Origin of the sequence: Pseudomonas sp. Xaverov 83 (genome assembly GCF_019352905.1) — a bacterium.
Taxonomy (GTDB): Bacteria; Pseudomonadota; Gammaproteobacteria; order Pseudomonadales; family Pseudomonadaceae; genus Aquipseudomonas; species Aquipseudomonas yamanorum.
This window is the reverse complement of the sequence record NZ_JAAAFU010000029.1, coordinates 1-57,244: the sequence shown is the minus strand read 5'-3', so window position 1 is coordinate 57,244 and position 57,244 is coordinate 1. Positions and strand designations below refer to the sequence as shown.

The 57,244-nt window shown below is 59.2% G+C and carries 54 protein-coding genes and 1 pseudogene (1 of these 55 cut by a window edge); 35 read left to right on the top strand and 20 right to left on the bottom strand.

Annotation, left to right across the window (positions count from 1 at the left end):
* Window positions 1-103: the final stretch of a helix-turn-helix domain-containing protein gene (locus K0H47_RS11550; protein ID WP_124415349.1), read on the top strand. The gene continues 206 nt to the left of window position 1, outside the view; only the last 103 of its 309 coding nucleotides appear in the window; its start codon lies beyond the left edge, outside the window; it ends in the stop codon at window positions 101-103.
* 29 nt (window positions 104-132) lie between these two features.
* On the opposite strand, the gene K0H47_RS11545 is transcribed toward K0H47_RS11550, so the two are convergent.
* The 3 genes from K0H47_RS11545 to K0H47_RS31045 form a co-directional block, all read right to left on the bottom strand.
* Entirely contained in the window at window positions 133-324 is a 192-nt protein-coding gene (locus K0H47_RS11545; RefSeq protein WP_201121991.1) for a hypothetical protein, read from the bottom strand.
* A gap of 66 nt (window positions 325-390) precedes the next feature.
* Window positions 391-1,359, bottom strand: a complete 969-nt coding sequence (locus K0H47_RS11540) for a DUF932 domain-containing protein (protein WP_219272688.1) — start codon at window positions 1,357-1,359, stop codon at window positions 391-393.
* A 91-nt stretch (window positions 1,360-1,450) separates the two neighbouring features.
* Window positions 1,451-1,723 carry a hypothetical protein gene (locus K0H47_RS31045; RefSeq protein ID WP_257626654.1) on the bottom strand — a complete coding sequence of 91 codons (273 nt, stop codon included), beginning with the start codon at window positions 1,721-1,723 and terminating at the stop codon, window positions 1,451-1,453.
* Window positions 1,724-2,113: 390 nt separating this feature from the next.
* Here K0H47_RS31045 and K0H47_RS11535 point away from each other — a divergent pair, with 390 nt between their 5' ends.
* Window positions 2,114-4,771, top strand: coding sequence for a KAP family NTPase (locus tag K0H47_RS11535; RefSeq protein ID WP_219272687.1), 2,658 nt, complete (start codon window positions 2,114-2,116; stop codon window positions 4,769-4,771).
* The gene (locus K0H47_RS11530; RefSeq protein ID WP_219272684.1) at window positions 4,768-7,296 is read left to right on the top strand and encodes a hypothetical protein; all 2,529 of its coding nucleotides are present in this window, start codon (window positions 4,768-4,770) and stop codon (window positions 7,294-7,296) included. Before K0H47_RS11535 ends, K0H47_RS11530 begins: the two co-directional genes overlap by 4 nt.
* A gap of 346 nt (window positions 7,297-7,642) precedes the next feature.
* Here K0H47_RS11530 and K0H47_RS11525 read toward each other — a convergent pair whose 3' ends face one another.
* The 7 genes and pseudogenes from K0H47_RS11525 to K0H47_RS11495 form a co-directional block, all read right to left on the bottom strand.
* On the bottom strand, window positions 7,643-8,437 hold the full coding sequence (locus tag K0H47_RS11525; RefSeq protein WP_219272682.1) for a hypothetical protein: 795 nt from the start codon (window positions 8,435-8,437) through the stop codon (window positions 7,643-7,645).
* Between the two features lie 347 nt (window positions 8,438-8,784).
* A pseudogene (locus K0H47_RS11520) lies at window positions 8,785-8,960 on the bottom strand (integrase); the annotation flags it as partial.
* A gap of 2 nt (window positions 8,961-8,962) precedes the next feature.
* Complete coding sequence (locus tag K0H47_RS11515; RefSeq protein ID WP_034120713.1) at window positions 8,963-10,222, bottom strand: integrase arm-type DNA-binding domain-containing protein; 1,260 nt, start codon at window positions 10,220-10,222, stop codon at window positions 8,963-8,965.
* A 562-nt stretch (window positions 10,223-10,784) separates the two neighbouring features.
* Window positions 10,785-11,138 (bottom strand): gamma-glutamylcyclotransferase family protein, encoded by a 354-nt coding sequence (locus K0H47_RS11510; protein ID WP_063028038.1) that lies wholly within the window; start codon window positions 11,136-11,138, stop codon window positions 10,785-10,787.
* Window positions 11,139-11,155: 17 nt separating this feature from the next.
* The gene (locus K0H47_RS11505; protein WP_063028040.1) at window positions 11,156-11,818 is read right to left on the bottom strand and encodes a M24 family metallopeptidase; all 663 of its coding nucleotides are present in this window, start codon (window positions 11,816-11,818) and stop codon (window positions 11,156-11,158) included.
* 68 nt (window positions 11,819-11,886) lie between these two features.
* On the bottom strand, window positions 11,887-12,465 hold the full coding sequence (locus K0H47_RS11500; protein ID WP_063028041.1) for a DUF4337 domain-containing protein: 579 nt from the start codon (window positions 12,463-12,465) through the stop codon (window positions 11,887-11,889).
* A gap of 54 nt (window positions 12,466-12,519) precedes the next feature.
* Window positions 12,520-13,404, bottom strand: coding sequence for a LysR family transcriptional regulator (locus K0H47_RS11495; protein ID WP_177071207.1), 885 nt, complete (start codon window positions 13,402-13,404; stop codon window positions 12,520-12,522).
* Between the two features lie 97 nt (window positions 13,405-13,501).
* On the opposite strand from K0H47_RS11495, the gene K0H47_RS11490 reads away from it, so the two are divergent.
* Window positions 13,502-14,470, top strand: coding sequence for an SDR family oxidoreductase (locus K0H47_RS11490; RefSeq protein ID WP_177071208.1), 969 nt, complete (start codon window positions 13,502-13,504; stop codon window positions 14,468-14,470).
* On the opposite strand, the gene K0H47_RS11485 is transcribed toward K0H47_RS11490, so the two are convergent.
* Entirely contained in the window at window positions 14,457-14,813 is a 357-nt protein-coding gene (locus tag K0H47_RS11485) for a DUF2784 domain-containing protein (RefSeq protein WP_219272680.1), read from the bottom strand. The two genes, K0H47_RS11490 and K0H47_RS11485, sit on opposite strands and share 14 nt — an antisense overlap.
* Window positions 14,814-14,950: 137 nt before the next feature.
* Here K0H47_RS11485 and K0H47_RS11480 point away from each other — a divergent pair, with 137 nt between their 5' ends.
* Window positions 14,951-15,637, top strand: coding sequence for an HAD-IA family hydrolase (locus tag K0H47_RS11480; RefSeq protein WP_004371166.1), 687 nt, complete (start codon window positions 14,951-14,953; stop codon window positions 15,635-15,637).
* Between the two features lie 114 nt (window positions 15,638-15,751).
* On the opposite strand, the gene K0H47_RS11475 is transcribed toward K0H47_RS11480, so the two are convergent.
* Window positions 15,752-16,144: a YbaN family protein gene (locus K0H47_RS11475; protein ID WP_219272678.1), complete on the bottom strand. Its 393-nt coding sequence runs from the start codon at window positions 16,142-16,144 to the stop codon at window positions 15,752-15,754.
* 20 nt (window positions 16,145-16,164) lie between these two features.
* Window positions 16,165-16,752 carry a YecA family protein gene (locus K0H47_RS11470; RefSeq protein WP_017477430.1) on the bottom strand — a complete coding sequence of 196 codons (588 nt, stop codon included), beginning with the start codon at window positions 16,750-16,752 and terminating at the stop codon, window positions 16,165-16,167.
* 330 nt (window positions 16,753-17,082) lie between these two features.
* Between K0H47_RS11470 and recQ the strand changes: the two genes are divergently transcribed.
* A complete protein-coding gene (gene recQ, locus K0H47_RS11465) occupies window positions 17,083-19,209 on the top strand; it encodes a DNA helicase RecQ (protein ID WP_177071210.1) in 2,127 nt (708 codons plus the stop codon).
* A 121-nt stretch (window positions 19,210-19,330) separates the two neighbouring features.
* Entirely contained in the window at window positions 19,331-19,765 is a 435-nt protein-coding gene (locus K0H47_RS11460; RefSeq protein ID WP_017477432.1) for a MarR family transcriptional regulator, read from the top strand.
* A gap of 132 nt (window positions 19,766-19,897) precedes the next feature.
* Here the strand turns inward: K0H47_RS11460 and K0H47_RS11455 are convergent, their stop codons facing one another.
* On the bottom strand, window positions 19,898-22,087 hold the full coding sequence (locus tag K0H47_RS11455; protein ID WP_177025769.1) for a patatin-like phospholipase family protein: 2,190 nt from the start codon (window positions 22,085-22,087) through the stop codon (window positions 19,898-19,900).
* Between the two features lie 83 nt (window positions 22,088-22,170).
* On the opposite strand from K0H47_RS11455, the gene K0H47_RS11450 reads away from it, so the two are divergent.
* Window positions 22,171-22,458, top strand: a complete 288-nt coding sequence (locus tag K0H47_RS11450; RefSeq protein ID WP_093207434.1) for a SelT/SelW/SelH family protein — start codon at window positions 22,171-22,173, stop codon at window positions 22,456-22,458.
* Between the two features lie 10 nt (window positions 22,459-22,468).
* Here K0H47_RS11450 and K0H47_RS11445 read toward each other — a convergent pair whose 3' ends face one another.
* The 3 genes from K0H47_RS11445 to K0H47_RS11435 form a co-directional block, all read right to left on the bottom strand.
* Window positions 22,469-22,750: a hypothetical protein gene (locus K0H47_RS11445; protein WP_063028059.1), complete on the bottom strand. Its 282-nt coding sequence runs from the start codon at window positions 22,748-22,750 to the stop codon at window positions 22,469-22,471.
* A gap of 131 nt (window positions 22,751-22,881) precedes the next feature.
* Window positions 22,882-23,763, bottom strand: coding sequence for a DMT family transporter (locus tag K0H47_RS11440; protein WP_219272676.1), 882 nt, complete (start codon window positions 23,761-23,763; stop codon window positions 22,882-22,884).
* A 155-nt stretch (window positions 23,764-23,918) separates the two neighbouring features.
* Window positions 23,919-24,710: an AraC family transcriptional regulator gene (locus K0H47_RS11435; RefSeq protein ID WP_219272674.1), complete on the bottom strand. Its 792-nt coding sequence runs from the start codon at window positions 24,708-24,710 to the stop codon at window positions 23,919-23,921.
* A gap of 133 nt (window positions 24,711-24,843) precedes the next feature.
* Between K0H47_RS11435 and K0H47_RS11430 the strand changes: the two genes are divergently transcribed.
* A complete protein-coding gene (locus tag K0H47_RS11430) occupies window positions 24,844-25,653 on the top strand; it encodes a UDP-2,3-diacylglucosamine diphosphatase (RefSeq protein WP_003214618.1) in 810 nt (269 codons plus the stop codon).
* A 125-nt stretch (window positions 25,654-25,778) separates the two neighbouring features.
* Here K0H47_RS11430 and K0H47_RS11425 read toward each other — a convergent pair whose 3' ends face one another.
* The 3 genes from K0H47_RS11425 to phhA form a co-directional block, all read right to left on the bottom strand.
* Window positions 25,779-26,975: an amino acid aminotransferase gene (locus K0H47_RS11425; RefSeq protein ID WP_219272672.1), complete on the bottom strand. Its 1,197-nt coding sequence runs from the start codon at window positions 26,973-26,975 to the stop codon at window positions 25,779-25,781.
* Window positions 26,975-27,331 carry a 4a-hydroxytetrahydrobiopterin dehydratase gene (locus K0H47_RS11420; RefSeq protein ID WP_003214616.1) on the bottom strand — a complete coding sequence of 119 codons (357 nt, stop codon included), beginning with the start codon at window positions 27,329-27,331 and terminating at the stop codon, window positions 26,975-26,977. The genes K0H47_RS11425 and K0H47_RS11420 overlap by 1 nt, the downstream gene beginning before the upstream one ends.
* A gap of 105 nt (window positions 27,332-27,436) precedes the next feature.
* Window positions 27,437-28,228, bottom strand: coding sequence for a phenylalanine 4-monooxygenase (phhA, locus tag K0H47_RS11415; protein ID WP_063028067.1), 792 nt, complete (start codon window positions 28,226-28,228; stop codon window positions 27,437-27,439).
* 266 nt (window positions 28,229-28,494) lie between these two features.
* Between phhA and K0H47_RS11410 the strand changes: the two genes are divergently transcribed.
* From K0H47_RS11410 to K0H47_RS11285, 26 genes are all read left to right on the top strand, one after another.
* Entirely contained in the window at window positions 28,495-30,060 is a 1,566-nt protein-coding gene (locus K0H47_RS11410; protein WP_063028069.1) for a sigma-54-dependent transcriptional regulator, read from the top strand.
* A 306-nt stretch (window positions 30,061-30,366) separates the two neighbouring features.
* Window positions 30,367-31,107, top strand: a complete 741-nt coding sequence (locus K0H47_RS11405; protein ID WP_063028071.1) for a flagellar basal body rod protein FlgF — start codon at window positions 30,367-30,369, stop codon at window positions 31,105-31,107.
* A gap of 63 nt (window positions 31,108-31,170) precedes the next feature.
* Complete coding sequence (flgG, locus tag K0H47_RS11400) at window positions 31,171-31,956, top strand: flagellar basal-body rod protein FlgG (protein WP_017477441.1); 786 nt, start codon at window positions 31,171-31,173, stop codon at window positions 31,954-31,956.
* Window positions 31,957-32,009: 53 nt separating this feature from the next.
* Window positions 32,010-32,705: a flagellar basal body L-ring protein FlgH gene (flgH, locus tag K0H47_RS11395; RefSeq protein WP_219272671.1), complete on the top strand. Its 696-nt coding sequence runs from the start codon at window positions 32,010-32,012 to the stop codon at window positions 32,703-32,705.
* Window positions 32,706-32,732: 27 nt separating this feature from the next.
* Entirely contained in the window at window positions 32,733-33,821 is a 1,089-nt protein-coding gene (locus K0H47_RS11390) for a flagellar basal body P-ring protein FlgI (protein ID WP_032899355.1), read from the top strand.
* A 4-nt stretch (window positions 33,822-33,825) separates the two neighbouring features.
* Window positions 33,826-35,091: a flagellar assembly peptidoglycan hydrolase FlgJ gene (flgJ, locus tag K0H47_RS11385; RefSeq protein WP_063028073.1), complete on the top strand. Its 1,266-nt coding sequence runs from the start codon at window positions 33,826-33,828 to the stop codon at window positions 35,089-35,091.
* 10 nt (window positions 35,092-35,101) lie between these two features.
* The gene (flgK, locus tag K0H47_RS11380; protein WP_219272669.1) at window positions 35,102-37,135 is read left to right on the top strand and encodes a flagellar hook-associated protein FlgK; all 2,034 of its coding nucleotides are present in this window, start codon (window positions 35,102-35,104) and stop codon (window positions 37,133-37,135) included.
* 14 nt (window positions 37,136-37,149) lie between these two features.
* The gene (locus tag K0H47_RS11375) at window positions 37,150-38,733 is read left to right on the top strand and encodes a flagellar hook-associated protein 3 (RefSeq protein WP_201139728.1); all 1,584 of its coding nucleotides are present in this window, start codon (window positions 37,150-37,152) and stop codon (window positions 38,731-38,733) included.
* Window positions 38,734-39,036: 303 nt separating this feature from the next.
* Window positions 39,037-39,966, top strand: coding sequence for a ketoacyl-ACP synthase III (locus K0H47_RS11370; protein ID WP_063028079.1), 930 nt, complete (start codon window positions 39,037-39,039; stop codon window positions 39,964-39,966).
* Between the two features lie 266 nt (window positions 39,967-40,232).
* Window positions 40,233-41,678 (top strand): flagellin, encoded by a 1,446-nt coding sequence (locus K0H47_RS11365; RefSeq protein ID WP_063028081.1) that lies wholly within the window; start codon window positions 40,233-40,235, stop codon window positions 41,676-41,678.
* 75 nt (window positions 41,679-41,753) lie between these two features.
* A complete protein-coding gene (locus K0H47_RS11360) occupies window positions 41,754-42,116 on the top strand; it encodes a flagellar protein FlaG (RefSeq protein ID WP_063028082.1) in 363 nt (120 codons plus the stop codon).
* A 79-nt stretch (window positions 42,117-42,195) separates the two neighbouring features.
* A complete protein-coding gene (fliD, locus tag K0H47_RS11355) occupies window positions 42,196-43,596 on the top strand; it encodes a flagellar filament capping protein FliD (protein WP_219272667.1) in 1,401 nt (466 codons plus the stop codon).
* Between the two features lie 144 nt (window positions 43,597-43,740).
* Window positions 43,741-44,130: a flagellar export chaperone FliS gene (gene fliS / locus K0H47_RS11350; protein WP_026077955.1), complete on the top strand. Its 390-nt coding sequence runs from the start codon at window positions 43,741-43,743 to the stop codon at window positions 44,128-44,130.
* A 24-nt stretch (window positions 44,131-44,154) separates the two neighbouring features.
* Window positions 44,155-44,451 carry a hypothetical protein gene (locus K0H47_RS11345; protein ID WP_063028086.1) on the top strand — a complete coding sequence of 99 codons (297 nt, stop codon included), beginning with the start codon at window positions 44,155-44,157 and terminating at the stop codon, window positions 44,449-44,451.
* A 171-nt stretch (window positions 44,452-44,622) separates the two neighbouring features.
* Window positions 44,623-46,098, top strand: coding sequence for a sigma-54 dependent transcriptional regulator (locus K0H47_RS11340; RefSeq protein ID WP_063028088.1), 1,476 nt, complete (start codon window positions 44,623-44,625; stop codon window positions 46,096-46,098).
* A 110-nt stretch (window positions 46,099-46,208) separates the two neighbouring features.
* On the top strand, window positions 46,209-47,420 hold the full coding sequence (locus K0H47_RS11335) for a PAS domain-containing sensor histidine kinase (RefSeq protein WP_207198186.1): 1,212 nt from the start codon (window positions 46,209-46,211) through the stop codon (window positions 47,418-47,420).
* 5 nt (window positions 47,421-47,425) lie between these two features.
* Window positions 47,426-48,808: a sigma-54 dependent transcriptional regulator gene (locus K0H47_RS11330; RefSeq protein WP_219272666.1), complete on the top strand. Its 1,383-nt coding sequence runs from the start codon at window positions 47,426-47,428 to the stop codon at window positions 48,806-48,808.
* A gap of 130 nt (window positions 48,809-48,938) precedes the next feature.
* Complete coding sequence (gene fliE, locus K0H47_RS11325) at window positions 48,939-49,271, top strand: flagellar hook-basal body complex protein FliE (RefSeq protein WP_003214581.1); 333 nt, start codon at window positions 48,939-48,941, stop codon at window positions 49,269-49,271.
* Between the two features lie 14 nt (window positions 49,272-49,285).
* On the top strand, window positions 49,286-51,061 hold the full coding sequence (gene fliF / locus K0H47_RS11320) for a flagellar basal-body MS-ring/collar protein FliF (protein WP_201139725.1): 1,776 nt from the start codon (window positions 49,286-49,288) through the stop codon (window positions 51,059-51,061).
* Window positions 51,054-52,073, top strand: a complete 1,020-nt coding sequence (fliG, locus tag K0H47_RS11315; RefSeq protein ID WP_017477457.1) for a flagellar motor switch protein FliG — start codon at window positions 51,054-51,056, stop codon at window positions 52,071-52,073. The genes fliF and fliG overlap by 8 nt, the downstream gene beginning before the upstream one ends.
* A 10-nt stretch (window positions 52,074-52,083) precedes the next feature.
* Window positions 52,084-52,848, top strand: a complete 765-nt coding sequence (gene fliH / locus K0H47_RS11310) for a flagellar assembly protein FliH (protein WP_063028094.1) — start codon at window positions 52,084-52,086, stop codon at window positions 52,846-52,848.
* Window positions 52,838-54,196, top strand: coding sequence for a flagellar protein export ATPase FliI (gene fliI, locus K0H47_RS11305; protein ID WP_017477459.1), 1,359 nt, complete (start codon window positions 52,838-52,840; stop codon window positions 54,194-54,196). The genes fliH and fliI overlap by 11 nt, the downstream gene beginning before the upstream one ends.
* A gap of 3 nt (window positions 54,197-54,199) precedes the next feature.
* On the top strand, window positions 54,200-54,649 hold the full coding sequence (fliJ, locus tag K0H47_RS11300) for a flagellar export protein FliJ (protein WP_008434833.1): 450 nt from the start codon (window positions 54,200-54,202) through the stop codon (window positions 54,647-54,649).
* A gap of 88 nt (window positions 54,650-54,737) precedes the next feature.
* Window positions 54,738-55,043: an STAS domain-containing protein gene (locus K0H47_RS11295; protein ID WP_063028096.1), complete on the top strand. Its 306-nt coding sequence runs from the start codon at window positions 54,738-54,740 to the stop codon at window positions 55,041-55,043.
* Window positions 55,040-56,758 (top strand): fused response regulator/phosphatase, encoded by a 1,719-nt coding sequence (locus K0H47_RS11290; RefSeq protein ID WP_063028100.1) that lies wholly within the window; start codon window positions 55,040-55,042, stop codon window positions 56,756-56,758. Before K0H47_RS11295 ends, K0H47_RS11290 begins: the two co-directional genes overlap by 4 nt.
* A 30-nt stretch (window positions 56,759-56,788) precedes the next feature.
* A complete protein-coding gene (locus K0H47_RS11285) occupies window positions 56,789-57,136 on the top strand; it encodes an Hpt domain-containing protein (protein WP_020480190.1) in 348 nt (115 codons plus the stop codon).
* Window positions 57,137-57,244: the final 108 nt, after the last annotated feature.

The window sequence follows — 57,244 nt, the reverse complement described above, 5'->3', positions numbered from 1 at the left end:
CGAAGATGACGAAGCTGAGCTGCTTATCAAGTTTAGTAAGCTGGATGCAGATGAGCGCGTGCAGCTAATGCGATACCTGGACGAGCTGCTGGAATCTCAATAGCGACTCAGCAATGCGCCTTTGGCCTACCTTCAGCACGGGTTCAAAGATACTTCGACCCCGGCTTCTGTCGTGATCAACTCGAATAGCAAGGCTGCCAGCAGCACTGCAATCAGGATTGGCCAAGAGCGAGCCATGAGAACTGCTAGTGCTACTGCCAACAGGCAGCTGGCCAGAATGCCGAAAAACATGAAAAGCAGACCGACAAAGCGTATGAAATTCATCGTATTTTCCTTCAGGCGGAAAAATGCCTGAGCGTTGATCGCTCAGGCATGTTGGTCGAAACAACTTTATGCAACTAGTCGTAGAGCCGAGTCGAGTGCTCGTTGCTTGATTTGTGCTCCTTGCCCGAACCAAGCTGAGTCCATCCGGTACTCTGAACTCCTGGCTCGACGCTCGTGATCGACATACTCAGTTACTGCGTTTAGCAGGCCCCATGCGGTGCCGCGAGCAGACTCCATGTCTGATCCGCGACCTTTGCCCTCGTACAAGTTTTGAACCTTCTCCAGCGCTCGTTTGTTGGGTAGTGCGTCGGGAATGGGATCATGGGCGTGGGTCTCACATAGCACCTCCTTAAAAAAGCTCATCGCCTCAGGCCACTGAACTTTTCGATCGGAGAGCACGCGCATCCGGTACATGAATTCGTCCCATTGCGAGACGGCGATACCGAGTTGCTTTTTCACAGTCTGCGGATTGAATCGCGTGTTATGTGGGACCTTGATTGCATGGGGGATACCATTCAAGGCAATGCTCAACGTGTTGTTGCAAACCACGCGAACGGTGGTCGGCGTGGCTGTTGTCGCGAGAGTGCCGTCACACGAGGTCGCCAGCAACAAGTAGCCATTAACCTGATCGTTGCCCTTCAAAGTGGCGTTCTGCCCAGTTCGCGCTAATGCCCAGAACTTACGCCCTCCCTTCAGAACACCTGCCGTTTCCAGCTCATAGCCGGACACTTCAGTCAGGTCACGGTAAAACTCCATAACCTCACGCGGCTGGACAATTTGGTAGCGCTTGGATACCACGGACAGCGGAGCCTTGGTGTCGGAACGGTACAGTACCTTTTGCTCTGGGAATGAGTGAATACTGCCCATATGGCCGATGGCGTCGGCTTTGAAGTGGACAGGGCTTTCCTGGATCTGCCAGTCCATACCGGCTTCACGCTGCCAAATCTCGATAGGTTGTTTTTGAGTCAGCTGACTGCCGAGGCCATGCCACGGAGTTGCACCAACGTAAGCCATTTGTTCGATTTGATGAGCCATGATTATGATTCCTTAGGGTGCGAGCCGGCATAAAGGCCACGCATCGCGTGGCTCCGTCCGGACGTATTAAAAGAGAGAAGTGGGAAATGGTTTAAGCAGTGAGGTTGAAGCGATGCCCACAGATCAGGCAGAGGTTATGGGCGAGTACATGACGGTCAAGCTTGTCGCCGAGTTGAGCGCCTAATGCACAGCCGCCGGCACCGCCAACAAGGCTGCCGAGGATGGCACCAGAAACGGCTCCGAGGGTAACTCCCAGCGGGCCGTTAATAGCGCCGACGAGCGCCCCTGCCTGGCTGCCAGCAAGTGCGGCGCAGGCGCCTCGAGCAGCTCCGCCTAGGGTGCCAATGGCCGCGCCGATTTTCATTGCGTGATGGAAAGAAGCGACTTTGAGGGAGTGACAGCGAGGGCACTGCAATGACATGGTTCGAAGCTCCGTGGGGGATGTCAAAGTAGTGATGTGTGGTTGAGAAATTTTCGAATCGGATCTGAGCTTTGGATGAAAGATATGATCCGGGCCTCGGCCAACAACGAAGGCTAGCAAAAAGTCGTTTAGGCCTTGAACAGCCAGGGGCGATTGGCCATTATCTGACTCTGTGCACGACATTCGGATGGTTGGCACGCCTGCCCGCTCCGTTCACGAGCGTTACTCAAGCGGCTTTGCTCAAGGAAGGATCCGTATGGAAATGCTCTTATCTGTAACTTTTATGGTGGTCACTTGACCTTTTCGTAGCCATATACATTTCCTAGGACGTACATGAGCGCATCAGCCGAAAACTCGACTTCGATCGTCATCGATCTCGATCACAGCGATAGCAATACAAAGCTTGAGGTAAATCAGCTCGTTCAGCATCAGAGCTACAGCACGCTTGCGAAGCGCATTAAGACAGATTTAGATAGTGCCAAGAAGCTCCGCCAGCTCCAACACGCCTCTCGAATAGAAAATGAATATCCGTATGGCAGCGGATTGGTTTACTTCATTGATGGTACCCGCGGTGCAGGAAAATCTACGTTCTTGCAAAGCGCCTTTGACGCACTGGGAAATGAAAAGACCGAGCCCAGCGTCAGCCGATTGGCCTATATCGATCCAAGCCGCATTGAACACAGTGAAATCATCCTACTGAGCATCTTAAAAGCCCTTAAAGACCGCATTAAGGGTGCTAAAAACGGCTCTAGCTTGGACCAGGAAAACCTACTCAAACACTTCCGTGAGCAGTTCAAGAAACTAGCAGGAGGGTTAAGCCTTTTTACCCAGAACCATGATCAACTTCAGGATCTAGACCCGGAACTGTTTTTTGAGTGGGGCTTGGAGCGGGCAGGGCACAGTGCGGAGCTGCGCAAAAACCTCCACGCGCTTCTCGATTTGGCCTGCCAGGTTCTAGGCACTGATGCGCTCCTCCTCGCCTTTGATGATGCCGATACCCATGCGCACCACGCGCGTAGCGTGCTCGAATGCATACGTAAGTACCTCGATACTCCACGCCTAGTGGTCCTTGTAACCGGCGACATTGAACTGTATTCATTAATGGTCAGGGATCACTTTTATGAGAGCCTAGGAGATGCCAAGCATGGTCAGGCGAAGGAGCGCGCAGACCAGCGTCATAAGATGGTCGATCATCTAGAAGACCAATATCTTCTCAAGCTTTTCCCCATGCACCGTCGTTTGCAATTGCGACCGCTTTGGAATCTTCTTCAATATGATGAAAACCGGTTCCGACTGGCCCATTCTCAATGGGATAAGCAGTTAACTCCAAATGAATTAGTCGGCACTTTGATCCGGCGCGGCCTGCGAATCAAAAATCCGCGTGATCTTGATCTCTATCGAGAGTTCCTACTAAAACAGCCATTGCGCTCGGTGCTTCAAGTGCTGTCTCGATGCGCGCCCTACTATGACCCAGAAGGCCCTGACACATGGAGTCAAAACCTTTCCGAAGCACTGAGCGAGAGCTTACGAGCGCTAGCTCTGGGCAGCTTGTATAAGTTTGGTGTGGATGTTGACGCCATCGCAGCCCACGAACTACCTGCACTTACCAAGGCCGTGTTTGACTTGGCAATACGTGACGGCGATTTCGACACGGCTGTGTACCTCCGCCCCCAGCCAAGTGACGCTGATCTCAAGAACAGCTTCGCCGCACTTTCCGCGGATGTAACACGTTTATGCGCGGAGAAACCGGCGGCGCTAATCGACTACATGCTGGCTGCACCTGGCAGCGTGGCGCTGTTCGGACGGGTGTTAAGGCGCAAGGGTAAAGAACTCCAGACTGCAGAAGCTCGTCAGACCCTACGCATACAGTTCGAACAATATATGGGCATCGGGCGCAAAGAGGACGCCTTAAATTGGGCCCGCCACGCTGTAGCAATTCTCTCTGCACCTCATGGAGCTAACCCGAAAAACCCACTGGTCTACTCCGGCATCATTGGCCTTAACAAAGGCAAGCCTGACCACGCCCCTATTGAGAGCGAATCTGGCTATAGGTCAGCTCTTAGCGTCATCAGAGAATTCAACGAACTACCAGCTTTCGCGCTCAGCCTTGTGGATGTATCGGGAACATCATCTCGGACCTATGCATCGATCTACAATATCCTTGGCCTTATAGCCCGGTTGCTCTCACTTCAACCGAAAGGTGGCCAATACCCTGTACTTAGTGTGTTACCGAAGCCGTTTCCTCCGTTGAGCGTATCCCAACCACAATGGGAAGCCGACACGGCTGATGAAGAGGAGCTCGAACAAGATGCGTCTGGGGACGCAGGAAAGCTCACCACACTCGAAACAGCGATCAAACATTGGCTTACCGTAACTGTAGAAACCCGCAAACAGTTGAACCCATCGGCTGTACTGATCGGAAAGATCTGGACCCGCCTGTATTTCAGTCTTGAAAAAGTGTGTGAGGCTAACCGATCGAAGGTCTCCTCTATGTCGACGGGAACGGCCAGCCTCATGGAGCTTTTTGCTTTGTGCGTCATCAATGCTGTCTATATCGAGGAGCAGGATCACCATTTAAGTAGCGGTACAAATTCTACTGACAGTAGTTCTGCGTTGGATCGTACTAATCCGCAGACATCAGCCAAAGCTTTTATTGATAAGTTCAAGGATATCAGTGACTCTCGCAAAGAGCTCCCTCTGACCTACCTCATTGCAACCTGTCCCTTGCTCTTAGGGCTATTGCAGGCAACTCCTAAAGCGAAGGAATTGGTCGATTCTCTTCTGTCCTGTCTCCCTGCTTCATTGGATGCGCATGAAGAATCAAGCGATTCACGGCCTGAAAATTTAGCGCTTCAAGCTAAAGATTTGATGTGCTCTACGAACACTTGGAAAAAAATCAACAAAACATACATTTCCGGTACTAAATGGAAAAATATGCCGATCCAGGACCGTCCTCAAGACAGCTCTGATGAGGAGTCAGTAGGACCTTGAATAACGACATGCGTGAACAACCTATCTCAGTTCTTGCTCAGATAGGCACTACGCTTCTTTCCAGTAACAAGGTACTTGCCTTGTTGCGGCAGACGCCGTTTCATCAGCCACTTAGCTTGCGAGAACTACGTGAGGCGGCGTATCTGGGGCATTTACCTTGGTCGGCTCGCTTACCTGATCATGTTTTTGAACATAGCTGGCAATTGCTGGCACAACAGGCTGCTAACAGAGACAGAGCTTGCCTATTGATAAATGCATTGCAGGCAATGAGCAATGAGTTTTTGGAGCACCGGCACGGTGCCTTGTATGTTAAGCAACAGAAGTTTGGTGCTTGGCAGCAAAGTGTTGTCAGTCGCATATCAGGCTTGCCTTTGCTGGCGGCTGCAAAAGCCTCAGTGCTGCCTGCAATCGAGATGCGGACCCAATGGCCCTGGGAGCCTCCGCAAAGCTGGGCTAGCAAGAATCTGCCTGTCGTCAGCCCATACGACCCTTTTGTAGAAGATTACTTAGGCCGTGAGGGACTGCATGAGACGCATATGCACCTTAATGGGAGCACGCATGCGGAGAATTGTTGGCTGCGGGCACTTCGTACGCCCAAACAGGAAACCAAGGACTTCAGTCTGAAGTGGAACAGCCTCAGCGCGTCCGACGCTGTAGCAGTTCGTGAATTAGCGAGATCCATCGACCCGAACCTCTCGCCTGCTGAATTGCATCGTCAACTAGTCGCAGCCAGCCGCTTGAGAAAGTGGCTGGTGGCGGCAGCGACCGGTACGCTCAGCGCAGAAGTCAAACTTCCCCATGATCTCACTGAGCTGATGGACGACGAAAGCCTACAAAAGGAAGTGCCGGAACCAGTGCCGGCACAATTGCAGCTTTCAGCGAATAGTAGCGCGGCGGACGAGTTGTATTGGATACAACACTTTTTACGCAGGAGCATGAATCATTCTAGCGTAGCGCTCGATCGCATGTTCCACACTTATCTAGTTCTCCAAAACCAGTATTATCGCCTTCTGGTGCAAAGCGAAGAGCAATTTGGTTTCGATCAGTTTCAGAAGTTTACGTACAACCAGTTGCGGGAACCCGCCGAGGAGGACTACCTGCCTCGTTTCTGGGCCATGCATGGCAAAGCGAATAACGTAAGTCGCACTACCTATCTCGAAGGTCGACTGTCACCTAAAAACACATTACGTAAGAACCACAAGCTGCTCAAAGCTGTTTTGGGCGGTTATTGGTGTTACCTAAATAATCAAGATCCTCAGGGGCGTGGAGTAAATCCGTCGCCCGGTAAACTTGGTGAGTTGCTGGAGAGGCTAGAAGAACATTTTCGCAAAACGTCGCCCCTTGATCGCTCGCACCACCGCCTTGCTTTAGTTGTGCATTTCATAAAAAAATCTTGGACGCCCGGCCGAAAGGCAGGTCCGTACCGCTTTTATAAGCAACGTTTGGAGCTTGAACTTACAACTAATGTATTGCTGGAATGCCTAGCTCGCTGGCCCCGCTTGAGAAGCTGGATACGCGGAATCGATGCCGCTGCAAATGAACTACATGCTCCTCCTGAGATATTTTCCAGTTGCTATCGTGTGTGCCAGCGGGCAGGCCTCACTCACCGCACCTATCATGCTGGTGAGGACTTTGCGCACCTTTTGAGTGGGCTTCGCACCATATATGACGCATTGGAGCTTCTTGATCTGCGTGACGGTGACCGCATAGGTCATGGAACAGCGATGGGTATCTCGCCCAAGCTGTGGCTGGAGCGTATGCCGGGTCAGTTGGTGATCAAGAAAGGCGAATGGATGCTGGACTTGCTGGCCGCGTGGCGTCTGCTTCGTACCATACCAAGCGCAGCAGTCGCAGCCGCGCGTGTGGCGGATGATTTGACTAAATGCGCAGGCGAAGTGTTCCGCCGAGAAATGAGCTGTACCTCACTAGAGGCCGTTATGGAACTCCGGCACCTAAACATTCGCTTTGTACAGGCTGCCCTAGAAACAGATTGGTCCCCAGGCATAACTCCGCTAAGTGATCTCTGGCAGAGTGAGGCGCAAAGGGTCATGGACGCTAAACGAAGCCGCCCTCAACACTTAAAGCTGTTGTGGGAATGGCTCAGCGATCGAGATTTGTGGGAGCGAAGTGAGACACTGCAGAGTGTTGACGCGGCTTATTTCGATGAGGCTACCTATCTGCATCTCCAGCAGGCATTAATGCGTGAAGTCGCTCACCGCAATGTGATCATCGAAACACTGCCATCAAGCAATGTGCGCATCAGTCAGTACAACAGTTTTAGTGAACACCACTCTCTACGCTGGATGCGCGCTCCGGGCTTTGTTCAAGAAGGAGATCCAGAAATTATGGTTTCTCTCGGATCGGACGATCCGGGAATTTTTGCCGGGGATTTGAATGGTGAGTTCTACCAGCTATATGGCGCTCTGCGCAATCACGGCCTAAACGACCGTGCGGCACTGGCGCTCCTAGCCCCAATCAATGAGCGTGGCCGCGCTTATCGTTTCCATGACCCGCTACTGGGCTAAGTATTGGCCAGAGGTGTAGACCGCCCCTTTCTATCGTTCAAAAGGATGAGTATGTTAGGACTTTGGGGGGCAGTCTCCTGGAAGCCACTCACGGCATGTGTTGCTCGTGTCTATCGCTTTTATCCGCCGCATCTTCTTGAAGTTTATCTAAGCGCTAGGTTTTCGTTCCGGTTCGGACCCTCAGATCTGATCTAAAAACTTTTTATATAGTTTTCAAAGAGCGTTTTTGAAGGCTCATCGTATCGAAACTACTTCTATCTTGATTTTCTCTGATAGCCGACTTCGGTTGAAGGTGATACGCAAAGCCTGGGCCGAGGCCCAAGACTTTTAATCATCTTTAAAGAGTTTACTCAGCAGGATCAGGGTCTACCTGTTCGTACATGGTTTTTTTGTATTCAATTGGGTGGCCCACAATCTCGTCAGCGTAATCGCACTTGCGATCCATGAGGTTGTTTAGGTAGGTGCTGGGCGGCGTCAGTAAATCACTATTTTTTGTAGCTGTTGCGAGCAACCAAATCAATCCAATTCCAACCTCTATACAGAAAACCATGCCGATTTCTACCTGTTGCCCCCAACGATACAGGGTGACGAAGTCATATTCAGCTTCCGCTTCGCCCCTATCTTTTTTGATATGAGGCATCAGACCCCTAGGGTTTGGATGTGCCCCGAAGTCTATGCATACGTTGTACAGAGCTTTGAGGTACTCCTCTAGATCTGCTTGATGTTTACCTACCTCAACGGCAGCTAATTCAACCGCTGGGCCAAAGGTTTTTTTGTGCAGTCTGAGGGCGTCCTTATCCTTGTGACGGTTCTCCCAGAGAATCTCCGTTTCGGGCCTGCTCTTAGCGACAAGTAAAGCGTAACTGGCGCATTCCAACGCCGTTCTAAGCGAACTATGTATCGCCGCAGGATGCCCAGAGATAGCAGTGCGGACAGCAGCAAGGAAAACTGCCTGAGATTGAAGTGCTAATTGTTGAGCCGCTGAGCCGAGGACTCCCCAATTTATGATCTGTTCGCCAATCTTGTTTACGCACTCATTCAACAGCTGGAGAGCTAAAGGGTTTTTTTCCCGTACTTCCTTGGTAACGGTGTCCGCACCATCCAAATAAACAGTGAGGAAATTGTTTGTCGGATCGTTCATTTTATTTTCCTGATTTGATGGGTACATAAATTTAGCTGTTTTTTCAAAACATGAGAGCAGGTAATAGCGGCAAGATAAGCTTCTGCAGCCATCCAGAGGATTTATAAAGTATTTAGGCCTGTTTTTTTCAGAGCATGGCTGCGTCAGATACGGCGCGGGCCTACTGGAACGGTTAAAAACCTGCAGCTTTTTTTAGATCTTTTGATGCCAAATATAGCACTGCGTCTTCAACCTCGGGCTGCGAGACTCCTTCAGCATCCATTGGCAGGAACAGACGAGCAGGAATGACGCCCCGAAGGTCAGGGAACTGCGCTTTGGTGCCGCCGAAATGTGTCTGCATAAGGTTTGTAATCTGCTCGGTTGTAGGCGCTCCGCATTTCGTCCTTGTCACCTTCGGCGAGCGCCACCTCGATCAACTCAGGCTCCCGCTCCCAACCATGCTCGTTGAGAATAGTGCTGGCCATTTAGGGCATTCCATGTCTACCTGACGCCTTTCGTGAACCATCCGCTTCAGCGCCATGTTTACTAAATAATGGCAGACCCATTTACGTTGCGTGTCACAAAGTCGGCCCAATCAGCCATTAATACACGGCGTTTTTCCAATAAGTCACTTCGCCAGTAGGCCGCCTCAGCGCCGCTGGCGACAACGTGAGCCAAAGCCATCTCGCAGACTTCGCGTGCATGGGGTGTACATTCAGCAGCCCAATCCCTGAATGTGCTGCGAAACCCGTGAGCAGTAATGACTTTGTCATTGCTATCGCGCCAGCCCTTGCCACCATCTTTCAGGTCCTTTTGATCCATGCGACGCAAAGTCATTAACATGGCCATATTGCTAATGGGGCGACCTTTACGAGCCCCTGGAAAAAGCAACGAACTACCTTTGATTCGTGGGATAGTTTCGAGCAGTGCGATGAGCGCATCCGATAGCGGCACGGTATGAATTTTTCCCGCTTTCATTCGCACCGCTGGAATCGTCCATAGCTTGGTTTTCAAATCAACCTCACTCCAGTCGGCTTCAAGAACCTCGCTGGTTCGGCACGCAGTGAGGATCGCCATTTTGAGTGCGTAGGCGGATTGACCTTCGACACTTTCGAGTGCCGGCATGAAACGAGCCAATTCCGAGTAGGGTAATGCAGGGTGGTTTTGGGTACGTTTAGCCTTCGAGCTCGGTGGCAGCAGCTTGTCGAGGTGTCCACGCCAGCGTGCTGGATTTTCACCGTCTCGCAATCCACGTGCTTTGGCGGCATCAAGGACTAGTTCGATCCTGTTACGAACCCGGCTAGCTGTTTCGGCTTTGCTGCTCCAGATGGGTTTTAGAATATCGAGGACGTGCTCGGTGGTGATCTGGTTGGTGGCGAGTTCGCCGATGACGGGCGCGGCGTAAGTAGCTAGTGTGTTCGTCCATTGCTGGGCGTGTTTGACGTTTTTCCAGCCAGCACGGTGAGCTTCTATGTAATCGGCTGACACGTCCCGAAACGTGATGGCTTTATTTTTACGTTGCAGCTCAGCGGTCACCTGTGCCGCTCGTTCATCGTCACGAGCCTGTAAGGGGTCAATACCATCGCGCAATAAACGGCGCTTATCGCTACTGTTTTGCCGAGCTTCCTTAAGGCCGATTGCAGGATAGGTGCCTAACCCCATCTCCCTCCGCTTTCCGGAGAGCTGGAAGCGCAGTACCCAATACTTCTTCCCATTGGGCTTGATCAGGAGACGTAGGCCATCTCCGTCCTCGTAGGTGCCTGGGGTCGTCAGGTTTTCAATTTGCTTAGCGGTCAGCTTTCCCATGGGAATATCCTTTATCTATTTTGTTCCCCCATTTGTTCCCCCACAACGGCTAGGAAGGTGACGAATGTTGGTAGATGTCTTGAGACGATGATAGGCTTGAAAGCGCCGTAATATAAAGGGTTGTGAGGCGTTTTGGGTTTGTGGTGGATTTTAATTTGGCGGACTCCTTCACACCGCCAGATTCGATGTAAACAAAGCCCCTGATTTCGAGAGAAGTCAGGGGCTTTGTGGTTTCTGGGGTTTGAAAAAGCGGCCCTGCTTTGGGCAAGAGTCCATTACCACTGATCTTTGGCGCGTATGGAATGAACAAAACCGGAGGAACTGACTTATGACCAGCAAGCTTCGCATCTCTGCTGTGCGCTGCGGCTGTGGAACTGGGCTTCACTCGTAGGACTATCACTTCCTACAGCAGCGGGGTCGCTCTGATTCCCAAGCATGTAGGGTTGGCGTGTAAGGGGTGGGAGTACGAGCATAAGACTATAGACCTGGCATTACGAGGCGGGCAGGGCACGCTTTCAGATTGATCTGTAGGAAATCACTCCGATTGAGCGGTTGCATCCTCTCAAGCCTGCACATACACCCAAGCCGTCAACCCCGAAGCCAGCCCCACCGAAACCCGCTTATAGTCCGACACTTCATACGCATCCGCCGCCGCCAGTTCCTTCTCGCTAATCTGAAACACCATCCCCTCAACACTGTCCTCATTCCGCCCGCTCGGCGAAACAATCGGATGATGGGTCTTGCCACTGGCCGCCAACACCTCAGGATCGGTAATCTCCACCCAGCTTTTCGAATACCCCAGCATCGCATCCTGCTGACCCACCAACTCCCGCCCAAAGTTGGACAGTTGCACAGCCTTGTCCTGCAACGTGCCGTAGGAAAACAACAGCACGGGAAATTCGGTCGAGCGTTCCATCTTTATTCCTTGAAAAGTTAAGCCAACAAATCTTCGTAAAACGCACCATAAGCCCCGCTCGGGTGCGCGATCTGTATCTCCAGGATCCACAGCCCTTCATTGGGATACTGGTCAAAATCCCCAAGGTCACCGCCACGATAAATCGCATGGGGGAAATCGCTGACGCGGTGCCCTTTGATGTCCAGGTTCAGCACCCAACCCATTTCCTTCGCTTGCTCTTCGGCAAAACGATACAGCTCCAGGCCGACGACTTTGTCGTTCTTCCAGCGCTGTTCCACCCGGTCAAACAACGCTTTCGCCGCGCGCGCACATGCGGCCATCTCGGGGTCGCTGCCGGTGCTGAACGTCGCCCCGGCATCACCTTCGTGGCCTTGCCACACGGCGCCCATGTCGATGAAGTAGATGTCGTTTTCCCCCAGCACCGGGTCGCCGTCGGAGCGTTCCTTGAAGGTCTTGAGGGTGTTGGCGCCAAAGCGCACCAGCAGCGGGTGCCAGATGCGCTGCATGTCGAGGTCGGCGAGGACTTTTTTGCCGAGCTCGCGGGCTTCGGATTCGAGCATGCCGGGGCGGATGAGTTTGGACAGCGCTTCGATGGCGCGCCAGGTCATCGCCTGGGCGTAGCGCATTGACTCGATGCTGTAGGCGACGCCCACAGCTTCCTTGGATGATTGTGCGGTCACCGGCTTTTCCTCGGCTTTATAGTGTCAGGCGTTATGCGTTTTACTATATAGCGATGCCGGGGTGAAGCTTAAATATGCAGCCAGGCCATCCCGCCGAGCACCACGCTCACACCGCCTGCGGTGTATGCCATGCGCTTCAACCATTCCTTCCTTGTCAGCAAGGTAATCGCCGCCAACGAAATCGCGATCTGAATCGCGGTCATCGCCTGCGCCCAGCGGTGATGCTGGTGCAGCGCCTGCTCTGACTTTTCATCCCATTCCTTCGAGGTGGCTTCAAGCTTTTCGGCTTGTTTGCGCACGTCTTCCTTCTGGGTTTTATAACGCTCGATCTCGTCGGCGTAGTGCTTGGCGTCAACCCCTGGAATATGGGTCGCCAGTTCCGCAAGGTTCTGCCGGCTGGATTTGGCCTGGTAGTAGTTCCACTGGTTGGCGGCTTCGGTCTTGAAGATGGCGGCGTTGTTTTTGTCCATCGCCGCTTCGCTTTCGGTGGAGCCGGCCTGGTAGCTGAGCATGGCGCCGACGGTGGCCATGATGGCGGTCATCACGGCGATGCGGCTGGCGAAATTGTCCCCGCTGCGGTGGGCATGTTCGGTGGCGTGTTCGACGTGTTTTTCGTGGGGGCTGGGAACTTCGAAGGCTTCGGACATGGGAGCGTCTATGAAGGGATTGAGGAAGTCTGATTCTTCACCAGCGAAGCTGTCTCAATCCTGTACGTATTGCTGCAAACCGGCCACCAGGGCATCAAAGGTGACGCGGCAGCGTGGGCTGTTGCGCAGGTCTTCGTGCATGGTGACCCAGGTGTCCAGTTGCAGGGCGAATGCGTCGGGCAGGACCCGGCTCAGGCGGGCGTCCTGCCGGGCCAGTTTGACCTGGCAGCCGCCGATGCCGGCACCGGCGCGGATCAGGGCCAGTTGTGCGAGGTCGCTGTCGCTGCTGAGGGAAAAGGCGCTACGCTCGAAGCCTTTGACGGCCAGGCTGCGGATGAAGGCGCTTTCCTGGTCGTAGCCGATGACTGAATGGGCTGCGAGATCATTCAGGCTCTGTGGGGTGCCATGTTGTTGCAGGTAGTCGTTGCACGCATGCAGGCCGACTTCGATAACGCCGATCCTTTTCGCCAGAAGTTGCTCCTGACTGGGTCGGACCATTCGCACCGCGATGTCGGCCTCCAGTTGCAGCAGGTCGAGCAGGCGATTGCTTAGCACCAGTTCGACCTTGAGGTGCGGGTGCTGCTGGCGCAGGCGGGTGATGATCGGCGGCAGGACTTCCACGCCGATCACTTCGCTGGCAGACACCCGTACCACGCCGCGTACTTCTGGGCCTTGTGGAGAGGCGGCGCGCTCGAGGGCGGCTGCCGTGGTTTCCATGGTTTCGGCATGGGCGCGCAGGGTGAGGGCGACGGCGGTGGGCATCAGGCCGCTGGCGGAGCGGGTGAACAGCACCACGTTCAGGGATTTTTCCAGCGCAGCGATGTGCCGCCCGACCGTGGGCTGGGTGATGCCGAGCTGCCGTGCGGCCCCCGACAACGATCCTTCCTTGAGTACGCCGAGGAACGACCGGTAAAGCTCCCACCCAATATTTGATGCCATGCATAAATGTATAGCGTCTGGATGATCTTCGGCAATTCCTCTATAGCTCGCCGGCGAACAGAATCGCCCCATCACACAACCCTCAGGGGAAAAAAGCATGAACAAGGTTCTGGTATTGGGCGCGACAGGCGGGGTTGGTGGCGAGGTGGCGCGGCAGTTGTTCGCTGCCGGCTGGAAGGTGTGTGCCCTGACGAGGGATGTGGATAAGGCCCACAAACAGAACGCCGATTTCACCTGGATAAAAGGTGATGCGCTGAACCGTGGGGAAGTCGTCGCAGCGGCCCGGGGTTGTTCGGTGATCGTGCATGCGGTGAATCCGCCCGGTTACCAGCGCTGGGCGGATCTGGTGCTGCCGATGATCGACAACAGCATCGCGGCGGCTATCGCTGAAGGGGCGACGATTGTCCTGCCGGGCACGGTGTACAACTTCGGGCCGGATGCCTTTGCGCGGTTGGAGGAGGATTCACCTCAGCATCCTCTTACCCGTAAGGGCGCGATCCGGGTGGAGATGGAGCAGCGTTTGCTTGAGGCGACCCGGCAGGGCGCGCGAGCGCTGATCGTGCGGGCAGGTGATTTTTTCGGCGCCAAGGCCGGCAGCAGCTGGTTTTCCCAAGGCTTGGTCAAGCCCGCAAAGCCGGTGGCCAGCGTGAGTTATCCGGGAGCACCGGGCGTGGGGCATCAGTGGGCCTATCTGCCTGACGTGGCGAGAACCATGGTCGAGTTGATTGCACGCCGCGACAGCCTTGATGCCTTCGCCCGTTTTCATATGGCGGGACATGTTGATGCGGACGGCCGACAGATGAGCCAGGCGATTCAGCGGGTGGTGGCACGCAGGACCGGCCGTCAGCCTTCTGTCAGGGCTTTCCCGTGGTGGCTGCTGAAACTGGCCGCACCCTTTGTCACCACCTTCCGCGAGATGCAGGAAATGCGCTACCTGTGGCAAACCGAGGTGCGCATGGATAACCGTCGCCTGGTGCAGGTGTTGGGCAGCGAACCGCACACGCCGCTGGATGAAGCGGTTGAGGCGACGTTGGCGGGCATCGGCTGTCTGCCTAGCGGCGCTTGATCAACCGCACATACACAGCGATGTTGATCAGCAACACCAACGCGCCCAGGCCCAACTGAATCTGCGGCGTCAGCCCGGCCGGGTAGATCAGGGCCAGGATGTAATGCTCGATAAACCCGCCGCCATAACCGTCCTGCCCGGCCAAATGACGAAACAGGTTTTCCCAACGGGTCAGCGGGCAGGGCAGGTGGAACACTTCCACCGCAACGCCCCACGCAGCGGCGGGCAAATGCAGCCACATCACGGGCCGCCATTTTAGGGCGAGGAGGCCGCCGAACAATACGAAGAGGATGAACGCCAGGTGAAACAACACCAGGCCGTCGGCGCAAAGGCGGTAGAGCATTGGGGGGCAATTCCAGGGAGAAGGTAAATATTCTAAAGGGCAGTGCTGTCGGTCGGAAGCTTAACGGTTGCTTGCAGGCAAGGCAGGCCGTTATTGTGCTGAATCCTTTTAGTCCTTTTGCCCACGGATCTGTAGTGATGAATGCACCGCGTACCGCTGTCCCGATCAAGGCTGTCATTTTCGATATGGACGGGTTGTTGCTGGACACAGAAGGCATCTACACCGAAGTCACGCAGATCATCGCCGAACGTTACGGCCGTACCTACGACTGGGGGATCAAGCAGCACATCATTGGTCGCGGCGCCCAGGACCTGGCGGATTACGTGGTCAAGGCCCTGGACCTGCCGATTACGCCTGCAGAATTCCTGGTGATCCGTGAACCGCTGATGAGCGAGCGTTTCCCCAAGGCCTTGGGCATGCCGGGCGCTGAAGCGCTGGTGCGGCACTTGAAGGCGCATAACATTCCGATTGCCGTGGGCACCAGTTCGTCGCGTAATTCGTTTGGGCACAAAACCACGTTGCACCGTGAATGGTTTGGGCTGTTTGACACCATCGTCACGGCGGATGACCCGGAAGTGGGGGCGGCCAAGCCTGCGCCGGATATCTTCCTGACGGCGGCGCGCCGCTTGGGTGTGGCACCGGAGGATTGCCTGGTGTTTGAGGATTCGCCGTTTGGCGTGACAGCGGCGAAGGCTGCGCATATGACCGCGATCGCGGTGCCGGATGAGGCGATGGCGGACAGCAAGTATCACCATGCCGACCAGATTATTCGCAAGTTGGCTGACTTTGATTTGGCGGCGTATGGCTTGCCGCCGATGCGTTGAGCCCTCTGGATAAGCGCTGATCAAAATGTGGGAGCTGGCTTGCCTGCGATATCGGTGTGTCAGTCACCCCCGCTATCGCAGGCAAGCCAGCTCCCACACAAACCAGTGTTCACATTAGTTTTGCGGAGTCTTGGGCAACGTCTTCTGCCGCAAAATATAAACCGTCACCAACACCGCACTGGTCAGCATGAACCCCCGCGCCCAGACCAGCGGCACCAGGTAGCAGGAAAACCCGATACTCACCCACATCAACCCAATGGCATACACCTTGCCCTTGAGCGGAATCCCGTTGCCATCCAGATAGTCGCGGATCCACGGCCCCAGGCGCGGGTGTTCCACCAGCCAGTGGTAGAAGCGCGGGGAGCTGCGGGCGAAGCAGGCGGCAGCCAGCAGAAGGAAGGGGGTCGTGGGCAGTACCGGCAGGAAGATACCGATTACCCCGAGCGCTACGCTCAACCAGCCGATGGCCAGCAGAACGTAACGCGTGATCACAGAGCGATTGCCCATGGGCGCCACGGGCAAGGGTCTTAGTGGTGGCGAGGCTTGAGGATCGCCGGCTTTTCGTCAGGTGCGTTGCACAGCAGGTACAGGGCGGTCAGCGCTTCCGGGATCTGAACGATCATGTCGTCCATCAGGTTGGCGTCGGAGGCGATGTCGGAGAATTCAGGTTGCTCGTCGAACAGGCCGGAACCGACCATGATCGGCAGCAGCATTTCGCTGACTTCTTCTTCAGCCGTTTCGAACCAGGCCTCTTCACGCAGGAACACGCCTTCCATGAAGCCGATGCACCAGCCGCGCAGTTCGGAGTCGTCCGGGTCTTCACCGAGGTCCAGGTCGCAAGGCAGTTCGAACTCTTCATCGGAAGCCAGTTGGCGGCCAATGTGAGCCTTGAGGGCCAGCAGGGTGGATTCGATTTCTTCGCGCTGGGCGGCATCACTGTAGTGAGGCTCTTCAGAGAACAGTGCGTCGATCCATTCACGATCAGGCACGACATCGGAGCAGATCGACAGCGCGGTCAGATAGCCGTGGGCGGCCACGTAGTCCAGCGCCTCGTCGTGCAGCTCATCGGCATCGAGGAAGGCTTGCAGGCGGGTTAGTTGCTCAGCGAAGGACATTGACGGACTACCTTGGGAATAAACGATGGGCAATTCTAGGCTTTCTTGAGCTGCCAGGCCAGCTTGTGGGAGCGGGCTTGCTCGCGAAGGGGACAATTGGGTCTACCTGACGGAATGAATTCCCAGCATTTCGGGCCATTTAATGGGCCTGTGCAATTCACCAACGGCACCCTTTGCCGGGTGACCCTCGGGTATACTGCCGCGTTTTGTGATGCCCCTACAGGCCAAGCGCCAGTCGCGGGAAAAGTTCGCTTACGGATTATTTCCCGCTCAAGCGTGCTTTTTCGACCAGCCTGTACAGAGGGATTTCGGCGATATTTGGAGTTTTTCATGCTCGAGCAGGCTCAACGCGTCCTCAAGGACATCTTCGGCTACGACAGTTTTCGTGGCCGCCAGGGTGCGATCATTGAGCGCGTGGCCAACGGCGGTGACGCCCTGGTACTGATGCCTACCGGCGGCGGCAAGTCGCTGTGTTTCCAGGTGCCGGCACTCCTGCGTGAAGGGCTTGCAGTGGTGGTGTCGCCGTTGATCGCCTTGATGGACGATCAGGTGGCCACTCTGGAAGAGCTCGGCGTGGCGGCTGCCGCGTTGAACTCCACCCTCAGCGCCGAACAGCAGCGCGACCTCGCCGCCCGCATCAAGCGCGGTGAAGTGAAGATGCTTTACCTCGCCCCCGAACGCCTGGTGCAGCCTCGGATGCTGGCGTTCCTGCAGAGTCTGGAAATCGCCCTGTTCGCCATCGACGAAGCCCACTGTGTGTCCCAGTGGGGCCACGATTTCCGTCGTGAATACTTGCAACTGGGTCAACTGGCGGAGCTGTTCCCCAACGTCCCGCGCATTGCCCTGACCGCCACGGCCGACAAGCGCACCCGCGAAGAAATCGTCGAGCGTCTGCACCTGCAAAACGCCGAGCGGTTCCTCTCGAGCTTCGACCGACCGAATATTTTTTACCGCATCGTGCCCAAGGAACAGCCGCGCAAGCAGTTGCTGGCGTTCCTTTCCGATCGACGCAGCGACGCCGGCATCGTCTACTGCCTGTCGCGCAAGAAAGTCGACGAGGTCGCCGCATTCCTCAGTGAGCAGGGCTACCCGGCGCTGCCGTATCACGCGGGCCTGCCCAACGAACTGCGGGCGTACCACCAGAAGCGCTTCCTCAACGAGGAAGGCTTGATCATGGTCGCTACCATCGCGTTCGGCATGGGCATCGACAAATCCAACGTGCGCTTCGTGGCCCACATGGACCTGCCCAAATCCCTCGAGGCGTACTACCAGGAAACCGGACGTGCCGGCCGTGATGGCCTGCCGGCGGATGCCTGGATGGTCTACGGCCTGCAAGACGTGGTGATGCTCAAGCAGATGCTGCAGAACTCCGAAGGCGACGAGCGCCATAAGCGCCTGGAACAGCACAAGCTCGACGCCATGCTCTCGCTGTGCGAAGAAACCCGCTGCCGTCGCCAGACCTTGCTTGCCTATTTCGACGAAGACATGCCCCAACCCTGCGGCCATTGCGACAACTGCGTCGATGGCGTGCAGACCTGGGACGCCACCGAGCCGGCGCGTCAGGCGTTGTCGGCGATCTACCGTACCGGCCAGCGCTATGGCGTCGGCCACCTGGTGGATGTGTTGCTGGGCAAGGACAATGAGAAGATTCGCAGCTTCGGCCACGAAAAACTCTCGGTCTACGGCGTCGGCAAGGACCGCGCTGAAGGCGAATGGCGCTCGCTGTTCCGGCAGATGGTCGCCCGTGGCCTGGTGGACATCGACCTGGAAGGCTACGGCGGCCTGCGCCTGAACGACAGTTGCCGGCCGCTGCTCAAGGGCGAAGTCAGCCTGGAGCTGCGCCGCGACCTCAAGCCGCAAACCACCCCCAAAACCAGCACCAGCCAAGCCAGCCAACTGGTGCGCTTCGAAGAGCGCGAACAGTGGGAAGCCTTGCGTGCATTGCGCAAGAAGCTGGCGCAGGAACACAGCGTGCCGCCTTACGTCATCTTCCCCGACTCCACGTTGCTGGAAATGCTCCGCGAGCATCCCACCACCCTGGGCGAAATGGCCAGGGTCAGCGGCGTCGGTGCGCGCAAGCTGGAGCGTTACGGCCAGGCGTTCCTCGAAGTGCTCGGCGGCCAGGTCGAGGCGCCCAAAGAGGTGGCCGATATCCGCCACGAGTTGATCAGCCTGGCCCGTGCCGGCATGACCCCGATCCAGATCGCCGGGCAGTTGCAGTGCTCGGAAAAGAACGTCTATACCTTGTTGGCGGAATCCATCGGCAAGCAGCAGTTGTCGTTGGAGCAGGCCCTTGATTTGCCGGAAGATTTGCTCGGCGAAATCCAGGATGCATTCCTGGACGGAGAAGGCGAATTGCCACCTGTTTCCGAGATTGCGCCGCTGTTTACCGGGCGCGTTCCCGAGGGCGTTTTGTACTGCGTAAGGGCCGCTTTGCAGTCGGAATTCGAGATTTGATGTGCCAATTACGACAATGTAACGAATCAGTACATACCGGGTCTTGCCTACTGGCATGGGTCATGCTTAGCTGACTAATAATTAGCCACACTTTATTTTCAGTCTAATCCATGAGTTTTTTATGCCGTTAACCGATCAACACCGTTTTGGCATGCAGTTGGCGCAGATGTCCCGAGGTTGGCGTGCCGAGCTGGATCGTCGTCTGGCAGGTCTGGGCTTGTCCCAGGCGCGCTGGCTGGTGCTGCTGCACCTGGCCCGTTTTACCGAACCGCCGACCCAGCGTGAGCTGGCGCAAAGTGTCGGGGTAGAAGGGCCTACATTGGCGCGTTTGCTCGACAGCCTGGAAAGCCAGGGCCTGGTGCAACGCCAGGCCGTTGTGGAAGATCGCCGCGCCAAGCGCATCGTGCTGTGCGACACCGCGAAGCCGTTGATCGAACAGATTGAAACCATCGCCACGGCCTTGCGCCATGAGCTGTTTGTGGGCGTCGATGAAGAGGATCTGCGGGTGTGCATGCGGGTGCATGAGCACATCCTCGGAAATCTCGAGAAGTCCTGATCCCAAGTACACAGAAGATCAAAAATGTGGGAGCGGGCTTGCTCGCGAAAGCGGAGTGTCAGTGAATACATGTGCTGACTGACACACTGCCTTCGCGAGCAAGCCCGCTCCCACATGGGTTTTGTGGCGTAGTCAGAACGTCTGCCCCAGGTTCAGATACACCGCCTGTTGATTGTCATCGTTAAACCCGTAACTGAAATTCAACGGCCCCAGCGGCGTATCAAACCCCAGGAAAATGCTGGCGGCGTTGATGTACCCGCTGTCGTATTCATTGTCGTTGTTCCACGCTCGCCCGCGCTCCAGTGACGCGCCCAGGTACAGCGGGAAATCCAGCGGCAGGTAAGACCGCGGCGTCAGCCGGCGATAGTAAACCGCACGCATCAGGCTGATGTTCTGCCCGGCAATCGCATCCTCTCGGAAGCCCGACAACTGCCGCGCGCCCCCCAGCAGGAAGCTGGAAATCACCACATCCGACTTATCCAGAGTGCGCCCATAACGCCCGCCGAGGATCAGCGTGTCCGGCCCGCTGCTCATGGCTTTGTCCAGCTTGAACTCCCACTGGCGATAGCGCTGGTCCGAACCCAGCCCCGGTTCGAACTCCCGGAAGGCCAAGCCAATGTCTTCGCCGGTATGGGGGAAGTACACGTTGTCGAACGAGTCGAAGGAGTACTTCAGCTCATAGAAGCCCTCGCTGAAGTTGATGCTCGGTGAATCCCGGTCACCGATGCGCACATCCGCCTTGCCCCAGGCCTCGCCGACGCCGAAACGAATCTCGCCGCTGTTGCCGATCTGCCGGCCCACGTTCAAGCCGAAGCCGTAGCGTTCCAGGCGGTACTCGGAGATCGGGTTGTTGTCTTCGATCAGTTCAACGTTTTGCGCCTGGGCACTGATATAGGGCGCGACGAAGTACCGCGAGCCGGTGTCCATCGGCTGATAGAACTCGCTGTAAAGCTCCTGCTTGTCACCGATCTGCACCCGCGTCAGCCATTCGGCGCCGAGTCGGTTGATGCCGTTCATGCGGTAGCTGGCGCCGAGGTTGAAGGCGCTGTCGCCGCGCATGTCATCCGACAGGTTCAGGCCCAGGCGCAGGTAGTCGGTGCCGCTGCGTTTGCCTCGGGCGCTGATGACCAGGGTATTGTCCTTGCCCTTTTTCACCACGCGGTATTGCACCTGCTCGAAGTAATCCAGGCCGTAAAGGGTGCCCATGTCGGTTTGCAGGCGGGCCATGTCCAGAGGCTCGCCGAGGTTCTGGCGGATGTAGTAGCGGATCACCTCGTCGCCCACCTTGGAGTCGTTTTCCACTTTGATCGCGGTAATCACGGGATTGCGCTCGCCGGGCGTGCGGGCGGCCACCAGGGACGGGTCTACCGGCTCGGCCGGGCGCAGGTGCGCCAGGCGTACATCGAGGGCGCGGGTGGCGCGGTAGCCCGCATCGATCATGTCCTTGGCGCGACCGAAATCCGTCACGCCGTAGGCAGCCAATGGCGGCTGGATCAGTACGTCGCGGGGGGCCAGGGCCTTGAGTTGTTCTTCAGAGTTACGCCGGGTCATCAGCGTGATGGACTGGTTGAGCACGTCCACCACGGTGTTGAGTTGCTTGCGTGAACGCAGCGGGGTGCCGATGTCGACGACGATGGCGATGTCGACCCCCATTTCCCGCGCCACATCCAACGGGATGTTATCGGTCATGCCCCCGTCCACCAGCAGCCGTCCATCCAGCTCTACCGGGGCAAACACCGCCGGGATCGACATGCTGGCGCGGATCACCTGGGGCAGGTGGCCTTTGCGGAACACCACCTTTTCACCACTGGTGATGTCGGTGGCGACGGCGCGGAAGGGGATGGGCAGCTTGTCGAAATCTCGTACGTTACTGGTGTGGGCAAACATGCTTTCCAACAGCAAGGCCAGGTTCTGACCCTGGATCACCCCCAGTGGCAGGCCCAGGCTGCCGTCGTCGCGGAAGCTGAGTTTCTGTTTGACCAGGAAATCCCGGTCATCCTGCTTGCGCCGGAACGGTACATCTTCCCGTGGCGGCGCGTCGGACAGGGCGAGCCTCCAATCGATGCTCAACGCGAGTTTCTCCAGCTCATCGATCTTGTAGCCCGAGGCATACAGCCCGCCGATCACTGCGCCCATGCTGGTGCCGGCGATCGCATCGATGTGGATGCCTTGCTCCTCAAGAGCCTTGAGCACGCCAATGTGCGCCAGGCCACGGGCGGCACCGCCGGAGAGCACCAGGCCGATCTTCGGGCGCGGGTTTTCGACGGCTTGGACGAGGACAGGGAGCAGGCACAGCAACAGGCAGGACAACAGGCGGCGCATCATCAATCTCAAGGCAGGACGATAAAGGCCGCTATTATAGCCACTCGATCCTTTCAACCCGCCAAGCAGGAGCCAGTCAATTCATGTCAGCGGCCAAACCCGAGATTGTCATCACGTATTGCACCCAATGTCAGTGGTTGCTGCGCGCCGCTTGGCTGGCCCAGGAGCTGTTGAGCACCTTCGCAGACGACCTCGGCAAAGTAGCCCTGGAGCCGGCCACTGGCGGTGCGTTTCGGATTACCTGCGACGGTGTGCAGATCTGGGAGCGCAAGGCTGATGGTGGCTTCCCGGAAGCCAAGGTGCTCAAGCAACGGGTACGCGACCAGATCGACCCGCAACGGGACCTGGGGCATAACGACCGCGTGCAATAAGCATCAGCGCTTACTTGGTGGCCATCCGCTGTTTCACCCAACTGACGAGAACCGTCAGGACCAACCCGCCGACCCCGCCGCCGATGATGTTGCTGGCCAGGGCGGCAAGCGTCAGGTCAGTCGCGGTCTCGGTGCCGGTGATCAGAGAAACGATCTGGCCCAATACCAGGCCGCCGACCCCGCCAACCAGCGTATTGAGCCCGGTGCCCAGGCTGTGTTTGCCCAGGCCGGCGATCTGCCCGCCGATGGCGCCGCTGATCATTTGAAGGACCAGGCTGATGAAGATTTCCATGGTGCAACCCCTGCATCGCGTTGATGGAATGACCACTCGCTTGCAGCAACTTCAAAAAGCACCCGGGCTGTTGTCGAGAAGTCTGGATCCGTTGAACGACCACACACTGTCACGGACACACAAAGTATAGATCAGGCCGTGGCGGCCGGTTGCTTGGCCGGTTTGGCGTTGCCCATCAGCCCGGACACCACGATGGCCACGATGATCAGTGCGCCGCCCATCAGCATACGCAGCGTCGGGGTTTCGGCAAACAGCAGCCAGGCCATGGTGATGCCGTACACCGGCTCCATGGCAAACACCACCGCGGCGGTGCGCGCCTTGAGTACCGCGAGGCTGGCGACAAACAGGCTGTGGGCCAGGCCGGTGCAGAACACCCCGAGCAGGCCGATCCATAGCCAGTCCAATGCGCGCACCTCCGCGAGCCCAGGCGCAGCCACCGGCAACAGGCACAGCGCGACCACCACGTTCTGGCACAAGGCCGCCTGCACCGGCGGGATACGCCCACTGGCGCGGTTGTTCAGCGACAGCAGCGAGAACAGCAAGCCGGAACCGACGGCCCACAACAGGCCGCTGGTGGCCTGGCTGGCGAGGTTGAAGTCCGGCGTGACCAGCACCAGGCCGATGCTGACCAGCACCACCAGCAGGATTTCGTTGGCGCGAATCCGCTCGCGGAAAATCAGGCCTTCGAGGATCACCGTAAAGGCCGGGAAGGTGGCGAAGCCCAGGGTGGCGATGGCCACGCCGGCGACCTTCACCGCGATAAAGAAACTCACCCAATGCCCGGCCAGCAACAGGCCGCTGACCAGCAGGCGGCGCCAGTCGCGGGCTTGCAGCCTCTGCCAGGTGGTGTTGCTGGCGAAACGCGCAAAGATCGCCAGGGCAAGCACCGCGAACGTGGCGCGACCGAACACGATAATTGCTGGCGAGGCGGCCGCCAGCTTGCCGAACACGCCAGTGAGGCCAAACATCAATGCGCCGATATGCAGGGCGCCGAGGGCTGTGCGGGGAGTCATTGCGATCCTTAGACAACGGGTTTACAGGATCGCAGTCTAGAGGGTTGCAGGCGTTCGCGTCTGTCGTTGGGCTCGCGGGTTTTGTCGCAGGGCTCTTACCAGGAAGCGATCCCCTGTGGGAGCTGGCTTGCCTGCGATGCAAGCGACTCGGTATTTCAGAGCGCGCGCGGTGATGCTATCGCAGGCAAGCCAGCTCCCACACTGGATGGTGTTCGTCTGAAGGCTCGGGGCGAGAGGCCAAACTCCCGCAACATCGCCGCAGCAAACGCACTTTGCGAAGCATAGCCAACCCGTGCGGCAATCTCGCCGATGGGCAATTGGCTGTTCCGCAACAGGTCGCGAGCCATCTGCAAGCGCCGGGTACGGAGGTAGTCCATCGGCGTCTGCCCGCATTCCGCGATAAACCGTGCATGCAGACGGGCGACGGACAGGTCGGCGATCTTCGCCAGGTCTGCTACTTGCAGCGGGTGTGCGGCGTGCCGCTGAATATGCGCATCGAACGCGGCATAGGGCAGGCGCTTGCCCGTCGGCGGCTGTACGAGATTGAGGCTGGCCAGCAGTAATACGGCGCCTTGCTGGGCGATCAGCGGGTCGTCCACCGGGCTGTTCGCCAGCCACTGCACCAGTTGGCTTTGGCGATTGTCGAGGGTCAGGTGGGCGGACTGGTCGAGCAAGCGACGGCTGGCGTCGGCATGCTCCCCCAGGGACTGAGCCAACCAGTGTCCATCGGGCACGTCCAGCACAAGGCAGCGGCTGCCATCGCGGCTGATACACGCGTGATGAGCGGCGTAGGGCAGCACCATCACGCTGCTGTGTTGTACCTGGCTGCCACGGCCATCCACCTCGAAGTCCAGATGCCCGGACAGGCCAAACACCAGCTGCGCGTGTTCATGGCTGTGGGCGATAGGCTCTTCGATGTAGTGGCGTAGCGTGAGGTTGGGTCTCATCGCAGTCTCCTGGGCAGGCCCGCAGTTTACATCGCTTCAGCGGCCTTGGGCGCTGTCATCAGACTGACGCAACACTGTCATGGGCTATTAACCCCATGGGCGCAAGCTCGCGAAAACACCGTGAGGCATGCCCATGACCAGCGCCGAACTCGCCAAACCCAGCCGCAAGCAACGCGTGCGTACCCTGTGGATTTCCGACGTGCATTTGGGCACCCGGGATTGCCAGGCCGAACACCTCTCGCATTTTCTCAAGGGCTACCACGCCGACAAGGTCTACCTGGTGGGCGATATCATCGACGGCTGGAAGCTGCGCAGCGGCATGTATTGGCCCCAGGCCCATACCAACGTGATCCGCCGACTGCTGACCATGAGCAAGCGCGGCACCGAGGTGATCTACGTCACCGGCAACCACGATGAGTTTCTGCGGCGTTATTCGAAGCTGATCCTCGGCAATATCCAGCTGGTGGACGAAGCGGTGCACGTGACTGCCGATGGCCGGCACCTGCTGGTGATCCATGGCGACCAGTTCGATGTGATCACCCGGTATCACCGCTGGCTGGCGTTCCTTGGCGATTCGGCCTACGAATTCACCCTCACGCTCAACCGCTGGCTGAACCACTGGCGGGCGCGTTATGGCTACGGCTACTGGTCGTTGTCGGCGTACCTCAAGCACAAGGTCAAGACGGCGGTCAGCTTTATCAGTGATTTTGAAGAAGCGATTGCCCATGAAGTGACCAAGCGCGAATTGCACGGCGTGGTGTGCGGGCATATCCACCATGCGGAGATTCGCAAGGTGGGCGAGGTGGATTACCTCAATTGCGGGGATTGGGTGGAGTCGTGCACGGCGCTGATCGAGCACTGGGACGGGCATATCGAGCTGTATCGGTTGGCGGATGCCCAGGCGAAAGAGGCGCAGCTAAAGGCCGAAATGGTCGCGGGCTAAAGACAGGCTCGGTCCCAATGTGGGAGCTGGCTTGCCTGCGATAGCATCGACTCGGTTTTATAGACAGACCAAGTCGTCTGCATCGCAGGCAAGCCAGCTCCCACACTGGGATCCGGTTTCTTCAGTCAGATGTGGGAAACATCCGCGATGGCTTCGGCCAACAGCGTCAACCGCGTCGCATCAATCCCCGCCACGTTCGCACGCCCGGAACTGACCATATACACGCTGTGCTGCTCCCGCAGTTGCTTCACCTGTTCCGCACTCAAGCCGGTATAGGAAAACATCCCGCGTTGCGCCGCGATATGCGCAAACCGCTCCGACAACCCATGGGGCGCCAGCGCCTCCACCAGCCCGGAACGCAGCTGCGCAATCCGCGCGCGCATCGCTTCAACTTCCTCGGCCCACTGCTTTTTCAGCCCGGCGTCACCGAGAATCGTCGCCACCACAGCAGCACCATGATCCGGCGGCGTCGACCACAAATTACGCGCAATAAACGCCAACTGGCTGCGCACATCCGTCAGCTTCTCGGCATTCGTCGTGCACACAATCAGCGCGCCTACACGGTCGCTGTACAGGCCAAAGTTCTTCGAGCAAGAACTGGTGATCAGCACTTCAGGCAGCTCAGCCGTGAACAGCCGCACCGCCCATGCATCCTGTTCCAGGCCATCGCCAAAACCTTGATACGCAAAGTCGATCAGCGGCAGCAGCTCGCGCTCTTTGACAATCTTCAGCACCTGGCGCCAGTCATTCTGGGACAGGTCGAAGCCGGTCGGGTTGTGGCAGCAGGCGTGCAGCAGCACCACATCGCCTTTTGGCACGGTGGACAGGGTGGCCAGCATCGCCGCTACGTCCAGGCGATTGTCGCTGCCCACGTACGGGTAATGGCTGACCTTGAGCCCGGCCTTGGCGAAGATGGTTTCGTGGATCGGCCAGGTCGGGTTGCTCAGCCATACGCCACGGCCGGGCAGGCTGTGGGCGATAAAGTCGGCGCTCAGACGCAGCGCGCCGGTGCCGCCAGGCGTCTGGGTGGCGCCGGCGCGGCGTTCACTCAGAAGCGGCGAACCAGCGCCCAGCACCAATTCACTGATCAGCGTGCCGAAGGCGGCATTGCCGTGGCCGCCGATGTAGGTTTTGGTGGTTTGTTGCTCCACCAGGCGCTGCTCGGCCAGTTTCACCGAATGGGGGATCGGCGTCAGGCCCTGGTCGTCCTTGTACACGCCCACGCCGAGGTCGAACTTGTTCGGGTTCGGGTCCTGGGCATACAGCTCCATCAGCCCGAGGATCGGGTCCCCGGGCACCCGGCCAATTGCGTCGAAATGCATTACTTGCGGCCCTCGGCATCCTTGGCCACTTCGTCGGTGCGCGCAGCCATGATGAAGTCGTTGCGGTGCAGGCCCTTGATGGAGTGGCTCCACCAGGTCACGGTGACCTTGCCCCATTCGGTGAGCAGGCCCGGGTGATGGCCTTCAGCTTCGGAGATCACACCCACGGCGTTGGTGAAGGCCAGGGCAAATTTGAAATTCTTGAACAGGAAGACCTTTTCCAGCTGCATCACGCCGTCGCGTACTTCGATGTTCCAGTCGGGGATCTGCTTGATCAGCACCGGCAATTCTTCGTCGCTGACTTGCGGGGCGTCGGCGCGGCAGGCTTCGCAGTGGGCTTGGTTCAACGTGGTCATGTGGGTATTCCTGAAATCGAGTGTTTGGAAAACGGTCGTCAGTGGCGTCACCCTAAAGCAACGCGGGGCCAGGGAACAGACTCACCTGGCCCGAAAAGCCACAGCTCAAGCCGCTTTGGGCTTGGGCGGAAACTTCGGTGCGTGCAGACCCAGCTGCATCCCGCGTTCAACCATGCCCATGATGTCTTCCTGCGCCACTTCGAACAGGCGCTTGAGGTTGGGCAGGGCGAAGTACAGCGGTTGCAGGATGTCGATGCGATACGGCGTGCGCATTGCTTCCAGCGGGTCGAAGGCTTGGTGCTCAGGTTCGTCCGAGAGGCAGTACACGGTCTCCTTGGGCGAAGACAGGATGCCGCCGCCGTAGATGCGCCGGCCTTCCGGCGTGTCCACCAGGCCGAACTCGATGGTCATCCAGTACAGGCGCGCCAGGTACACGCGCTGTTCCTTGGTGGCGGCCAGGCCGAGCTTGCCGTAGGTGTGGGTGAATTCCGCGAACCAGGGGTTGGTCAGCAGTGGGCAGTGGCCGAAGATCTCGTGAAAGATGTCCGGTTCCTGCAGGTAATCCAGCTCTTCACGGGTACGAATAAACGTCGCCACCGGAAACTGCTTATTGGCGAGCAATTCAAAAAAGGTCTGGAAGGGGATCAGTGCCGGCACCCGGGCGACTTGCCAGCCGGTGGTCTCGGCCAGCACTTTGTTGACTTCCGCCAACTGCGGAATGCGGTCATGGGGCAGGCCGAGCTTGTCGATGCCGTCCAGGTATTCCTGGCAGGCACGGCCCTCGATCACTTTCAGTTGGCGCGTGATCAGGGTGTTCCACACCGCATGTTCTTCGGGCGGGTAGTCGATAAAACCGTTCGCGTCGGGCTCGCGGGCCACGTACTGCGTCTGCTTCATACTGCTCTCCTGCTAGGCATTCGTTCTTGTTATGTCCTGGGATGAGCCTATTGATACGCCGCCTGGGCCAGGAATCCATCCTCTTGCGGCACGGGTCTGTAGGAAAAGTTACTGGAATTCGTAAAGTTTTCGTTACGGTTGAGGCGTCTCGTTCTGTATGTGGCGTGTTTTGGGTGTGAATCGCCTCGCGACTGTCACATAATCTTGACGACTATCTGCGCCCAGCGGCAAAAAGACGCAGCGCCTCCACCTCTTCGGGCCTTCTCATGCGTATCAAAGTGCATTGTCAGAACCGCATCGGCATCCTGCGGGACATCCTCAACCTGCTGGTGGAGTACGGCGTGAACGTCGCCAAGGGCGAAGTCGGTGGCGAACACGGCAACGCCATTTACCTGTTCTGCCCGAATCTGGTGAACCTGCAATTCCAGGCATTGCGCCCGCAGTTCGAAGCGATTGCCGGGGTGTTTGGCGTCAAGCGGGTTGGGCTGATGCCCAGCGAACGTCGGCACATGGAACTCAACGCGCTGCTGGGAGCGCTGGAGTTTCCGGTGCTGTCCATCGACATGGGCGGCTCCATCGTTGCCGCCAACCGAGCGGCGGCGCAGTTGCTCGGGGTGCGGGTGGATGAGGTTCCGGGCATTCCGTTGTCGCGCTACGCCGAAGACTTCGATTTGCCGGAACTGGTACGGGCCAGCAAGTCGCGGATCAATGGCTTGCGGGTCAAGGTCAAGGGCGATGTGTTCCTGGCCGATATTGCGCCGCTGCAATCCTCTGAACATGACGACAGCGAAGCCATGGCCGGCGCCGTGCTGACCCTGCACCGCGCCGACCGGGTGGGTGAGCGTATCTACAATGTGCGCAAGCAGGAGCTGCGCGGCTTCGACAGCATTTTCCAAAGCTCCAAAGTCATGGCCGCCGTGGTGCGTGAAGCCCGGCGCATGGCACCGTTGGATGCCCCTCTATTAATAGAAGGCGAAACCGGCACCGGCAAAGAGTTGCTGGCCCGCGCCTGCCACCTGGCCAGCCCGCGCGGGCAGTCGCCGTTGATGGCGCTCAACTGCGCCGGTTTGCCGGAGTCCATGGCCGAGACCGAGTTGTTCGGATATGGCCCCGGTGCTTTTGAAGGGGCGAGGGCGGAGGGCAAGTTGGGGCTGCTGGAGCTGACGGCGGGCGGCACGTTGTTTCTCGACGGCGTCGGGGAAATGAGTGCGCGGCTGCAAGTGAAGTTGCTGCGCTTTCTACAGGACGGGTGCTTTCGCCGGGTAGGCAGTGATGAAGAGGTGTACCTGGACGTGCGGGTGATCTGCGCGACGCAGGTGGACCTTTCCGAACTCTGTGCCCGAGGCGAATTTCGCCAGGACCTTTACCATCGTCTCAATGTGCTCTCGCTGCATATCCCGCCGCTGCGCGAGTGCCTGGATGGGTTGCCGCCGCTGGTGGAGCACTTCCTGGATCAGGCTAGCCGGCAAATCGGCTGCCCGCTGCCCAAGCTGGCGCCGGCGGCGATGGATCGCCTCAGCCATTACCACTGGCCGGGAAATGTGCGGCAGTTGGAGAACGTGCTGTTCCAGGCGGTTTCGCTGTGTGAGGGCGGCACGGTCAAGGCTGAGCACATTCGCCTGCCGGACTATGGCGTGCGCCAGCCGCTGGGGGATTTTTCCCTGGAAGGCGGGTTGGAGGAGATCGTCGGACGCTTCGAGAAGGCGGTGCTGGAGCAGCTGTATTCCGAGCATCCCAGCAGTCGACTGTTGGGCAAGCGGCTGGGCGTATCTCACACCACCATTGCCAACAAGTTGCGCGACTACGAAGTCGTCAAAGCCGAACGCGGTTAAACCTGTGGGAGCGGGCTTGCCTGCAATAGCGCTGGGTCAGCAAAACAAGTGGTAGCTGATACACCGCCATCGCAGGCAAGCCAGCTCCTACAGTTGATCTTTGTCGGTCTTGATACCTGCACTTGCCGTTAGCGGCATAAGTCCGCCGTTTTTTCGACTCTCTCCCTACTGCCTTAAGCTGCTCCCTGCCGGCAACCCCCCGCCCCGCCTGGAATTTTCCGTATTTCCGAAAGTTGGTTCGCAAATTGCTTAAGCCTCATCAGTACAGCGGTGGGCGGCAAGCGTCCGTCAGAAAGAGGAAAGAGCGTGGATAAGTACCTTTACGTGGCAATGACCGGCGCCAGCCAGAATGCACTGGCGCAGAAGGCCCACGCCAACAACTTGGCGAACGTTTCCACCAATGGTTTTCAACGCGACCTGGAACAGGCGCGCTCGATGCCGGTGTTCGGTGACAGCTTTCCGGCGCGGGCCTTTGCCTTGACCGAACGCCCAGGCACGGATTTTTCCCCTGGCGCGATGATTGAAACCGGCCGTGACCTCGACGTGGCCGTCAGCGGCGACGGCTGGATGGCCGTGCAAAACCCGGATGGCGGCGAGTCCTACGTGCGCAGCGCCAGCATGAACGTCGATGCGCTGGGCGTGCTGCGGGCCGGCAACGGGATGCCGATCATGGGCAACGGCGGCCCGATTGCCGTGCCGCCCCAGCAGCAGATCGAAGTCGGCCAGGACGGCACCATCAGCATCCGCGCCATGGGCGAAGGCCCGCGAGTGATGGCTGAAGTGGACCGGATCAAGCTGGTGCAGCCCGACCTCAAGAACATGACCAAGGGCCTCGACGGCACCATCCACACCAAGGATGGCCAGCCGGCCCAGGCCGATGCCACCGTCAAGCTGACGTCGGGCTTCCTGCAGGCGAGCAACGTGAACGCCGTTGAAGAAATGACGGCGGTGCTGGCTCTGTCCAAGCAGTTCGAATTGCACATCAAGATGATGAACAGCGCCAAAGAAGACGACCAGGCCATGACTCGCGTTCTGGCGATGAGCTGATAGCAGCCACACACTAATTTTTGTAGCGCGGCGCCATAAAACAGGCGCACGAAGGAGAAGAACATGCTTCCTGCTCTATACGTTGCCAAAACCGGTTTGTCCGCCCAGGACACCAACCTGACCACCATTTCCAACAACTTGGCCAACGTGTCGACCACGGGTTTCAAGCGTGACCGCGCCGAGTTCCAGGACTTGCTCTATCAGATCAAGAAGCAGCCTGGCGCCCAGTCGACCCAGGACAGCGAACTGCCGTCGGGCCTGCAACTGGGTACCGGTGTGGCCATCGTTGGCACTCAGAAGAACTTCAGCGCCGGTAACTTGCAGCAAACCGGCCAGCCGCTGGACTTGGCGGTCAACGGTAAGGGTTTCTTCCAGATCCTGCAGCCGGACGGCACCACCACCTACACCCGCGACGGTACGTTCCACCTGGACGCCAATGGCCAGGTCGTGACCGCCAACGGTTTCGCGCTGGAGCCGGCGATTGTGGTGCCGAACAACGCCCAGACTTTCACCGTCGGCAACGACGGCACCGTGTCGATCACTGTGGCCGGCAACCCGGCCTCCCAGGTGATCGGCAACCTGCAAACCGCCGACTTCATCAACCCGGCCGGCCTGCAGGCGATTGGTAACAACCTGTTCCTGGAAACCGCGTCCAGCGGCGCGCCGCAAATCGGCACCCCGGGCCTCAACGGCTTTGGCACCACCCTGCAAAGCACCCTGGAAACATCCAACGTCAGCACCGTTGAAGAGATGGTCAACATGATCACCACTCAGCGCGCCTACGAGATGAACTCCAAGGTGATTTCCACCGCCGACCAGATGCTTTCGTTCGTAACGCAGAATCTGTAATCAAGTCTATGGGGCGCCCTTGAAGGCGCCTGCAACACCGTGAGGTATGGGTCATGAATCGCTATGTTTCTGTTCTGGCATTGAGTGGGATTGCTGCGCTGGTGGGCTGTGTCGCGCCGACGCCAAAGCCCAATGATCCGTACTATGCGCCGGTGTTGCCGCGCACGCCGTTGCCGGCGGCCGCCAACAATGGCTCGATCTACCAGGCCGGTTTCGAACAAAACCTGTACAGCGACCGCAAGGCCTTCCGGGTGGGTGACATCATCACCATCACGCTGAACGAGAAGACCCAGGCGAGCAAGAACGCCAACTCGCAGATCGGCAAGACCAGCAAGACCAGCATCGGCCTGACCTCGTTGTTTGGCGGTGTACCGAACACCAACAACCCGCTGGGCAGTGGTGACCTGAGCCTGGACGCCGGTTACAGCGGCGACCGCGCCACCAACGGCAAAAGTGCGGCGGGGCAGGGCAACAGCCTGACCGGTTCGATCACCGTGACCGTGGCCGACGTGCTGCCCAACGGCATCATTGCCGTACGCGGCGAGAAGTGGATGACCCTCAACACCGGTGACGAACTGGTGCGCATTGCGGGCATGGTTCGCGCCGACGATATCTCCACCGACAACACCGTGCCGTCGACACGGATTGCCGATGCACGCATTACCTACTCGGGTACGGGTTCGTTTGCTGACGCCAGTCAGCCGGGCTGGTTTGACCGTTTCTTCCTTAGCCCGCTGTTCCCTTTCTAGGTGATCACTTTGAACTTCAAACAGCTGATGGCTGCGATGTTGCTGCTGGCCCTGAGCGCAGGCGCCCAGGCTGAGCGCTTGAAAGACATCGCGAGCATTTCCGGCGTCCGGTCCAACCAGTTGATCGGCTACGGCCTGGTGGTGGGGCTTAACGGCACCGGTGACCAGACCACCCAGACCCCGTTCACCCTGCAGACCTTCAACAACATGCTTTCGCAGTTCGGCATCAAGGTACCGCCGGGTTCGGGCAACGTGCAGTTGAAGAACGTCGCGGCGGTGTCCATCAGCGCTGACTTGCCGCCGTTTGCCAAGCCAGGGCAGGTGGTCGATATCACCGTCTCGTCCATGGGTAACTCGAAAAGCCTGCGGGGCGGCACCTTGCTGATGACGCCGCTCAAAGGTATCGACGGCAACGTCTACGCCATTGCCCAGGGCAACCTGGTGGTGGGCGGCTTTGACGCCGAAGGCCGTGACGGTTCGAAGATCACCGTCAACGTGCCGTCGGCCGGCCGGATTCCCGGTGGTGCCTCGGTGGAGCGCACCGTGCCCAGCGGCTTCAACCAGGGCAACAGCCTCACCCTGAACCTCAACCGTTCGGACTTCACCACCGCCAAGCGCGTGGTCGACAAGATCAATGAGCTGCTCGGCCCGGGCGTGGCCCAGGCCATCGACGGCGGTTCGGTGCGTGTCACCGCACCGTTGGACCCAAGCCAGCGCGTGGACTACCTGTCTTTGCTGGAAAACCTAGAGGTTGACCCGGGCCAGGCGGTGGCGAAAGTCATCATCAACTCGCGGACCGGCACCATCGTGATCGGCCAGAACGTCAAGGTTTCGCCGGCAGCCGTGACCCACGGCAGCCTGACCGTGACCATCACCGAAGACCCGATTGTCAGCCAGCCTGGCCCGTTGTCCAACGGCCAGACCGCCGTGGTGCCCCGTTCCCGGGTGAATGCCCAGCAAGAAGCCAAGCCGATGTTCAAGTTCGGCCCCGGTACCACCCTGGACGAGATTGTCCGTGCGGTGAACCAGGTGGGCGCAGCGCCCGGCGACTTGATGGCGATCCTCGAAGCATTGAAACAGGCCGGCGCCTTGCAAGCCGACCTGATCGTGATCTGACGCCATGGCCATGGACATGCGTAAAAGCGGCCTGAGCAGCACGGCAGACTCGGGTTCTTATTCCGACCTCAACCGGCTGAACCAGTTGAAGGTCGGCGACAAGAACAGCGACGGCAACATGCGCAAGGTCGCGCAGGAATTCGAGTCGCTGTTTCTCGGCGAGATGCTCAAGTCCATGCGCTCGGCCACCGAAGCCCTGGGCAAGGACAACCCGCTGAATACTCCGGCGGCCAAGCAGTACCAGGAAATGTACGACCAGCAGTTGGCGGTCTCCCTGTCTCGTGAGGGCGGTGGTATTGGCCTGGCAGACGTGCTGATGCGCCAGATGCAGAAGAACAAGCCGGTGGACGCCCAGGCGGCCACCTTGCAAGGCCCGGCCGCACCGGCGAAGAAGGTGGATGTGCCGACCGAAATTGCCGCCGGTACCAAGGCCGATGGCCCGCTGGGCCGCAGCAATGGTCAACGGCCTTTGTGGGCGTACCGCGTGGCGGTGCCTGAAGGTACCAACTCCCACGCCAACGACATGGCGCTGATGAACCAGCGGCGCATCTCGTTGCCGAGCAAGCTGACGGATCGCCTGCTGGCCGGCATCGTGCCGGGGGCCGATGCCACCACCACTGCCGCCAAGGCCGCGCCGCTGCGTAACAGCGCCGCCGATGACGGTGTGGTCAACAGTTCTGCCCGCAGCCTGGCTGCACTACCCCCGCGCGGACAAATGCAGGTTTACGGTCGCGCCGTGGCCCAGCCGCCGCTGGCACCCGCGAAAAAAGCCTTCAGTTCGCAGGATGAATTTGTCGCCACCATGTTGCCGATGGCCAAGCAGGCCGCCGCGCGGATTGGCATCGACCCACGCTACCTGGTGGCCCAGGCCGCTTTGGAAACCGGCTGGGGTAAATCGGTGATGCGTGCCGAAGACGGCACCAGCAGCCACAACCTGTTCGGCATCAAGGCCGGCCAGAGTTGGCAGGGCGAACAGGCCCGGGCGATCACCAGCGAGTTTCGCAATGGTGCGATGGTCAAGGAGACGGCGCAGTTCCGTTCCTACAACTCCTACCAGGACAGCTTCCATGACCTGGTGACGTTGCTGCAAAGCAATGATCGCTATAAAGAAGTTGTGAAATCAGCCGACAACCCGGAACAGTTTGTGCGCGAGTTGCAAAAAGCCGGTTATGCAACCGACCCGGATTACGCCAGCAAGATTTCGCAGATCGCAAAAACGATGAACAGCTACCAGAACTACGCTGCCGCGGGCGCTTCCACTCATTTATAAGGTCTGAATCATGAGTTTGCTCAATATCGGGATGTCGGGGCTCAATGCCGCCCAAGGATCGTTGTCGGTCTTAAGTAACAACATCGCCAACGTCAACACCCCGGGATACTCGCGTCAGCAGACCACCCAGAACGCCAGTGCGTCGAATGCGTTCGGCGGTGTGTTCATCGGTACCGGTACGACCCTTGCGGATGTGCGCCGGGTGTACAACGACTTCCTGAACACCGCTTACCAGAACAGCACCGCCCTCAATAGCGACGCCAATGCCTACCTGGGCCAGGCCAGTGCAATCGACAAGACCCTGTCGGACAAAAGCACCGGCATGTCGGCCGTGCTCAGCGCCTTTTTCGCGGCGGCGCAGGCTTCTGCGGCCACGCCCAGTGATGTGTCCGCCCGGCAATTGCTGGTGACCAGTGCCCAGACCTTGAGCAACCGGTTCAACGCGATTTCCTCGCAGTTGACCCAACAGAAAGAAAGCATCAACGGCCAGTTGAGCACCATGAGTGATCAGGTCAACAAGCTGACCTCCTCGATTGCATCCCTGAACAAGCAGATTTCCCAGGTCCAGGGCTCGACGAGCAACGCGCCCGCCAACCTGCTGGATGCGCGCAACGAAGCGGTGCGCTCCCTCAATGAACTGATCGGTGTCACGGCCACTGAAAAGGACGGCCAGGTCAACATCACAACCGGCACCGGCCAGTCGCTGGTAGATGGCGATGTTGCCAATACCATTTCGGCAGTGCCGAGCAAGAACGACAGCAGCCAGTACACCATTCAGATCAACATGGGCAGCACCTCCATGGACATCGGTTCGGTGGTCAGCGGTGGCAGCATTGGCGGCCTGATGCGTTATCGCAGTGATGTGCTGATGCCGGCCATCAATGACTTGGGCCGACTGGCCATCGTCACCGCCGATACCGTCAACAACCAGTTGGGCCAGGGCCTGGATTTGAATGGTGATTTCGGCTCTTCGCTGTTCTCGGATATCAACAGTGCGGCCGCCATCTCCCAGCGTAGTCAGGGGGCCGCGGGTAACAGCGCCGGCTCCGGCAACCTGAATGTGTCGATTGCCGACAGCAGCAAGCTGACCACCTACGACTACAAGGTCACGTTTACCAGCGGCAACCAGTACAACGTGGTGCGTTCCGATGGCAAGGCCATGGGCTCGTTCGATACCACCACCACGCCGCCGCCGGTGATTGACGGTTTCACCCTGGCGCTGGATGGCAAAGGGCCGATGGCGGCGGGTGACAGCTTCAAGGTCAGCCCCACCAGCAATGGCGCCAGCGGGATCGGCGTCGACCTGACGGACCCGAATAAACTCGCATTCGCCGGCCCATTGGCGGGCGTTGCCGGCAAGAACACCGGCACCGGCACGTTCACGCCGCCGCAGTTGACGGTGCCGCTGGATATTCATGGCGGTGCCGATACCGCCCAATTGCGCACCGGGATCGAAAACTCGATGCCGGTGAAAATGGTGTTCGGCGATAAGGCCGCGGACGGCACACAGCCGTACACCGTCACCGACGCCCAAGGCTTCAAGATCGGCACCGGCAGCATCATTCCGGGCCAGGGCAACAAGATCACCATCAATGTGCCGATGCGCGACGCCACCGGCGCCGTGATCACCGGCAAGAGCTTCAGTTTTGACACCACCGTTGGCGGCTCGCCGGCCAATAACGACAGCACCACCTTCTCCTTCAACAGTGGCGCCACCTCCGACGGCCGCAACGCCCAGTCGCTGCTGGCGCTGCAAACCAAGGCAACTGTCGGTGTGACGGACGGCAACGGGGGCGTGAGCCTGGTCAGTGCCAACAGCCGCCTGGTGTCCCAAGTGGGTTCCAAGGCTGCCCAGGCCAATACCGACAGCACCGCGACCGGTGCGCTGCTGACGGCGAACAAGGCGGCCGCCAACTCGGTGTCCCAGGTCAACCTGGATGAAGAGGCGGGCGACATGATCAAGTTCCAGCAGTACTACACCGCGTCGTCGCAGATCATCAAGGCGGCGCAGGAAACCTTCAGCACACTGATCAACGCACTTTAAGGGAGTCTGGGACGATGCGTATTTCTACACAGCAGTATTTCGACACCAGCTCCGCCAAATACCAGGACAACTATTCCGGTGTGGTGAAGGCCCAGGACCAGGCGAGTTCCGGCGTCCGGGTACAGACCGCTTCCGATGACCCGGTGGCTGCTGCCCAATTGCTGATGCTGCAGCAGCAGAAAGACATGCTGGGGCAATACAACACCAACATCACCACCCTGCAAAACTCCCTGACCAACGAAGAGAGCGTGCTGCAAAGCATCAATAACGCGCTGCAAACCGCCCAAGGCCTGGCGCAGCAGGCCGGTAACATCGCCAAGAGCGATGACGATCGCAAGGCGATTGCCGCCCAGGTAGGAGCGCTTGAGGACCAGGTGCTGGGCTTGCTCAACTCCAAGGATTCCAGCGGCAACTACATGTTCTCCGGTGCCAAGACCGATACACCGCCGTACACCCGCAACAATGACGGTACCTACACCTACCAGGGTGACGAGACGCCCCTGAGCCTGCAGATTTCCAACAACCTTTCGATCTCCATGGGTGATACCGGCAAGGCGCTGCTTGAAAGCTCGTCCAATACCGGTCGCACCCAGGCCACGTTGCTGCCGCCTGCCGTGAATGACGGTACGGTGGGGATCTCGGCGGGCCTGGTCACGTCGAGCACGAAGTTTGCCAACAGCTTTTCCGATGGCCAGCCGTACAAGCTGACCTTCGCCAGCAGCACCCAATACAGCGTGACCGACAAGGACGGCAACGACGTCACCTCGGAGATCACCGGTAACGGTACGTTTGACTCCACCAAGGAAGGCTCATCCAGCGTCAGCCTGCGGGGTGTCACGTTCGACATCCGGCTGAACCTGGGCAAAGACGTTGCGTCGGGCCCGGCGTCCGATGCGCTGGTGGCGGGCAAGCAATTCTCCCTGGCGACCAAGCCTGACAGCTTCAGTATTTCCCGTACGGCAAGCAATCCGTCCACTGCGCAACTGACGGGTGGCACGGTCACGGATTCGGCGGCTTATACCAGCACCTTTCCCAACTCGGGTGCGGTGATTAAGTTCACCAGTGGCACCGATTACCAGGTGTTCGCCCAGCCGTACTCCGCCAATAGCAAGGCCATTGCTAGCGGCACCATGGCTGCCGGCGCGACGTCGATCACCACGGCCGGCCTGACCTTTGGTGTGAGTGGCACGCCAGGTGCCGGTGACCAGTTCTCGGTCGGCGCCACCAGCAACAAGAACATGAATGCCCTGGACACCCTGGGCCAATTGCGCAAAGCCCTGGAAACCCCGGCCGACGGCAATCCGGTTGCCTTGAATAACCTCAAGGACGTGGTCGCCACGAGCATTGGCAACCTGGGTAACGCTTCGGCGCAGATCGACCAGGTTCGCGGCTCCATTGGTGCACGCCAGAGTGCGATGGATATCCAGAGCACGGAAAACACTAGCCTGGGCCTGGCCAATACGTCCACCATGTCGTCCCTGGCCAACGTTGATATGGGGCAAGCCGCTATTGACCTGACCTTGCAGCAGACCATGCTGCAGGCCTCGCAACTGGCGTTCGTGAAAATCTCCCAGTTGAGCCTGTTCAGCAAGATGTGATTCGAGCGGCTGCAAACCTGCGGCTCACCCTGGAAACGGGGTGGGCCGTTGTGGTTTTTGGCGCTTGTATGTCCCCGTGTTTCGCACAAAGCGCAGAAAATTGAGTGACCTGTGAGTCATAAAGCGCATCTTCACTGTATCGTGTGAAAAGGATAGGTCGTCGCCAGGTCTCTGCGAGGGCCTGCCGCCAAGGTGTAAAGGCGGTTTTCGGCGAGTTTTTTGCGGGGTTATCCCCATTATTGTCAGCACCCGGCGACGTGTCTCGCGGGGTGTTCTCCAGCTATTTAGTATTGGGAAGCCACAATGATTGGCATAAAAAGCATCGCCAGTTACGTGCCGGCAGACGGGATCGATAACTACGCCCAGGGTGCCAAATTCGCCAAGGATGAAGAATTCATCATTGGCAAGATCGGTTCGGCGTTCCTGCCGCGCAAGGATGCTGCACAGGAAACCTCCGATCTGTGCGTCGAGGCGGTCAACGCCTTGTTTGCCAACAACCCCGATTTGAAGCGCGAATCCATCGATGCGCTGATCGTCGTCACCCAGAACGGCGACGAAGAGGGCTTGCCTCACACCGCCGCCATCGTTCAGGACAAACTGGGCCTGCCGACTCACGTGGCGGCCTTTGATATTTCCCTGGGCTGCTCGGGCTATGTCTACGGCATCTATGCGATGAAGGGCTTCATGGAAGCCACTGGCCTGAAAAACGGCCTGCTGGTGACCGCCGATCCGTACTCGAAGATTGTCGACCCGGAAGACCGCAACACCACCATGCTGTTCGGCGATGCCGCTACCGCCACCTGGATGGGCGAAGACGCGCCCTGGCAGTTGGGCAAGGCCAAGTTCGGCACTGACGGTTCCGGTGCGCCGCACTTGAAGGTCAGCGATGGCGTGTTCTTCATGAACGGCCGCCAGGTGTTCAACTTCGCCTTGCTCAAGGTGCCGGCGCATTTGCACGAGCTGCTCAATGAGTCGGACCTCAAGGCTGACGAGATTGACGCATTCTGCATTCACCAGGGCAGTGCGGCGATTGTCGACGCCGTGGCCCGGCGTTTCGAAGATGCACCGGTGGACAAGTTCATCAAGGACATGGTCGAGACCGGCAACACCGTGTCCTCGAGCATTCCGCTGCTGCTGGAAAAGCATATGCTCGACTCCACCTGGAAGCGCGTCGCCATCAGTGGTTTTGGCGTGGGCCTGTCCTGGGGCTCGGCGATTTTGCATCGCCCTTGATGCCTTAAAGGCGCTGCACAAAAAAACGCCCATGATCGAAAGATCATGGGCGTTTTTTATTTGGCGCCAAAAAGCCAGCAACTGCGGGGGTTTGGGCCGTCGTAAATGCTTGAATTACAAGGGGTGGCATCGTGCTAGTAAAAAAAATCAAAAAAGTCCTCAAGCAACCTGCTTTCACGACGATAACTATTACGAAGGTTCTCTAGGCCACACCCGGCGGTTGCCAGGGCCGGAAGCCGCAGTAAACAACCCACGAGGATTTCGTCATGGCTTTAACAGTAAACACTAACCTTGCTTCGTTGAACGTTCAGAACAACCTGAACAAGGCTTCCGGCGCCCTGCAAACTTCCATGCAGCGTCTGTCCTCCGGCCTGCGTATCAACAGCGCCAAAGACGATGCGGCCGGCCTGCAAATCTCCAACCGTCTGACCAGCCAGATCAACGGCCTGGGCGTTGCAATCAAGAACGCCAACGACGGCAGCTCGATTGCTCAGACCGCTGAAGGCGCCATGCAGCAGTCCACCAACATCCTGCAAAGCATGCGTACCCTGGCTCTGCAATCCGCCAACGGCTCGCCAAGCGCTGAAGACCGTAAGTCGAACCAGGCTCAATACGCTGCTCTGACTGCTGAATTGACCCGTATCGCTACCACCACTACTTTCGGTGGCAAGAACCTGCTGGACGGTTCTTTCGGTACCACTTCGTTCCAGGTCGGCGCCAACGCCAACCAGACCATCGACATGAGCATCGGTAACGTTGCAGCCAACAACATTGGTTCGCAGCAGCTGAAATCTCAGGGCGTTGCTCCAAGCGCAACAGGCGTTGCCGGCGGCGCGATCGCTGTTACCGGTGGCGGCCAGTCCTCCAACCTGACCATCGCTGCTGGTGCTTCCGCCAAGCAGATCGCTGCTCAGATGAACGGCGCTGTCGGCGGCCTGGCTGCTACTGCCAGCACTGTTGCCCAGTTCACCGTTGACTCCGCTGCCATTGCTGGTGCAACCCCTGCCAGCGCTAACTTCACCCTGAAAGTCGGCAGCGGTACTGCGGTCCAGTTCACTGGCGTAACCAGCACTTCCGATCTGGCTGACCAGCTGAAGTCCAACGCTGCCAAGCTGGGCATCACCGTTAACTACGATTCGACCACTCAAGCGCTGTCGGTCAAGTCTGACACCGGTGAGAACCTGACCTTCAACGCTGGCGACCCAGGCGCTGTTGCCGGTATCAAAGTGGCTACCCAAGACGGCACTGGCACCTTCGGTACTGCCGTTGCTCTGGCTAACACCGCGATCATCGCTACTGGTGCAGTTTCCCTGAACTCCTCCAGCAGCTACTCCCTGAGCGGCGCCGGTGTGACTGGTCTGTTCGCAGCGACTGGTACTGCTGCCAACTCCACCAAAACCACCGTTAACAACACCGACATCACCACTGCTGCCAACGCACAGAACTCGATCGACGTGATCACTCAGGCGATCTCGGACATCGACTCCCAGCGTGCCGGCCTCGGCGCTGTACAAAACCGTTTCGACAACACCGTTGCCAACCTGCAGAGCATCTCCGACAACTCCAGCGCCGCTCGCGGTCAGATCCAGGACGTTGACTACGCTGCTGAAACTGCTCAGTTGACCAAGCAACAAACCCTGCAACAGGCTTCCACTGCGATCCTGTCCCAGGCCAACCAACTGCCATCCGCTGTACTGAAGCTGCTTCAGTAATAGCCATCGGTAGATGACTGACGGAAGGGCGCGTTTACGTGCCCTTTTGTCTTTTGCGTGATGAGGAGATTGGACATGGACATGAGCGTCAAGTTGAACCTGTCTTATCCTGCTGCCCCAACGCCACAGAGTGCGCCTGCCCCTGTGACTGCCGACTCGCAGACCCCCAAGGTTGATGCGACCGTCGCAGCAGTAAAGCCCAAGCAGGAAACGAAACCGGACGACCTGGAAAAGGCCGTCAACGATATTCGCAAATTTGTCCAGGCGGCCCAGCGCAACCTGGATTTTTCCATTGATGACTCCACCCATCAGGTGGTGGTCAAGGTCATCGCGACCGAAAGCGGCGAGGTCATTCGTCAGATCCCGTCGGAAACCGCATTGAAACTCGCACAAAGCCTTCACGACGCCAGCAACGTGTTGTTTGACGCTAAAGTCTGAGCTGGCATGAATTTTGTTGCTGTAGCTGCTTGAGGCGTCGTCCGTCAAGAAAGCGCCAGCCCCGATCAGGAGAAGAGTCATGGGTGATATCACGGTAAGCGGCCCGGTTACGGGGATTAATACCGAGTCGATCGTTACGGCCTTGGTGAACGCTGAACAAGCGCCCAAGCAGTCGCAGATCAACAAGCAGACGCAAACGTCGACCGCCCAACTGTCCTCGATCGGCAAGATTCAAGCGGCGCTGGATGCCTTCCGCGGCGCCATGGACAACATGACCAAGGACGCCAGTATCGGCGGCCTGACGGCGACCACCTCGGATGCCAATGTTTCTACCGTCACCCTGGGCGCCGGTGCTTCTGCCGGGAGCTACTCCTTGATCGTCAGCCAACTGGCGACGGCTTCGAAAGTTGCTACCCAGACTTATGCGGCGGGGACGAAGACGGTCGTCAATACCGGCACCACTGCGACGACCCTGGAAATTTCCCAGTCAGGTCAGAGCTATGGGGTCAGCGTTCCACCTGGAGCGACGTTGCAGCAGGTGCGTGACTCAATCAACGCGCAATACAGCAGCGCAGGTCTGAGTGCCAACATTCTGACTGATGCCACCGGTTCCCGACTGGTCGTGACGTCTTCCAATACTGGCGCCGGTACCGATATCAAGCTGGGTGGCAACTCCGGTTTGGATACTGGCTCTTCAGTGGTGGGCAGCCCGCCGCAGAATGCGAAGTACACCATTGACGGTACTGCTCAGGAATCCAAGAGCAATACCCTGTCCGACGCGATCAGTGGTGTGAGTATTAAGTTGGTGGCGGTGTCTCCGCTGCCCACCGGCAGCAAAGATGAAAAGGATCGGATAGCATCAACCATCACCGTCACGCGTAGTACCGACACTCTCAAGAGTTCGGTAAAGGGTTTTGTCGACACCTATAACGCCCTGATGACCGCGATCAATACCGAGACCGCCGTCACTACCAACGCGGATGGTTCCACCACTTCTGCTGCGCTGACGGGCGATTCCACCATGCGCGGTTTGCAGACGGCCGTGCGTGCTCAGCTGAATGCGTTGGCCGGTACGGGCACATTGAAATCCCTGGCCCAGTTTGGTGTGAACACTGACCAGACAACCGGCAAGTTGAGCATTGACGACAAGGTGTTCAGTGCCGCCATCGCCACCAATCCCACCGACATCGGCGGCATTTTCAATGGTGACAATGGCCTGTTGGCGCGTATGAAATCTGCGACCGACAGCTATGCGGTGACCAACACCGGCGTCCTGGCCACGCGTTCTTCGACGCTGTCGGCCAACCTCAAGGACCTGCAAAACCAGCAGGACACCCTGACCGCGCGCATGGCTGCCCTGAAGACAAGCCTGACCGCCAAGTACACGACCATGAACAACCTGGTGGCTCAGCTCACCAGTCAACGCTCCAGTGTCATGACCACGCTCAACGCGCTGAACAAGACCTCCTCGGACAGTTGATCCTCAATGAAGCCGCCCGGTGAAGTGAATAGCTTCGCTGGGCGGGATCTTCAGCAGACCGCCGGCTTAAAGTTTTTTGCGACACCGTCGACATAATAGTCAGAGCCCATTCTTTTTAGCTGTTGCCTGTCACGAGGTAGAAACATGAATCCCATGAGAGCCCTTCGCCAATACCAGAAGGTCAATTCCCATGCCCAGGTCTCCGAAGCCAGCCCGCACCGTCTGGTTCAAATGCTGATGGAAGGCGCGCTGGACCGCATGGCCCAGGCCAAGGGCGCCATGGCTCGTGGTGACATCGCGCAAAAGGGCCTGTTGCTGGGCAAGGCGATCGATATCCTGATTGGCCTGCGTGACGGCCTGAACCCGGAAAAAACCGATGATCCGGCCGCCTTGCAGCAATTGGATAACCTGTACGCCTACATGACCACGCGCTTGCTCGAAGCCAATACCAAGAGCGATGTGGCAATGATCGACGAAGTAGCCGGCTTGATGATTACGCTCAAGGAAGGCTGGGACGGTATTGCAACACTGTAGGCCTGCTGGCCTGAGGAAGACGTTATGAACCACGCCCTGCAACGGATTGACGAGACCCGCGAAGCCTTGATGGACGCATTGGCCGCACGTAACTGGGACGCCATCGGCGAACTGGACCTGGGGTGTCGTGCAGTGATTGATGAGGCGCTGAGCAATGCGCCGGTGGACGAAGATGCCCTGCGGGAAAAACTGGAGAGTTTGCTGGAGGTGTATCAGCAGCTGCTTGAGGTGACAACCGGGGAGCGTCAGGCGATTTTCGAGGAGATGTCGCAGATCAACCGAGCGGAAAGTGCGTCAAAGGTTTACCATCTGTTCGGCTGAAGGCTCAGTTAATCCGAACAAGGCGCGTCATTAATTTGACCGTGCACATATTTTTGACTTAACTAGTGCTATTTTCAGACGTCAGAAAGCTGTAGCGCAGAAAATGCCTACCGCTATCTAGATTGCCCCAACTCGAGGGCATTAGAGTTTTACTAGGGAAGTTGCTATTGCATGTGGCGTGAAACCAAAATCCTGCTGATCGATGACGATAGCGTTCGACGCCGCGATCTGGCGGTGATCCTGAATTTTCTTGGGGAAGAAAATTTACCCTGCGGCAGCCACGACTGGCAGCAGGCGGTCAGCTCTTTGTCGTCGAGCCGTGAAGTCATTTGTGTGCTGATCGGGACGGTAAATGCTCCTGGCGCCGTTTTGGGCTTGTTAAAGACACTGTCAACCTGGGATGAGTTCCTTCCGGTGTTGCTGATGGGCGATATTTCTTCTGTGGACCTTCCGGAAGACCAGCGCCGTCGTGTCCTTTCCACCCTCGAAATGCCACCCAGCTACAGCAAATTGCTCGATTCCCTGCACCGTGCCCAGGTCTACCGCGAGATGTACGACCAGGCCCGCGAACGCGGCCGTCACCGCGAACCCAATCTTTTCCGCAGCCTCGTCGGCACCAGCCGTGCGATCCAGCACGTGCGCCAGATGATGCAGCAAGTTGCCGACACCGACGCCAGCGTGCTGATCCTTGGCGAGTCCGGCACCGGCAAGGAAGTGGTTGCGCGCAACCTGCATTACCACTCCAAGCGCCGCGACGGTCCGTTCGTGCCGGTCAACTGCGGGGCGATCCCGGCAGAGCTGCTGGAAAGCGAACTGTTTGGCCACGAGAAGGGCGCCTTTACCGGGGCGATCACCAGCCGTGCCGGGCGTTTTGAACTGGCCAACGGCGGCACCCTGTTCCTCGACGAAATCGGCGACATGCCGCTGCCGATGCAGGTCAAGCTGCTGCGGGTTTTGCAGGAACGCACCTTCGAGCGCGTGGGCAGCAACAAGACCCAAAGCGTCGACGTGCGCATCATTGCCGCTACCCACAAAAACCTCGAAAGCATGATCGAGGTCGGCAGCTTCCGCGAAGACCTGTACTACCGCCTCAACGTATTCCCGATTGAAATGGCGCCCCTGCGCGAGCGTGTCGAAGACATCCCGCTGCTGATGAACGAACTGATTTCGCGCATGGAGCACGAAAAGCGCGGTTCGATCCGTTTCAACTCGGCGGCGATCATGTCCCTGTGCCGTCACGGCTGGCCGGGCAACGTCCGCGAGCTGGCCAACCTGGTGGAGCGCATGGCGATCATGCACCCGTACGGGGTGATCGGCGTGGTCGAGCTGCCGAAGAAATTCCGCTACGTCGACGACGAAGACGAGCAACTGGTAGACAGCCTGCGCAGCGACCTGGAAGAGCGCGTGGCCATCAACGGCCATACGCCGGACTTGGGTTCCACCGCCATGTTGCCGCCGGAAGGCCTGGATTTGAAAGACTACCTCGGCAGCCTTGAACAAGGCCTGATCCAGCAGGCCCTCGACGACGCCAACGGCATCGTCGCCCGTGCCGCCGAACGCCTGCGCATTCGCCGCACCACCCTGGTGGAGAAGATGCGCAAGTACGGCATGAGCCGCAAAGAAGGTGATGAACAGGCGGATGATTGACGCCTGTTTTTCAAACCGCTGATTAATCAGCGGTTTTTTTTCGGCACGGGTATTGCTACAGCACTCGCAACGTTCCGTTTAACTGACGGTCAGCCAAGCGAGAGAGCATGATGCCCCACGCCGCCCAACTATCTTCGGTCCCTGACACTCAGGGGCCTGCCCCCTCCGTAGAGCAGATCAGCCGTCTCGGGCTTGAACAGGCGTTTTCCCTGTTCAACCAGATGTCGAGCCAATTGACTGACTCCTACAGCCTGTTGGAAGCACGGGTTTCCGAGCTTAAAGGCGAGTTGGCGGTGGTCAGCGCCCAGCGTATGGAAGAGCTGGCCGAGAAAGAGCGCCTGGCCAACCGCCTGCAAAACCTCCTCGACCTGTTGCCCGGTGGCGTGATCGTCATCGACGACCAGGGCCGCGTGCGCGAAGCCAACCCGGCCGCCTGCGACATGCTCGGCCTGCCGCTGGAAGGCGAGCTGTGGCGCGAGGTCATCACCCGCTGCTTTGCGCCGCGGGAAGACGACGGCCACGAAATCTCCCTCAAGGACGGACGGCGCCTGTCCATCGCCACCCGTTCCCTGGACGCCGAGCCCGGCCAGTTGGTGTTGCTCAACGACCTGACTGAAACCCGTCACCTGCAAGACCAGTTGGCACGCCACGAGCGCCTGTCATCCCTGGGGCGGATGGTCGCTTCTCTGGCGCATCAGATTCGTACCCCGTTGTCCGCTGCGCTGATTTACGCCAGTCATTTGACTGATGAGCAGTTGCCGGCGGCCACCCACCAGCGTTTTGCCGGGCGGCTCAAGGAGCGCCTGCACGAGCTGGAGCATCAGGTGCGCGACATGCTGGTGTTTGCCCGCGGCGAATTGCCGCTGACCGATCGTGTCACCCCGGCTGCATTGATGCAGTCCCTGCAAGCCGCAGCCGCCACCCATATCCAGGAAGCGTCAGTCCGTTGGCAGTGCGACAGCCATCACGGCGAGTTGCTGTGCAACCGCGACACCCTGGTGGGCGCGCTGCTCAACCTGATCGAAAACGCGACCCAGGCCAGTGGCCCCGGGGCGCGGCTCAAAGTGCACCTGTATAGTCGCGGCGACACCTTGCGCCTGAGCATCAGCGACAGTGGCAGCGGGATTGACCCGGTGGTGCTGCAACGCCTCGGCGAACCTTTTTTCACCACCAAAACCAACGGTACCGGCCTGGGCCTGACCGTGGTCAAGGCAGTCGCCCGTGCCCATCAGGGAGAATTGCAGCTGCATTCCCGGTTGGGTCGCGGCACGTGCGCGTTGATCACGCTGCCGCTGTTTTCATGCGCCGTCAGCGCGGAGTAAAGGTCATGGCTATCAAGGTTTTATTGGTTGAAGACGATCGCGCCCTGCGTGAAGCATTGGCTGACACGCTGTTGCTGGCGGGCCATGACTACCGGGCGGTCGGTTCTGCCGAAGACGCCTTGGAGGCCGTGGAGCAGGAGTCCTTCAGCCTGGTGGTCAGCGACGTGAACATGCCGGGCATGGACGGCCACCAATTGCTCGGCCTGTTGCGTGCGCGCCAGCCGCAATTGCCGGTGCTGTTGATGACCGCCCACGGTGCCGTGGAGCGCGCCGTCGACGCCATGCGCCAGGGCGCTGCGGATTACCTGGTCAAACCTTTCGAACCCAAGGCCTTGATTGAACTGGTCGCGCGCCATGCCCTCGGTGCCCTGGGCGCCGCCGACGGCGAAGGTCCGATTGCCTTCGAGCCGGCCAGTGCGCAATTGCTGGAGCTGGCGGCCCGTGTCGCCCGCAGCGACTCCACCGTATTGATCTCCGGCGAGTCCGGCACCGGCAAGGAGGTGCTGGCGCGCTACATCCACCAGCAGTCCCATCGTGCCAGTCAGCCGTTCATTGCGATCAACTGCGCGGCCATCCCCGACAACATGCTCGAAGCCACCTTGTTCGGCCATGAGAAAGGCTCGTTCACCGGCGCCATCGCCGCCCAGGCCGGCAAGTTCGAACAAGCCGACGGCGGCACCATCCTGCTGGACGAGATCTCCGAAATGCCCCTTGGCCTGCAAGCCAAATTGTTGCGGGTATTGCAGGAGCGCGAAGTGGAGCGGGTGGGGGCACGCAAGCCGATCCAACTGGACATCCGTGTGGTGGCCACCACCAACCGCGACCTGGCGGGCGAAGTGGCGGCGGGGCGCTTCCGGGAGGATCTGTTCTACCGCCTCTCGGTGTTCCCGTTGGCCTGGCGCCCGTTGCGCGAGCGCCCTGCAGACATCATTCCGCTGGCCGAACGCCTGCTGAGCAAGCACGTCAATAAAATGAAGCATGCCCAGGCGCGCCTGTCGGCCGACGCTCAGGCCTGCCTGATCAGCTACCCATGGCCCGGCAACGTGCGGGAACTGGACAATGCGATTCAGCGTGCATTGATTCTGCAGCAGGGCGGTTTGATCCAGCCTCAAGACTTTTGCCTGGCCATGGGCACTGGCGCAGCGCCGTTGCCAAGCCTGGCGGTCGCGCCACAGATTGAAGCCGCGCCTGCCGAGTCGGCCGGTGCCTTGGGTGACGACCTGCGCCGCCGCGAATTCCAGATGATCATCGACACCTTGCGCTCCGAGCGCGGCCGCCGCAAAGAGGCCGCCGAGCGCCTGGGTATCAGCCCGCGCACCCTGCGCTACAAGCTGGCGCAGATGCGCGATGCCGGGATGGACGTGGAAGCCTACCTCTACGCCACCTGAAAATTCTCGAAGCCGACAAGGTCAGTCGCCTTTTCTTACAGAATGCCACGGAGCTGGCACCCTTGTTGCTACCACCCCTGTAATCGCTGTGTAGTGTCAAAAAATTGCGGGTCGTCGGAGAGAGAAGGTCATGAGCCAAGGTGTTGAGTTCAATCGGTTGATGTTGGATATGCGGTCCATGCAAATGGATGCCATGGCCCAACCGAAATCCGCCGCGCAAGCCGTGCCGGAATTGGGCCAGAGCAGCTTTGCCGACATGCTCGGCCAGGCCATCAACAAAGTCAGCGATACCCAACAGGCCTCCAATCAGTTGGCCACCGCCTTCGAGATCGGCAAAAGCGGCGTGGACCTCACCGACGTGATGGTCGCCTCGCAAAAAGCCAGCGTTTCATTCCAGGCCTTGACCCAGGTGCGCAACAAGCTGGTTCAAGCCTATCAAGACATCATGCAGATGCCGGTTTAAGGACGATTTGAGTCATGGCAGAAGCAGTCGTGGATAACGCACCCGCCAAGGCAGACGGCAAGCCGCCGCTGTTTGGCCTGTCGTTCCTGGAAAACCTCTCCGAGATGACCATGCTGCGTCAGGTGGGCCTGATGGTCGGCCTGGCTGCCAGCGTGGCGATTGGTTTTGCCGTGGTGCTGTGGTCCCAGCAACCGGATTACCGCCCGCTGTATGGCAGTCTCGCGGGCATGGATTCCAAGCAGATCATGGAAACCCTGGCAGCAGCCGACATCGGCTACACCGTCGAACCGAATTCCGGCGCCCTGTTGGTCAAGGCCGATGATGTGGCCCGTGCGCGGATGAAGCTGGCTGCGGCCGGCGTCACTCCTTCCGACGCCAATATCGGCTTTGAAATCCTCGACAAGGACCAAGGCCTGGGTACCAGCCAGTTCATGGAAGCCACCCGCTACCGTCGTGGCCTGGAAGGCGAGCTGGCGCGGACTATTTCTGCGTTGAACAACGTCAAGGGCGCCCGCGTGCACCTGGCGATTCCGAAAAGCTCGGTGTTTGTACGCGACGAGCGCAAGCCCAGCGCCTCGGTACTGGTCGAGCTGTTTGCCGGCCGCTCCCTGGAGCCTGGCCAGGTGTTGGCGATCATCAATCTGGTGGCCACCAGCGTTCCCGAATTGAGCAAGTCGCAAATCACCGTGGTCGACCAGAAGGGCAACCTGCTGTCGGACCTCGCGGAAAACTCTTCGCTGACCATGGCCGGCAAGCAGTTCGACTACAGTCGCCGTATGGAAAGCATGCTGACCCAGCGGGTGCACAACATCCTGCAACCGGTGTTGGGCAATGATCGCTACAAGGCTGAAGTGTCGGCCGACGTGGACTTCAGCGCCGTCGAATCGACCTCCGAGCAGTTCAACCCGGACCAGCCGGCCCTGCGCAGCGAGCAATCGACCACCGAACAACGTACCGCCAGCAATGGCCCGCAAGGCGTGCCGGGTGCCCTGAGCAACCAGCCACCAACCCCGGCCACTGCCCCGCAAACCACCGGTGGCGCTGCTGCTACCGCAGGCGCGGTGCAACCTGGCCAGCCGCTGCTGGACGCCAACGGCCAGCAGATCATGGACCCGGCCACCGGCCAGCCCATGCTCGCGCCGTACCCGGCCGACAAGCGCAACCAGTCCACCAAGAACTTCGAGCTTGATCGTTCCATCAGCCACACCAAGCAGCAACAGGGCCGGATCAATCGCCTGTCGGTGTCGGTGGTGGTGGATGACCAGGTCAAGGTCAATGCCGCAGACGGCGCCATCACCCGCGCCCCATGGAGCGCCGATGAATTGGCGCGCTTCACCCGCCTGGTGCAGGACGCGGTGGGCTTCGATGCCAGCCGTGGCGACAGCGTCAGCGTAATCAACATGCCGTTTTCCGCCGAGCGGGGCGAGGTGATTGCCGAGGCAGCGTTCTATACTCAGCCGTGGTTCTGGGACATCGTCAAGCAAGTGCTGGGTGTGTTGTTCATCCTGGTGCTGGTGTTCGGCGTGCTGCGTCCGGTGCTCAACAACATTACCGGTCACGGCAAAAAACAACTGGCCCTGGCCGGCGGCGACGTCGAGTTGGGTGGCATGGGCGGCCTCGATGGCGAACTGGCCAACGACCGCGTGAGCCTCGGTGGCCCGCAAAGCATTCTGTTGCCGAGCCCGAGCGAGGGTTATGACGCTCAGTTGAACGCAATCAAGAGCCTGGTGGCCGAAGACCCGGGGCGTGTGGCCCAGGTCGTGAAAGAGTGGATTAACGCAGATGAGTGATAGCCGAGCTGCAGTAGCCAAACTCTCCCGGGTCGACAAAGCCGCCGTGCTGTTGCTGTCCCTGGGAGAAACCGACGCCGCCCAAGTGCTGCGCCACATGGGCCCCAAAGAGGTTCAGCGGGTGGGCGTGGCCATGGCGCAAATGCGCAATGTGCACCGTGAGCAAGTCGAGCAGGTGATGAGCGAGTTCGTCGAGATCGTCGGCGACCAGACCAGCCTGGGCGTCGGCTCCGACAGCTACATTCGCAAGATGCTCACCTCGGCCCTGGGCGAAGACAAGGCCAACGGCCTGATCGACCGCATCCTGCTGGGTGGCAACACCAGCGGCCTCGACAGCCTCAAATGGATGGAGCCGCGGGCCGTGGCCGACGTGATCCGCTACGAACACCCGCAAATCCAGGCGATCGTGGTGGCGTATCTCGACCCCGACCAGGCCGGTGAAGTGCTCGGCCATTTCGACCACAAGGTGCGCCTGGACATCATCCTGCGCGTCTCGTCGTTGAACACCGTACAGCCGGCGGCCCTGAAAGAATTGAACACGATTCTCGAGAAGCAGTTCTCGGGTAATTCCAACGCTTCGCGTACCACGTTGGGCGGCATCAAGCGTGCGGCCGACATCATGAACTTCCTCGACAGTTCGGTGGAAGGCCAGTTGATGGACTCGATCCGCGAGATCGACGATACCCTGTCGGTGCAGATCGAAGACCTCATGTTCGTGTTCAACAATCTCTCCGATGTCGACGACCGTGGCATCCAGGCGTTGCTGCGTGAAGTCTCCTCCGACGTGCTGGTGCTGGCCCTCAAGGGCTCGGACGAAGGCGTCAAGGAAAAGATTTTCAAGAACATGTCCAAGCGGGCTTCCGAACTGTTGCGCGACGACCTCGAGGCCAAGGGCCCGGTGCGCGTCAGCGACGTGGAAACTGCGCAGAAAGAAATCCTCACCATTGCCCGCCGTATGGCCGAAGCCGGAGAAATCGTTCTCGGTGGGAAGGGCGGCGAAGAAATGATTTAAGGCGCCGCGCATGTCGAACAAAGATGAGACGCCCAGCGATCTGATTCGCGCACGGGACGTCGGAGGGTTCGACGTCTGGTCGCTGCCCAGTTTCGACCCGCATCGCCCGGAGCCAGAGCCCGAGCCGGTAGAAGAAGCTCCGGCCGAGATGGAAGAAGTGCCGCTGGAAGAAGTCCAGCCACTGACCCTGGAAGAGCTCGAAAGCATTCGTCAGGAAGCCTACAACGAAGGTTTTTCCACTGGCGAGAAAGACGGTTTTCGCAGCACCACCCTCAAGGTCCGCCAGGAAGCCGAGGCGGCGCTGAGCGTCAAGCTGGCCAGCCTGGAAACCCTGATGGGCAGCCTGTTCGAGCCCATCGCCGAGCAGGATTCGCAGATCGAAAAAGCCATGGTCGGGCTGGTGGAGCACATCACCCGCCAGGTGATTCAGCGCGAATTGGCCCTGGATTCCACGCAAATCGAAAGCGTGATGCGCGAAGCTCTCAAGCTGCTGCCCCTGGGCGTCGGCAATGTGCGGCTGTACATCAATCCCCAGGATTTCGAACAGGTCAAAGCCCTGCGCGAGCGCCATGAAGAAACCTGGCGCATCGTCGAAGACGCCGCGCTGCTGCCCGGTGGTTGCCGAGTCGAGACCGAGCACAGCCGCATCGACGCCACGGTGGAGACGCGCATCACCCAGATCATGGCCAAGCTGTTTGACCAGTTGCACGAGCAGGCGCTGCACCCGGCGGAGCCGGACTTGAGCGTCGAGCTGGACACCCCTGATGCGCCTTGATCGCACCAGCTTCGCCAAGCGCCTGGGTGGCTATGCCGAAGTCACCGAGTTGCCGGGCCAGCCGATCCTGGAGGGCCGCCTGCTGCGCATGGTCGGCCTGACCCTGGAAGCCGAAGGCCTGCGCGCCGCCATGGGCAGCCGGTGCATGGTGATCAACGACGACAGCTACCACCCGGTGCAGGTCGAAGCCGAAGTGATGGGCTTTTCCGGCAGCAAAGTATTCCTGATGCCCGTCGGCAGCGTTGCCGGTATCGCCCCCGGCGCCCGCGTGGTGCCGCTGGCGGATACCGGTCGCCTGCCCATGGGCATGAGCATGCTCGGCCGGGTGCTGGACGGCGCCGGCCGTGCCCTCGACGGCAAGGGCGGGATGAAGGCTGAAGACTGGGTGCCGATGGACGGCCCGACCATCAACCCCCTCAAGCGCAACCCCATCAGCGTGCCGCTGGACGTGGGCATTCGCAGCATCAACGGATTATTGACGGTGGGCCGCGGCCAGCGCCTGGGCTTGTTCGCCGGTACCGGCGTGGGTAAGTCGGTGCTGCTGGGCATGATGACCCGCTTTACCGAGGCCGACATCATCGTGGTGGGGCTGATCGGCGAGCGGGGCCGCGAGGTGAAGGAATTCATCGAGCACAGCCTCGGCGAAGAAGGCCTCAAGCGCTCAGTGGTGGTCGCCTCACCGGCGGATGACGCGCCGCTGATGCGCCTGCGTGCCGCGATGTACTGCACACGCATCGCCGAATATTTTCGCGACAAGGGCAAGAACGTCCTGTTGCTGATGGACTCCCTGACCCGTTTCGCCCAGGCCCAGCGGGAAATCGCCCTGGCCATCGGCGAGCCGCCGGCCACCAAGGGCTATCCGCCGTCAGTGTTCGCCAAGCTGCCCAAGCTGGTGGAGCGCGCCGGTAACGCTGAAGCCGGTGGGGGTTCGATCACCGCGTTCTACACCGTACTCTCCGAGGGCGATGACCAGCAGGACCCGATTGCCGACTCGGCACGGGGCGTGCTCGACGGGCACATCGTGCTGTCCCGGCGCTTGGCCGAGGAAGGGCACTACCCGGCCATCGACATCGAAGCCTCCATCAGCCGGGTGATGCCGTCGGTGGTCACGCCTGAGCACATGATGCGCGCACAGCAGTTCAAGCAACTGTGGTCGCGCTATCAACAGAGCCGCGACCTGATCAGCGTGGGCGCCTATGTGGCCGGCGGTGATCGCGAGACCGACCTGGCGATTGCCCTGCAACCGCAACTGGTGACCTACCTGCGCCAAGGCCTCAACGACAAGATCAGCATGGGCGAAAGCGAGGCGCACCTGGGTAGCATCTTCGCTCCGGCACCCGGCGGATAAACCATGGCCAATACCCGCGCCGCACGCCTTGCCCCGGTGGTGGACATGGCCGAAAAAGCTGAAAAGACCGCCGTCCAGCGCCTGGGTTACTTCCAGGGCCAGGTTCGCCTGGCGGAAAGCAAGCTGGGGGATTTGGAACGCTTTCGCGGCGAGTACCAGCAGCAGTGGATCGAGCGCGGCAGCAAAGGCGTCTCCGGCCAATGGCTGATGGGCTACCAGGGCTTTCTCAACCAGTTGGAAACCGCCGTCGGCCAGCAGCGCCAGAGCCTGGCCTGGCACCAGGCCAATGTCGACAAGGCCCGCGACAGCTGGCAACAAGCCTACGCCCGGGTCGAAGGCCTGCGCAAGCTGGTGCAACGCTACATCGACGAAGCCCGCGCACTGGAAGACAAGCGCGAACAGAAGTTGCTCGATGAACTGTCCCAGCGTCTGCCCCGCCAAAACCCCTATTGAGCACGCCACCCGTCCCACATGGAGTTGCCCACTTCCCCATCACCTGCTAAACCTTGTTGCACATTGCCAATGACAAGGAAGCAGTCGAATGTCAGTCGAATCAGAAGTGTCCCTGGATGGGAAGAAAGCGACGATCACCGTCAAGGGTCGATTCGATTTCGGTAGTCACCAGGCTTTTCGTGATGCCTACGAAAAGTTCTACAAGGTGCCCGAGATCTACGTGGTGGACTTGAAGGAAACCACCTACATGGACAGCTCGGCCCTGGGCATGCTCCTGCTGCTGCGGGACCATGCCGGCGGCGACGATGCCGAAGTGCAGGTGGTCAACAGCAACTCCGACGTGCGCAAGATCCTCGCCATCTCCAACTTCGACAAACTGTTCGACCTCACTTGAGCGTCCTGGCCCCGGTCCTCGAGGCACTGACGGTATTGATCGCCGAAGACAGCGCCGCCGACCTGCTGTTGCTGTCGAGCATCGTGCGCCGTCAGGGCCACCAGGTACTGACCGCCAGCAACGGCCAGGAAGCCGTCGACGTGTTTACCCGCGAGCGGCCGCAGTTGGTGCTGATGGACGCACTGATGCCGGTCATGGACGGCTTCGAGGCGGCCCGGCAAATCAAGCAACTGGCGGGGGAGGCGCTGGTGCCGATTATCTTCCTCACCTCCCTGCGCGAGAGTGAAGCCCTGGCCCAGTGCCTGGATGCCGGCGGCGACGACTTCCTGGCCAAGCCCTATAACCAGGTGATCCTGGCGGCCAAAATCAACGCCATGGACCGCCTGCGTCGCTTGCAGGCCACGGTGTTGCAGCAGAGAGACCTCATCGCCCGGCACCACGACTACCTGTTGCAGGAGCAGCGCGTGGCCAAGGCGGTGTTCGACAAAGTCGCGCATTCCGGCTGCATCAACGCCGCGCCAAATATTCGCTACGTGCAATCGCCTTATGCGTTGTTCAACGGTGACTTGTTGCTGGCTGCCTACACGCCGTCGGGCGATATGCATGTGCTGCTGGGGGACTTTACCGGTCATGGTTTGCCGGCGGCGGTCGGCGCGATGCCGCTGGCGGAAGTGTTCTACGGCATGACGGCCAAGGGCTACGGCCTGGCGCAGACCCTGCGGGAGATGAACGCCAAGCTCAAGCGCATCCTGCCGGTGGACATGTTTTGCTGCGCCACCTTGCTGTGCCTCAGCGCCCAACGCCGGGTGGTGGAAGTGTGGAACGGCGGCATGCCCGAGGGCTATGTGCATGACATCGCCACCGGCAAGCGCACGCCGCTGGTGTCGCGGCATTTGCCATTGGGCGTGCTGACGGCCGAGGCGTTTGATGACCGCACTGAAGTCTGGCCGATGGCGCTGGGCGACCGGGTGTTTTTGCTGTCGGATGGTGTGCTGGATACTGCGGATGCCCAAGAGCAGTTGTTTGGCGCCGAGCGTTTGCAGCAGGTGTTTGCGGCCAACCGCGAGCCGGACCGGTTATTCGAGGAGATCGAGCAGGCCCTGGCGGCTTTTCGCGGCGAAGTGCGTGATGACGTCAGCATGGTGGAGATCAGCCTGCAGGCGGGGGAGGCGTTGCGTTCGCCGTCGATGGTGTATTCCGACAGCGGCCAGTCGTCGCCGCTGGATTGGTCGGTGAGCTTTGAGTTTCGTGCCGAGACGCTCAAGTCCTACAACCCGTTGCCGTATTTGTTGCAGTTGCTGTTGGAGGTTCATGGCCTGCGTGAGCAAAGCGGGGCGTTGTATAGCGTGATGGCGGAGTTGTATTCCAACGCCCTGGAGCATGGGGTGCTGGGGTTGGATTCGCGGCTCAAGCGTGATGCCCAGGGGTTTGCGGCGTATTACCGCGAGCGTAATGAGCGGCTGGCGCGGTTGAGCAGTGGGTATGTGCGGGTGCATCTGAATGTGGTGCCGACCGGGGAGGGTGGGTGTCTGACCTTGCGGATCGAGGACAGTGGGTCGGGGTTTGATGTGGAGAAGGTGCTGGCCAGGCCGCTGGATGTTGACCGTCTGTCTGGTCGGGGGTTGAGCCTGGTGCGGCAGTTGAGCAGCGATGTAGGCTGGTCTGACGGAGGGCGGTGTGCGTGCGTGGAGTTTTCATGGAAGGCTCTGGCATAATCCGCCGATTCTTGATCAAGGAGCGAACAAGTGGCAGAGATTCATCTGGACCCCGATGTGCTGACTGGCTTGCAGGAGGTCATGGAGGGCGAGTATCCGAAGCTGCTCGACACTTTTCTCGATGATTCGCAGAAGCGGGTAGAGGCGCTGCGCCGGGCCCGGGATGACGCGAAAGCCCTTGGGCGGATTGCCCATAGCTTTAAGGGGAGCAGCGGTAACCTTGGGGCGGTGCGGTTGGCTGAGCTTTGTCAATTGCTCGAGGATACGTCCGCGAAGCACGCTTTTACGGATTTGGGGCGACTGGTGGATGAGATTGACCATGAATTCGCGCTGGTGCGGCCGTTGTATGAGCATGAGCGGGAGCGGTTTCAGCTCTGACGTTTTGGCTCTGAGGTGGTGTGTATATCCGTTATTTAGGTAACGGCCGCCTATGGTTCCGCTCTTACAGCGGCTCACTTTGGAAAAGCCCCAAAGTAAGCAAAGGGC

Coding starts and splice junctions, on each gene's coding strand:
- K0H47_RS11510 (WP_063028038.1), bottom strand. CDS start 11,138: ATGGAACGCTCGACCGAATTTCCCGTGCTGTTGTTTTCCTACGGCACG.
- fliG (WP_017477457.1), top strand. CDS start 51,054: ATGAGTGATAGCCGAGCTGCAGTAGCCAAACTCTCCCGGGTCGACAAA.
- K0H47_RS11480 (WP_004371166.1), top strand. CDS start 14,951: ATGAATGCACCGCGTACCGCTGTCCCGATCAAGGCTGTCATTTTCGAT.
- flgH (WP_219272671.1), top strand. CDS start 32,010: ATGAATCGCTATGTTTCTGTTCTGGCATTGAGTGGGATTGCTGCGCTG.
- K0H47_RS11515 (WP_034120713.1), bottom strand. CDS start 10,222: ATGGGAAAGCTGACCGCTAAGCAAATTGAAAACCTGACGACCCCAGGC.
- phhA (WP_063028067.1), bottom strand. CDS start 28,228: ATGAAGCAGACGCAGTACGTGGCCCGCGAGCCCGACGCGAACGGTTTT.
- K0H47_RS11410 (WP_063028069.1), top strand. CDS start 28,495: ATGCGTATCAAAGTGCATTGTCAGAACCGCATCGGCATCCTGCGGGAC.
- fliH (WP_063028094.1), top strand. CDS start 52,084: ATGTCGAACAAAGATGAGACGCCCAGCGATCTGATTCGCGCACGGGAC.
- fliE (WP_003214581.1), top strand. CDS start 48,939: ATGAGCCAAGGTGTTGAGTTCAATCGGTTGATGTTGGATATGCGGTCC.
- K0H47_RS11365 (WP_063028081.1), top strand. CDS start 40,233: ATGGCTTTAACAGTAAACACTAACCTTGCTTCGTTGAACGTTCAGAAC.
- K0H47_RS11500 (WP_063028041.1), bottom strand. CDS start 12,465: ATGTCCGAAGCCTTCGAAGTTCCCAGCCCCCACGAAAAACACGTCGAA.
- K0H47_RS11295 (WP_063028096.1), top strand. CDS start 54,738: ATGTCAGTCGAATCAGAAGTGTCCCTGGATGGGAAGAAAGCGACGATC.
- K0H47_RS11525 (WP_219272682.1), bottom strand. CDS start 8,437: ATGAACGATCCGACAAACAATTTCCTCACTGTTTATTTGGATGGTGCG.
- K0H47_RS11535 (WP_219272687.1), top strand. CDS start 2,114: ATGAGCGCATCAGCCGAAAACTCGACTTCGATCGTCATCGATCTCGAT.
- K0H47_RS11455 (WP_177025769.1), bottom strand. CDS start 22,087: ATGCGCCGCCTGTTGTCCTGCCTGTTGCTGTGCCTGCTCCCTGTCCTC.
- K0H47_RS11485 (WP_219272680.1), bottom strand. CDS start 14,813: ATGCTCTACCGCCTTTGCGCCGACGGCCTGGTGTTGTTTCACCTGGCG.
- fliI (WP_017477459.1), top strand. CDS start 52,838: ATGCGCCTTGATCGCACCAGCTTCGCCAAGCGCCTGGGTGGCTATGCC.
- recQ (WP_177071210.1), top strand. CDS start 17,083: ATGCTCGAGCAGGCTCAACGCGTCCTCAAGGACATCTTCGGCTACGAC.
- K0H47_RS11345 (WP_063028086.1), top strand. CDS start 44,155: ATGAACCACGCCCTGCAACGGATTGACGAGACCCGCGAAGCCTTGATG.
- K0H47_RS11490 (WP_177071208.1), top strand. CDS start 13,502: ATGAACAAGGTTCTGGTATTGGGCGCGACAGGCGGGGTTGGTGGCGAG.
- K0H47_RS11430 (WP_003214618.1), top strand. CDS start 24,844: ATGACCAGCGCCGAACTCGCCAAACCCAGCCGCAAGCAACGCGTGCGT.
- flgJ (WP_063028073.1), top strand. CDS start 33,826: ATGGCCATGGACATGCGTAAAAGCGGCCTGAGCAGCACGGCAGACTCG.
- K0H47_RS11390 (WP_032899355.1), top strand. CDS start 32,733: ATGGCTGCGATGTTGCTGCTGGCCCTGAGCGCAGGCGCCCAGGCTGAG.
- K0H47_RS11450 (WP_093207434.1), top strand. CDS start 22,171: ATGTCAGCGGCCAAACCCGAGATTGTCATCACGTATTGCACCCAATGT.
- K0H47_RS11425 (WP_219272672.1), bottom strand. CDS start 26,975: ATGCATTTCGACGCAATTGGCCGGGTGCCCGGGGACCCGATCCTCGGG.
- fliD (WP_219272667.1), top strand. CDS start 42,196: ATGGGTGATATCACGGTAAGCGGCCCGGTTACGGGGATTAATACCGAG.
- fliF (WP_201139725.1), top strand. CDS start 49,286: ATGGCAGAAGCAGTCGTGGATAACGCACCCGCCAAGGCAGACGGCAAG.
- fliJ (WP_008434833.1), top strand. CDS start 54,200: ATGGCCAATACCCGCGCCGCACGCCTTGCCCCGGTGGTGGACATGGCC.
- flgK (WP_219272669.1), top strand. CDS start 35,102: ATGAGTTTGCTCAATATCGGGATGTCGGGGCTCAATGCCGCCCAAGGA.
- fliS (WP_026077955.1), top strand. CDS start 43,741: ATGAATCCCATGAGAGCCCTTCGCCAATACCAGAAGGTCAATTCCCAT.
- K0H47_RS11460 (WP_017477432.1), top strand. CDS start 19,331: ATGCCGTTAACCGATCAACACCGTTTTGGCATGCAGTTGGCGCAGATG.
- K0H47_RS11475 (WP_219272678.1), bottom strand. CDS start 16,144: ATGGGCAATCGCTCTGTGATCACGCGTTACGTTCTGCTGGCCATCGGC.
- K0H47_RS11540 (WP_219272688.1), bottom strand. CDS start 1,359: ATGGCTCATCAAATCGAACAAATGGCTTACGTTGGTGCAACTCCGTGG.
- K0H47_RS11420 (WP_003214616.1), bottom strand. CDS start 27,331: ATGACCACGTTGAACCAAGCCCACTGCGAAGCCTGCCGCGCCGACGCC.
- K0H47_RS11360 (WP_063028082.1), top strand. CDS start 41,754: ATGGACATGAGCGTCAAGTTGAACCTGTCTTATCCTGCTGCCCCAACG.
- K0H47_RS11340 (WP_063028088.1), top strand. CDS start 44,623: ATGTGGCGTGAAACCAAAATCCTGCTGATCGATGACGATAGCGTTCGA.
- K0H47_RS11370 (WP_063028079.1), top strand. CDS start 39,037: ATGATTGGCATAAAAAGCATCGCCAGTTACGTGCCGGCAGACGGGATC.
- K0H47_RS11330 (WP_219272666.1), top strand. CDS start 47,426: ATGGCTATCAAGGTTTTATTGGTTGAAGACGATCGCGCCCTGCGTGAA.
- K0H47_RS11545 (WP_201121991.1), bottom strand. CDS start 324: ATGAATTTCATACGCTTTGTCGGTCTGCTTTTCATGTTTTTCGGCATT.
- K0H47_RS11495 (WP_177071207.1), bottom strand. CDS start 13,404: ATGGCATCAAATATTGGGTGGGAGCTTTACCGGTCGTTCCTCGGCGTA.
- K0H47_RS11445 (WP_063028059.1), bottom strand. CDS start 22,750: ATGGAAATCTTCATCAGCCTGGTCCTTCAAATGATCAGCGGCGCCATC.
- K0H47_RS31045 (WP_257626654.1), bottom strand. CDS start 1,723: ATGAAAATCGGCGCGGCCATTGGCACCCTAGGCGGAGCTGCTCGAGGC.
- flgG (WP_017477441.1), top strand. CDS start 31,171: ATGCTTCCTGCTCTATACGTTGCCAAAACCGGTTTGTCCGCCCAGGAC.
- K0H47_RS11335 (WP_207198186.1), top strand. CDS start 46,209: ATGCCCCACGCCGCCCAACTATCTTCGGTCCCTGACACTCAGGGGCCT.
- K0H47_RS11440 (WP_219272676.1), bottom strand. CDS start 23,763: ATGACTCCCCGCACAGCCCTCGGCGCCCTGCATATCGGCGCATTGATG.
- K0H47_RS11470 (WP_017477430.1), bottom strand. CDS start 16,752: ATGTCCTTCGCTGAGCAACTAACCCGCCTGCAAGCCTTCCTCGATGCC.
- K0H47_RS11435 (WP_219272674.1), bottom strand. CDS start 24,710: ATGAGACCCAACCTCACGCTACGCCACTACATCGAAGAGCCTATCGCC.
- K0H47_RS11375 (WP_201139728.1), top strand. CDS start 37,150: ATGCGTATTTCTACACAGCAGTATTTCGACACCAGCTCCGCCAAATAC.